This is a genomic window from Nocardiopsis mangrovi (assembly GCF_042653925.1).
GTDB classification, from domain to species: domain Bacteria; phylum Actinomycetota; class Actinomycetes; order Streptosporangiales; family Streptosporangiaceae; genus Nocardiopsis_B; species Nocardiopsis_B mangrovi.
In genome coordinates this window covers 1-56477 of sequence record NZ_JBHSFQ010000025.1, presented here as the reverse complement: position 1 = coordinate 56477, position 56477 = coordinate 1, and the positions used below count along the sequence as shown (strand labels likewise).

General features: G+C 72.8%; 52 protein-coding genes, 1 tRNA gene and 3 pseudogenes (1 of these 56 running past the window's edge). 38 read left to right on the top strand and 18 right to left on the bottom strand.

Translation table 11 applies throughout. The features are described from left to right. The 6 genes from ACFO4E_RS21950 to ACFO4E_RS21925 all read right to left on the bottom strand — a co-directional run. Positions 1-115, bottom strand: partial view of a L,D-transpeptidase gene (locus ACFO4E_RS21950; RefSeq protein WP_378577724.1) — the start only. The gene continues 1157 nt to the left of window position 1, outside the view; 115 of the gene's 1272 nt are visible here — the first part of the coding sequence; it begins with the start codon at positions 113-115; its stop codon lies beyond the left edge, outside the window. Positions 116-323: 208 nt separating this feature from the next. Beyond that, positions 324-743 carry a hypothetical protein gene (locus ACFO4E_RS21945; protein ID WP_378577722.1) on the bottom strand — a complete coding sequence of 140 codons (420 nt, stop codon included), beginning with the start codon at positions 741-743 and terminating at the stop codon, positions 324-326. Positions 744-860: 117 nt separating this feature from the next. After that, on the bottom strand, positions 861-4772 hold the full coding sequence (locus tag ACFO4E_RS21940; protein WP_378577720.1) for a beta-ketoacyl synthase N-terminal-like domain-containing protein: 3912 nt from the start codon (positions 4770-4772) through the stop codon (positions 861-863). Positions 4773-4797: 25 nt separating this feature from the next. Next, a complete protein-coding gene (locus ACFO4E_RS21935; protein WP_378577718.1) occupies positions 4798-5562 on the bottom strand; it encodes an SDR family NAD(P)-dependent oxidoreductase in 765 nt (254 codons plus the stop codon). Between the two features lie 19 nt (positions 5563-5581). Beyond that, positions 5582-6814 (bottom strand): beta-ketoacyl-[acyl-carrier-protein] synthase family protein, encoded by a 1233-nt coding sequence (locus tag ACFO4E_RS21930; RefSeq protein ID WP_378577716.1) that lies wholly within the window; start codon positions 6812-6814, stop codon positions 5582-5584. Between the two features lie 4 nt (positions 6815-6818). Beyond that, positions 6819-7058 (bottom strand): acyl carrier protein, encoded by a 240-nt coding sequence (locus tag ACFO4E_RS21925; protein ID WP_378577714.1) that lies wholly within the window; start codon positions 7056-7058, stop codon positions 6819-6821. Positions 7059-7618: 560 nt separating this feature from the next. Between ACFO4E_RS21925 and ACFO4E_RS21920 the strand changes: the two genes are divergently transcribed. Beyond that, positions 7619-8212 carry a hypothetical protein gene (locus ACFO4E_RS21920; protein ID WP_378577712.1) on the top strand — a complete coding sequence of 198 codons (594 nt, stop codon included), beginning with the start codon at positions 7619-7621 and terminating at the stop codon, positions 8210-8212. On the opposite strand, the gene ACFO4E_RS21915 is transcribed toward ACFO4E_RS21920, so the two are convergent. Both ACFO4E_RS21915 and ACFO4E_RS21910 read right to left on the bottom strand, forming a co-directional pair. After that, positions 8158-9501, bottom strand: coding sequence for a hypothetical protein (locus ACFO4E_RS21915; RefSeq protein WP_378577710.1), 1344 nt, complete (start codon positions 9499-9501; stop codon positions 8158-8160). The two genes, ACFO4E_RS21920 and ACFO4E_RS21915, sit on opposite strands and share 55 nt — an antisense overlap. Positions 9502-9754: 253 nt before the next feature. Next, on the bottom strand, positions 9755-9952 hold the full coding sequence (locus tag ACFO4E_RS21910) for a hypothetical protein (protein WP_378577708.1): 198 nt from the start codon (positions 9950-9952) through the stop codon (positions 9755-9757). 401 nt (positions 9953-10353) lie between these two features. On the opposite strand from ACFO4E_RS21910, the gene ACFO4E_RS21905 reads away from it, so the two are divergent. Next, positions 10354-10590 (top strand): hypothetical protein, encoded by a 237-nt coding sequence (locus ACFO4E_RS21905; RefSeq protein WP_378577706.1) that lies wholly within the window; start codon positions 10354-10356, stop codon positions 10588-10590. A 189-nt stretch (positions 10591-10779) separates the two neighbouring features. Here the strand turns inward: ACFO4E_RS21905 and ACFO4E_RS21900 are convergent. After that, positions 10780-10851, bottom strand: a tRNA-Arg gene (locus ACFO4E_RS21900). 108 nt (positions 10852-10959) lie between these two features. On the opposite strand from ACFO4E_RS21900, the gene ACFO4E_RS21895 reads away from it, so the two are divergent. The 26 genes and pseudogenes from ACFO4E_RS21895 (at position 10960) to ACFO4E_RS21770 (ending at position 37055) form a co-directional block, all read left to right on the top strand. After that, positions 10960-11340: a response regulator gene (locus ACFO4E_RS21895; RefSeq protein WP_378577704.1), complete on the top strand. Its 381-nt coding sequence runs from the start codon at positions 10960-10962 to the stop codon at positions 11338-11340. Positions 11341-11384: 44 nt separating this feature from the next. Further along, positions 11385-11681, top strand: a pseudogene (locus tag ACFO4E_RS21890) (hypothetical protein); the annotation flags it as partial. Between the two features lie 1098 nt (positions 11682-12779). Then, a pseudogene (locus ACFO4E_RS21885) lies at positions 12780-13079 on the top strand (DALR anticodon-binding domain-containing protein); the annotation flags it as partial. A gap of 187 nt (positions 13080-13266) precedes the next feature. Continuing rightward, positions 13267-14658: a diaminopimelate decarboxylase gene (gene lysA / locus ACFO4E_RS21880; RefSeq protein ID WP_378577702.1), complete on the top strand. Its 1392-nt coding sequence runs from the start codon at positions 13267-13269 to the stop codon at positions 14656-14658. An 83-nt stretch (positions 14659-14741) separates the two neighbouring features. Further along, a complete protein-coding gene (locus ACFO4E_RS21875; protein WP_378577700.1) occupies positions 14742-16040 on the top strand; it encodes a homoserine dehydrogenase in 1299 nt (432 codons plus the stop codon). A 528-nt stretch (positions 16041-16568) separates the two neighbouring features. Further along, on the top strand, positions 16569-17627 hold the full coding sequence (gene thrC, locus ACFO4E_RS21870; protein ID WP_378577796.1) for a threonine synthase: 1059 nt from the start codon (positions 16569-16571) through the stop codon (positions 17625-17627). A 38-nt stretch (positions 17628-17665) separates the two neighbouring features. After that, positions 17666-18643, top strand: a complete 978-nt coding sequence (thrB, locus tag ACFO4E_RS21865; RefSeq protein ID WP_378577698.1) for a homoserine kinase — start codon at positions 17666-17668, stop codon at positions 18641-18643. A gap of 427 nt (positions 18644-19070) precedes the next feature. Beyond that, complete coding sequence (gene rho, locus ACFO4E_RS21860) at positions 19071-21071, top strand: transcription termination factor Rho (RefSeq protein ID WP_378577696.1); 2001 nt, start codon at positions 19071-19073, stop codon at positions 21069-21071. A 245-nt stretch (positions 21072-21316) separates the two neighbouring features. After that, entirely contained in the window at positions 21317-22594 is a 1278-nt protein-coding gene (locus ACFO4E_RS21855) for a serine hydrolase domain-containing protein (protein WP_378577694.1), read from the top strand. A gap of 192 nt (positions 22595-22786) precedes the next feature. Next, positions 22787-22996, top strand: coding sequence for a 50S ribosomal protein L31 (rpmE, locus tag ACFO4E_RS21850; RefSeq protein ID WP_378577794.1), 210 nt, complete (start codon positions 22787-22789; stop codon positions 22994-22996). A 288-nt stretch (positions 22997-23284) separates the two neighbouring features. Continuing rightward, entirely contained in the window at positions 23285-24352 is a 1068-nt protein-coding gene (gene prfA, locus ACFO4E_RS21845; protein ID WP_378577692.1) for a peptide chain release factor 1, read from the top strand. Beyond that, entirely contained in the window at positions 24349-25209 is an 861-nt protein-coding gene (gene prmC, locus ACFO4E_RS21840) for a peptide chain release factor N(5)-glutamine methyltransferase (protein WP_378577690.1), read from the top strand. Before prfA ends, prmC begins: the two co-directional genes overlap by 4 nt. Before the next feature lie 61 nt (positions 25210-25270). Beyond that, a pseudogene (locus tag ACFO4E_RS21835) lies at positions 25271-26062 on the top strand (L-threonylcarbamoyladenylate synthase); the annotation flags it as partial. Positions 26063-26724: 662 nt separating this feature from the next. After that, positions 26725-27882 (top strand): glycosyltransferase family 4 protein, encoded by a 1158-nt coding sequence (locus tag ACFO4E_RS21830; protein ID WP_378577688.1) that lies wholly within the window; start codon positions 26725-26727, stop codon positions 27880-27882. Between the two features lie 230 nt (positions 27883-28112). Further along, positions 28113-28574, top strand: coding sequence for a hypothetical protein (locus ACFO4E_RS21825; protein ID WP_378577686.1), 462 nt, complete (start codon positions 28113-28115; stop codon positions 28572-28574). A 60-nt stretch (positions 28575-28634) separates the two neighbouring features. Next, positions 28635-28847, top strand: coding sequence for a hypothetical protein (locus tag ACFO4E_RS21820; protein WP_378577684.1), 213 nt, complete (start codon positions 28635-28637; stop codon positions 28845-28847). 93 nt (positions 28848-28940) lie between these two features. Further along, complete coding sequence (atpB, locus tag ACFO4E_RS21815) at positions 28941-29798, top strand: F0F1 ATP synthase subunit A (RefSeq protein ID WP_378577682.1); 858 nt, start codon at positions 28941-28943, stop codon at positions 29796-29798. Positions 29799-29900: 102 nt separating this feature from the next. Further along, positions 29901-30107: an ATP synthase F0 subunit C gene (gene atpE, locus ACFO4E_RS21810; protein ID WP_378577680.1), complete on the top strand. Its 207-nt coding sequence runs from the start codon at positions 29901-29903 to the stop codon at positions 30105-30107. Between the two features lie 37 nt (positions 30108-30144). Next, a complete protein-coding gene (gene atpF / locus ACFO4E_RS21805; RefSeq protein WP_378577678.1) occupies positions 30145-30693 on the top strand; it encodes a F0F1 ATP synthase subunit B in 549 nt (182 codons plus the stop codon). Continuing rightward, a complete protein-coding gene (locus ACFO4E_RS21800) occupies positions 30693-31499 on the top strand; it encodes a F0F1 ATP synthase subunit delta (protein ID WP_378577676.1) in 807 nt (268 codons plus the stop codon). The genes atpF and ACFO4E_RS21800 overlap by 1 nt, the downstream gene beginning before the upstream one ends. Before the next feature lie 80 nt (positions 31500-31579). Further along, positions 31580-33220, top strand: a complete 1641-nt coding sequence (atpA, locus tag ACFO4E_RS21795; RefSeq protein WP_378577674.1) for a F0F1 ATP synthase subunit alpha — start codon at positions 31580-31582, stop codon at positions 33218-33220. A 3-nt stretch (positions 33221-33223) separates the two neighbouring features. Next, positions 33224-34135, top strand: coding sequence for a F0F1 ATP synthase subunit gamma (locus ACFO4E_RS21790; RefSeq protein ID WP_378577672.1), 912 nt, complete (start codon positions 33224-33226; stop codon positions 34133-34135). A 7-nt stretch (positions 34136-34142) separates the two neighbouring features. Further along, positions 34143-35585 carry a F0F1 ATP synthase subunit beta gene (atpD, locus tag ACFO4E_RS21785; RefSeq protein ID WP_378577670.1) on the top strand — a complete coding sequence of 481 codons (1443 nt, stop codon included), beginning with the start codon at positions 34143-34145 and terminating at the stop codon, positions 35583-35585. A gap of 75 nt (positions 35586-35660) precedes the next feature. After that, complete coding sequence (locus ACFO4E_RS21780; protein WP_378577668.1) at positions 35661-36068, top strand: F0F1 ATP synthase subunit epsilon; 408 nt, start codon at positions 35661-35663, stop codon at positions 36066-36068. Between the two features lie 70 nt (positions 36069-36138). After that, on the top strand, positions 36139-36618 hold the full coding sequence (locus tag ACFO4E_RS21775) for a DUF2550 domain-containing protein (protein ID WP_378577666.1): 480 nt from the start codon (positions 36139-36141) through the stop codon (positions 36616-36618). A gap of 137 nt (positions 36619-36755) precedes the next feature. Continuing rightward, entirely contained in the window at positions 36756-37055 is a 300-nt protein-coding gene (locus ACFO4E_RS21770; RefSeq protein ID WP_378577664.1) for an MTH1187 family thiamine-binding protein, read from the top strand. Between the two features lie 93 nt (positions 37056-37148). Here ACFO4E_RS21770 and ACFO4E_RS21765 read toward each other — a convergent pair whose 3' ends face one another. From ACFO4E_RS21765 to nucS, 3 genes are all read right to left on the bottom strand, one after another. Continuing rightward, positions 37149-37745, bottom strand: a complete 597-nt coding sequence (locus ACFO4E_RS21765) for a cob(I)yrinic acid a,c-diamide adenosyltransferase (RefSeq protein ID WP_378577662.1) — start codon at positions 37743-37745, stop codon at positions 37149-37151. 383 nt (positions 37746-38128) lie between these two features. Further along, on the bottom strand, positions 38129-39649 hold the full coding sequence (locus ACFO4E_RS21760; protein ID WP_378577660.1) for a M20/M25/M40 family metallo-hydrolase: 1521 nt from the start codon (positions 39647-39649) through the stop codon (positions 38129-38131). Between the two features lie 204 nt (positions 39650-39853). Beyond that, entirely contained in the window at positions 39854-40531 is a 678-nt protein-coding gene (gene nucS, locus ACFO4E_RS21755; RefSeq protein WP_378577658.1) for an endonuclease NucS, read from the bottom strand. Positions 40532-40813: 282 nt separating this feature from the next. On the opposite strand from nucS, the gene ACFO4E_RS21750 reads away from it, so the two are divergent. The 3 genes from ACFO4E_RS21750 (at position 40814) to mftG (ending at position 44077) form a co-directional block, all read left to right on the top strand. Beyond that, entirely contained in the window at positions 40814-41200 is a 387-nt protein-coding gene (locus ACFO4E_RS21750) for an SCO5389 family protein (RefSeq protein ID WP_378577656.1), read from the top strand. 139 nt (positions 41201-41339) lie between these two features. After that, positions 41340-42539, top strand: a complete 1200-nt coding sequence (locus tag ACFO4E_RS21745; RefSeq protein ID WP_378577654.1) for a 3-hydroxyacyl-CoA dehydrogenase — start codon at positions 41340-41342, stop codon at positions 42537-42539. A gap of 5 nt (positions 42540-42544) precedes the next feature. Beyond that, complete coding sequence (gene mftG / locus ACFO4E_RS21740; RefSeq protein WP_378577652.1) at positions 42545-44077, top strand: mycofactocin dehydrogenase MftG; 1533 nt, start codon at positions 42545-42547, stop codon at positions 44075-44077. Between the two features lie 27 nt (positions 44078-44104). Here mftG and ACFO4E_RS21735 read toward each other — a convergent pair whose 3' ends face one another. The 4 genes from ACFO4E_RS21735 to mce form a co-directional block, all read right to left on the bottom strand. Next, positions 44105-44836 (bottom strand): alpha/beta hydrolase, encoded by a 732-nt coding sequence (locus ACFO4E_RS21735; protein WP_378577650.1) that lies wholly within the window; start codon positions 44834-44836, stop codon positions 44105-44107. 135 nt (positions 44837-44971) lie between these two features. After that, entirely contained in the window at positions 44972-45289 is a 318-nt protein-coding gene (locus ACFO4E_RS21730) for an ATP/GTP-binding protein (RefSeq protein WP_378577648.1), read from the bottom strand. A 156-nt stretch (positions 45290-45445) separates the two neighbouring features. After that, positions 45446-46747 (bottom strand): DivIVA domain-containing protein, encoded by a 1302-nt coding sequence (locus tag ACFO4E_RS21725; RefSeq protein WP_378577646.1) that lies wholly within the window; start codon positions 46745-46747, stop codon positions 45446-45448. Positions 46748-47190: 443 nt separating this feature from the next. After that, positions 47191-47631 (bottom strand): methylmalonyl-CoA epimerase, encoded by a 441-nt coding sequence (gene mce, locus ACFO4E_RS21720; RefSeq protein WP_378577644.1) that lies wholly within the window; start codon positions 47629-47631, stop codon positions 47191-47193. A gap of 93 nt (positions 47632-47724) precedes the next feature. Here mce and ACFO4E_RS21715 point away from each other — a divergent pair, with 93 nt between their 5' ends. Together ACFO4E_RS21715 and ACFO4E_RS21710 are read left to right on the top strand one after the other, a co-directional pair. Further along, positions 47725-48912 carry an acetyl-CoA C-acetyltransferase gene (locus tag ACFO4E_RS21715; RefSeq protein ID WP_378577643.1) on the top strand — a complete coding sequence of 396 codons (1188 nt, stop codon included), beginning with the start codon at positions 47725-47727 and terminating at the stop codon, positions 48910-48912. Positions 48913-49003: 91 nt separating this feature from the next. Beyond that, the gene (locus ACFO4E_RS21710) at positions 49004-49585 is read left to right on the top strand and encodes a DinB family protein (RefSeq protein ID WP_378577641.1); all 582 of its coding nucleotides are present in this window, start codon (positions 49004-49006) and stop codon (positions 49583-49585) included. 23 nt (positions 49586-49608) lie between these two features. Here the strand turns inward: ACFO4E_RS21710 and ACFO4E_RS21705 are convergent, their stop codons facing one another. Beyond that, complete coding sequence (locus tag ACFO4E_RS21705) at positions 49609-50958, bottom strand: sensor histidine kinase (protein ID WP_378577639.1); 1350 nt, start codon at positions 50956-50958, stop codon at positions 49609-49611. Position 50959: 1 nt separating this feature from the next. Further along, positions 50960-51652, bottom strand: coding sequence for a response regulator transcription factor (locus ACFO4E_RS21700; protein WP_378577637.1), 693 nt, complete (start codon positions 51650-51652; stop codon positions 50960-50962). Positions 51653-51800: 148 nt separating this feature from the next. Here ACFO4E_RS21700 and ACFO4E_RS21695 point away from each other — a divergent pair, with 148 nt between their 5' ends. From ACFO4E_RS21695 to meaB, 5 genes are all read left to right on the top strand, one after another. Further along, positions 51801-52073 carry a hypothetical protein gene (locus ACFO4E_RS21695; protein ID WP_378577635.1) on the top strand — a complete coding sequence of 91 codons (273 nt, stop codon included), beginning with the start codon at positions 51801-51803 and terminating at the stop codon, positions 52071-52073. Further along, a complete protein-coding gene (locus tag ACFO4E_RS21690) occupies positions 52070-53137 on the top strand; it encodes an AAA family ATPase (protein WP_378577633.1) in 1068 nt (355 codons plus the stop codon). The genes ACFO4E_RS21695 and ACFO4E_RS21690 overlap by 4 nt, the downstream gene beginning before the upstream one ends. 65 nt (positions 53138-53202) lie before the next feature. Then, the gene (locus ACFO4E_RS21685; RefSeq protein ID WP_378577631.1) at positions 53203-54021 is read left to right on the top strand and encodes a DUF58 domain-containing protein; all 819 of its coding nucleotides are present in this window, start codon (positions 53203-53205) and stop codon (positions 54019-54021) included. Between the two features lie 254 nt (positions 54022-54275). After that, a complete protein-coding gene (locus ACFO4E_RS21680) occupies positions 54276-54995 on the top strand; it encodes a S1C family serine protease (RefSeq protein WP_378577629.1) in 720 nt (239 codons plus the stop codon). A 231-nt stretch (positions 54996-55226) separates the two neighbouring features. Next, positions 55227-56180, top strand: coding sequence for a methylmalonyl Co-A mutase-associated GTPase MeaB (gene meaB, locus ACFO4E_RS21675; protein ID WP_378577627.1), 954 nt, complete (start codon positions 55227-55229; stop codon positions 56178-56180). The last annotated feature ends 297 nt before the right edge of the window (positions 56181-56477 follow it).

Below are 56477 nucleotides of genomic sequence, written 5' to 3'. Positions count from 1 at the left end.
CGGTTCCGGATCCGGAGGGGTCGGCATCGGGCGAGGAACACGCGGTGGCGAGGAGGACGGTCAGGCAGAGCACGGCCGCGGGGCCGGCGAGTGCGGGGCGGAGAACGGTGGCCATGGGATGACTCCGTGAGGGGAGGTGGTCGGGTGGGTCGGTGTAGCGGGGCCGCCGCGGCGGGGGGCGCGGAAAGCGTGGGGGACTCGGACCGGGGGCACGGGGGCCGCACCGTCGGCCGCGCCCGCTCCGGCCGAGCGGCCGGGGGCAGCGGGCGCGGTGCGGATCGCGGTGGGCGAGGGCCGTGGCGCGCGGTCCGCGGGTTCGGGGGCTAGACGCGCTGGACGCACAGTGCCAGCAGCAATCGCGATCCGGGATGCAGCGGGCCCCGCCGGCCCCGGGCGATCCACACGCTCAGGGCCGGGAGTGAGCTCGACAGCAGCACCGAGGCGGATACGGCGATCGCGGTGAGCGCGAACATCTTCACCACGGCGGTGCGCTGCTCGGTGCCGGCGCCGAGGCCGGAGGCCGCTTGGCAGTCGTGGCGGTGCCCGTCGTCAGAGGAGTGCGCCGCGTCGGCCGGAGCCCCGGCCGCGACCGCGGGCGAGGCCGGAGCGGACCCGCGAGCACCGGTACCGGCACCGGTGTCGGTGGACGCGGACGGTCCCGAGCAGATCGCGCAGAGGAGGCCGGCGGCGAACAGCAGTGCGAGGAACGCGATCCGCATCCCGGACCGCCGCACTGTCGTCACTCCCCCCATGGAAAGAAGGTTATCCAAAACGGTGCGGACAGGGGTATTCGATCGATCCCCGGCCGAACCCCCACCCAGGACGGGATTCCGGCCGCGACGGCCCCGGACGCCGGCCGGTCAGAAGCCGTTCCCGGCGTTCTCGGGGAGGAGGCCGGCGATGCGGGCGATGTAGTCCTCGCGGCCGATGAACCCGCCGACGCGCCCGGGTGGTACCGCGAGACCGTCGACGAGTCCGCCGAGCCGCCGGACGACCGCCTCGACGGCGGCGGCGCGGGCGGAATGGAGGATGCCGGCGTCACCGGGGCGCAGCGAGCCGTGGTCGAGGTGCCAGGCGGCGGAGTCGAGGACGACGTCGAGTCCGTAGAGGTGCCGTGCGGCTTCGAGAAGGGGGCGCCACGGACCGCTCGCGGCGGCGACCGCCTCGTCGAATTCCTCCAGGATCCGCCGCGTGAGGTGGATGCGGGCGAGGTCCTCGATCTCGCGGAGGTACGGGGCGGGATCGCCGCGGTCGACGAGGGGGCGGAGCCTGTCGGTCAGGGCGTGCTCGTGCAGCGCGACGAGGCGCAGTGTCGAGCGGGCGTCGCCGGTTCCCGGGCCGACGGTCCTGGGGACGGCCGGGGCTTCCCCGCCGTTGAGGAGCTGCCTGCCGGCTTCGAGCAGGAGCAGCCGCGTGTCGCCTCCGGCCGAGTGGAAGGATTTGGCCATGTCCTCGTAGACGGTGATGCGGTTGGTGTGGAGGACACCCTGGAAACCACAGAGCCGCCGGCACGTGGCGGCGACGGATTCGAGGGCCGTTGCCGCGGCGGTCTTGGCGAGGGTGCGGTCGAGGTCGGCGGCGAGCCAGGGAGCGTACGCCGCGCCGTCGACGGCGCGGCTGCTGTGAGGGGCACCGGAGCCCAGGCGTTCATCGGCGAAGCCGCGCCGGACCTTCTCGACGTAGGAGCCCGTCGCGTAGACGCGCGCGATCGCCGAGGCGAGGTCATCGCGGTGGGTCGTGAAATCGAGCGCCGGCGTCCCAGGGCGGCCGACGAGGCGCCGGCTCGTGTAGCGGAAGGCGACGGCGACGGTCGCCCGCGCGGCCGAGACGAGTGCGACGGCGGCGAAGACGGCGGCGGCCTGGACCCCGCCCAGGGAACGTGCGAGCCGCTGCTGCGGGCCAAGGGGGTCGGCGACTCCGCTCGCGGTGATGGCGGCCGTGTCGGAGAGCCAGTGGCCGTGCGGGACCTCCGCGCCTCGGAAGCGGATCGCCGAGTAGTCGAGCGCCACCGGCGCGCCGCCGGGGAGCAGGGCCACCTCGGCCCGGGGGTGCGGGAAGCGGAACGCGAACGCGTGCGCTCCGTTGTCGGCGCCGTCGACGACCAAGCGGGCGACGACGACGGCGGTGCGCGCGAGCCCGGTCCAGCCGACGTTCGGCATGACCTTGACGGCGGAGTCATCGGGGGTGTGGAGCGTGAAGCAGTGGCGGTCGCGGTGGTAGCGGGCCTCGGTGCGGACGTTGACCTGGGATCCCCCGCGGCCGAGCTCGGTCGCGACGATCGTGCCCGGGGCGTCCATCGAGTCGAGTTCCGCCACGAGGGCGTCGAGGTCGTCGCCGGGGTGCCCGCACTCCACCAGGGAGGTCGCGGCGACGCCGTAGTGCACCATCGCGGCATGCATCATCGCGGGGTCGACGACCCCGGCCCATTCCATGCCGGCGAGCAGGCGCAGGGGATCGCCGTGCAGGGCCCGGGCCGGACCGAGCCTGCGGCCGAAGGCCCGGAGCCGCCGGTAGGTGGCGCCGACCCCGGCGAGGTCCTGGATGAAATCGGGCGTGCCGAGGAGTTCGTCGAGCTCGGCCCACACGGACATGCGGTCGCGGAACAACGGGTGAAACGGGTGAGGGGTCACTGGATCACCACCTCGAGGTGAGGGGAGGGGCGGGGGCCGCCGGCGCACAGCGGGCGGCGCCGGAGCGTCCTGGTCCGGTGGGGCGCTGTCGCGGTCCGGCAGCGCCGTGTACCAGTACCGGCGGGTGTTCCACGTCCGACGGGGTGGCCGCCGCCGCCCGGCGGCACCCTCAGGCGGCGCGGCGAGGACCGCGTGGGCGTTGGCCCCGGAGAGGCCGAACGAGGAGACGGCGGCGCAGCGTGCGCCGTCGACGGGCCACGGCTCGCACGCAGTGGGCACGCGCAGCGCCGAGCGGTCCCAGTCGATGGCGGGGGCCGGGTTCTCGAGGTGCAGCGACGCCGGTACGCGACCGTGTTCGAGGGCGAGGACGGTCTTGAGGAACCCCGCGATGCCGGCGACGGGTTCCAGGTGTCCGATGTTGGTCTTGACGGATCCGACGAGACAGGGGCGCGGATTGCCCCCGTAGACCTCGTGGAGGGCGGCGAGTTCGATGTCGTCCCCGACCCTCGTTCCGGGGCCGTGGGCTTCGACGTAGGCGATGTCGGCGGGGCGGCGTCCCGCGTCGGCGAGTGCTTCGCGCATCATGCGCACCTGGCCGGGGCCGCTGGTGCTGACGATGTTGCGGCCGGACCGGCCGTTCGCGTTGACCGCGCTGCCCTCGATGACGGCGTGGACCGGGTCGCCGTCGCGCAGGGCGTCGCCCAGCCGCCGGAGCAGGACCACGGCCACTCCTTCGGCACGGGCGTAGCCGTCGGCGGCCGCGTCGGCGAACGCGGAGCGCCCGTGCGGTGAGAGGGCCTTCGCGAGCCCGTGGGACGGACCGCCATCGGGGTTGAGGATCACGTGTGCCCCGCCCGCGAACGCGGTGTCGACCTCGCCGCCCCGCAGGGCGCGGCAGGCCGCGTGGATCGCGGTCAGCGACGCCGAGCAGGACGTGTCGAGGGTGATACTCGGGCCTTGGAGGTCGAAGAAGTGCGACACCCGTCCGGACAGGAAGCTCTTCAGCCCGCCACCCGAGAGTGTGTACATGTTCGGTGTGGTGGCGGCGGTGGAGAGGTCCCAGTAGTCGGAGTGGGACTCGCCGACCCAGATGCCCGTGCGCGGGCCGGCGATGTCGCCCGCGGCGAGCCCGGAGTCGTCGACCGCCTCCTGCGCGGCCATGAGCAGCAGGCGCAGGCGCGGATCGGCGCGGTGCGCCTCGCGGGCGCCGAACCCGAAGTGCCCGGCGTCGAACTCGTCGACGGAGTCGAGGAACCCGCCCGCGGGCATGATCCGGTCACCGGCGCCGCGGATGCGGTCGTCCGGTACGGGCCCGACGGCGCTGCGTCCGCTGCGGAGGAGTTCCCAGAACGCGGCGGGGTGGTCGGCTCCGGGCAACCTGCAGGCCATGCCGATCACGGCGACGGGCTCGGCCTGGTGTGCGGCGCGGCCGAGATCGCGGGCGGTGATGTCGAGGACGGCGTCGGGTCGCTCAGTGACCGTGAAGTGGCCCGCGTCGATGAAGTGGGCGGAGCAGCCGCCCCGCGTGGACTCGCGCCATTCCGCCAGGCTGCCGGAGTCGAACAGCAGGTCACGGGTGCCGCCGATCGCGGTGATGGGGCACTCCAGCTTGTGCGCGGTCGGACGGTAGTGCCCCACGGCGGTGAGGTCGGCGCGGATGGCGCCGAGATTGGCGTGAACCGCCTCGCGGGCGGACTCGGGGGCCCCGCCGATCCGGATGAGCTCGTCGACCACGGCGTCGTCGGAGAGCCCGTACTGGGAGGAGAAGGGGCTGGGCGGCAGGTGCGGCGGCGGGGCGGACAGGACGAACAGCCGCTCGGGCCCGGTGCCGTGCCGATCGCCCAGCAGGGCGGCCACGGCGTGGGCGAGCCACGCCCCCATCGAATGGCCGAGGAAGCAGTAGCGGCCGGTGAGCCGGGGGACGGCGTCGTCGGCGATGCCTTCGGCGAGGGCGTGCAGCGATCGGACGAGCGGTTCGTCGCTCCGGCGGCCCCGGCCGGGGAGCAGCACCGGGAGTACGTCCACCCCTGGGATACGCCACCCCTGGAACAGCGACGTCGGTGCGCCGGAATGCGGGAAGCACAGCAGGTGCACATCTGCGGCGGGGTCGGGGGCGTGGGCGAGCCAGGGGGTCGGCGACACGGCCGGGTCCTCTCTGAGCTGAAGGCTAGAACTGGGTGAAGCCGCCATCGACGCTGATGGCGGTGCCGGAGACGGCGGAGCCGTCCGGGGAGGCGAGGAGGGCGACGACCGATGCGACCTCGGCCGGGTCGACCATGCGCCCGAGGTCGCCGGTGTAGTGCTCCGCCGCGGCCGCGAAGTCGGCCCCGGACGCCTCGATCGCTCCCTGGAGTTCCCGCGGGACCATCTCGGTGTCGGTGATGCCGGGGCAGACGGCGGTGACGCTGACGCCGCGCGCCGTGACCTCTTTGGCCAGGCTCTTGGTCAGACCGATGAGCGCGTGTTTGGCGGTGGTGTAGCCGAGGAGCCCCGCTGCCCCGGTCTTGCCCGCTATCGAGGACATGTTGATGATCCGGCCGTAGCCTCTCGGCAGCATGTGCTTCAGGGCGGCGCGGCTCGCCCAGAAGGCCGAGTCGACGTTGAGCCGGAAGGCGCGGTCGAGGGCGTCGTCCTCCTGTTCGACGGCGGGCCGCCCGTCATCGGTGACGCCTCCGGCGTTGTTGACGAGCACGTCGATGCGCCGATACTCGTCCACGGCCCCCTCGATCAACCGCGTGACCTGGTCAGGGTCCGTCGCGTCGCAGGCGATGAATCGGACCCGGTCACCGCCTCCGATCTCGGTGGTGGCGGCGCGTCCGCGTTCGGTGGACCGGCCGGCGAGGACGATGGTGTCCCCGTCGGCGAGGAGCCTTTGCGCGCAGGCGAGCCCGATCCCCGCGGTGCCTCCCGTGATGACTGCGACCTGGCCCATGGGCGGACCCCTCCTGGTGTTAGGCGGACGTGAAGGCGAGGACGGCGTTGTGACCGCCGAATCCGAAGCTGTTCGACAGTGCGGTGTCCACTCTCTGGGACCGGGCGCCGCCCATGACGAGGTCGAGGCCCCCGGCCCGCTCGCAGGGTTCGTCGAGGTTCGCCACGGGAGGCACGGTCCGGGTGTGGAGCGTGAGGGCCGTGTACGCGGCCTCGATCGCACCGGCCGCTCCCATGGGGTGGCCGGTGACGCCCTTGGTCGAGGTCAGTGCCGCGTTCGGCGCGATCTCGGCGACGACTCCGGCCTCGATCGCGTCTCCTATGGGGGTGGACGTGGCGTGGGCGTTGATGTGGTCGATGTCCCCGGGGGACAGCCCGGCGTCGTCGCACGCCTCGCGGATCGCCTCCTTGGCTCCGCGGCCGTCGGGGTGGGGTGCGGTGATGTGGTGTGCGTCGCTCGCCGCCCCGTATCCGGCGAGCAGGGCGTAGGGCCGCGCCCCGCGCCCGGTCGCATCGGGCACGCGTTCGAGGATGAGGACCCCCGCGCCTTCGCCCATGACGAACCCGTCGTGGGCGATGTCGAACGGCCGTGAAGCGCGGGCCGGCGGGAACCGGTCGGCTCGGGACAGGGCGCGCAGCTTGTGGAACCCGGCCACGTTCAAGGTGGTCACGGCGGCATCCGTGCCGCCGGCGAGGACGACGTCCGCCGCCCCCGAGCGCAGCAGACCGAGTCCGATCCCGATCGCGGTCGTGCCGGAGGCGCAGGCGGTCGAGACGACCATGGCGGGGCCCGTGGCGCCGAATTCGATCGAAGCGACGCCCGACGCCATGTTCGCCAAGGCTTTGGGGAGGAAGCGGGCGGTGACGGCTCCCGGACCGTCGGCCATGAGCCGTGCGTGGTCGTCCTCGAAGGACCGGACCCCGCCGAAGGCGGTTCCCATGACGACCGCGACGCGGGCGCCTTCGAGAGCGGCCGGTGTGAGGCCGGCGTCGTCGAGGGCCTCCCATCCGGCGGCGAGCGCGAACTGGGTACCGCGGTCGTACCGGCGGGAGGCGCGGGGCCCGGCCAGCCGGTCGGCGTCGAAAGCCGCGGGCACGACGCTGGCGAACCCGATCGGAGCGTCCGCGAGCGTGTCGACGACGTCGGCCGTGGCGGCCCCGGTACAGACGGCCTTCCAGTTGGCGGCGCGTCCGATTCCGGCCGGGGTGACGAGTCCGATCCCGGTGATCGCGACGGGTGCGCGGACGGCCACGGGGCTACGCCCCCGCTCTTTCGGTGACGACGTCGATGACCTGTGCGATGGTGCTCCGGGTGCTCAGGTCCTCGTCGCCGATCGTGATTCCCAGCCGCTCCTGGAGGACGTCGGCGAGTTCGACCGCCGCAACGGAGTCGACGCCGAGCTCTTGGAGGGTGTTCTCCGGGGTTATCTCCCCGGCTGGGACGTCGAAGTCGTCGGCCAGGATGGTGGAGATCTCTGCGGATACGTCGGGCATCATCGATTCCTTTCGTTTTCTTCCCCGGATCGCCGCCCCGCGATGGCGCGGATTCTCGTGTCGTCCCCTGGAGGTGTGGGTCCGCGCCGGCGGCTCCCAGGGGTCGCCCGGAGCGGCCTTGCGGCGGCGGGATCGCCTGCCGCGCCGACCAGGGCTCTGTCGGGGGTTTCGGGGAAGATCCCAGTAGACCTCCGAGCGGCCCCATGATGGAAGAAATAAGCGGAATTCATGTGTCAACAGGCGAAGCGAATTAAACGCATTTACCGTGCCTGACATGTTTTCGTGCACATCGGGCGCTGGTCTCTCGGTTTATATTTCCTTGGGAAGGTCAGAATCCGTGCTGCCGGTGATTCTGGTTCTCCGGTTCATTTTTCGGTGGCGAAAAGGGCATGAGGGCGACTGTGGGCAGAACGCGGATATTGGCGTGGATCGCCGCATCTGGTGTATGTGAGGGTGAGGTGGTGGTCGCCGGATGCTTCCGCGACCCCCGCAGGGGCCGGGTACCGAGCCCGGCTGCGCCGATCGTCGCCGCCCACACCCGCGGCCGCGGTCGCGATGTCCGAGTGGGCGCGCTCGACACCCGCCCGGATCGTGAGACGGGGGCGGCGACCGTCTGTGCCGCCAGCTATCTCGATCCCGATTCGGGTCTGCCCGTCGGCATCGCGATCGGCGCGCGATCCGATGATGATCGCGGGGTCGCGATCGCCCGGGACGTCACGGAGTCGTGGATGGCCGTGATGCGCACGCGGCGGCTGGCGCTCTTCGACGGGGTCCCGTGCCGTTGCCGCGGGCGGTCCGAGGCGTCCGATGTCGTTCTCGCGGTGGGCGGGCCGTCCGGCGTTCATCCCGGCGTCGGCTGCGCCGGGGAATCGCCGGCCGAGGTGCATGCCGTGGACGAGCGCATGGTGATCCGCCCGGAATGGCTCGCCGGACGCACCCGCATCGGGATGGCGGTCGGTGAGGGCACGGATGCCGGGCTCGTCGGGGAGCTGATCGCGGCCCTTGCCGGAGTGGGGCCGCTGACCGTCGACGACCGCCGTTGCCGCGACACCGGAGCGTGGTCACAGGACGCGCCGTTCGGCGGGGCGGCTCGTACCGCGGCTCAAGGGGCCTTGGAGGGCAGCCGCCACAGTTCGGTGGCCCGTGCCAGCAGGTAGCGCCCTGATGCATGAGCGGAATGGGGGCGGACCCGGGCGCGCAGGACCGCGAGGGCCGTCCGGGCGCGTCCGCTGCGGATCGAGGGATAGATATCGAGGAAGCGGTGCCAGTTGACCGCCGCCGGTTCGAGTTCGCCCCCGCTCAGCTGGTGCTCGGCGAGTCGCGCATAGAGGAGCGCCGTCGAGCGTCGTTCGGAGGAGGGGCGCCACCGCACGGCGTTCACGAAATCCTGTGTCGCGCCGCGACGGTCGCCCAGAAGGTCCCGTACGACCGCGCGCTGGTGGGCGAGTGCCGCCCAATGGTAGGCCGGCGGTCCTGGGCGGCTCGTCGCGGACTCCATATGCCGTTCGGCCGAGCGCAGGCACCCGATCGCCGATTCCCTGTCTCCTTGTCGCGCCCGGGTGACGGCGAGTTGGCCGCGGAGAAAGGCCTTCGAGACATGGTCCGTCGCGCGCGGCGCGGTGTCGACGGCGGCCGCGGACAGATCCAGAGCAGGGCCGTGGTGCCCGAGAGAGAACGCCTGCACGCTCATCGCACGCAGGGTGACCGCGTAACCCCACGCGTCGTCGGCTTCGGCGGCGAAGAGCAGGGAGACGCGGTAGAAGCGTTGCGCGAGACCGTGCTCCTCAAGGTCGAAGTAGGCGAAACCGCCCAGATATGCGAGCCGCGCGGCCGTCCGAAGAAGCCGTCGCCGCGTGTCCGTGCTGCTCGGGCAGCGCAGCCAGAGGGCCATGGGGCGATGGAGGTATTCCTGGAGGAATGGCGCGACCCGGCTGGCACCGTGAAGGGCCTCCGCCGCGGAGAAGACATCCAGCATCGCCTCGGCCGCGTCGAGTTCGCTCCTCCCGACACGCATCATCGGATAAGGGCGGCGACGAGACGCCGGCGGCGCGGCGCCCGGGCGCCACGGCGGCGCGGCCAGGCCGTGCAGCGTGAAGACGTACTCCGGGCCGCGGTCGATGGAGGCGCTCAGCCGGTCGAGCCGGGCGACCGCGTCGAGGGCGTCCTCCTGGGAGGGGACGGTTCCGGGCCCTTCGGTGAAACCGGCGTCCGCGACGGTGATCGATCGGCCGAGGCTCCGCGACAGCACCTCGGCGATGAGGTCGGGCACCGGCGGCCGCGGCCGGGTGCCCGACCGCCACTGGCTCACCGAGGCGCGGCCGTACCGCAGGGGAACGCCCATTTCCCGGCCCGCCGCATTGACCTTCCGCGCCAGTTCCTCGCCGCTCAGGCCCGCCTCCCGCTGGAGGCGGATGAGACGTGTGTTCGGCGCTGATCGATCCGCCATGGCCGACCGTCCAGAAGGGGAATCAACGGTCCCGCACATGTCCTCTTCCCGGATCCGGGACATGGGGGTGCGTCCGCGTGGATTTCCCACGTTATCCCTGCGCAGCCACGCCCTCAATGCACCGGGCGGTCCCGGAGATATGCGCGGAAGGCGACGCAAGTGTGGCGTCCACGGGCGTGTAAGAGGCCGGTGGCGGCCTGCGATGCCTCGTGCACGGCCCGCGGGACCCGCGGTCGGAGGCCGAAGGCATGTGTCACGAAGGGGAGAACACCGTATCCCGGTAGCGCTTCACGGAGATCGGTCCGACCCTGGACATCACCGCGAACACCGGAGCGCCGACGGCTTCCTTGAAAAGAGCACGCTGCTCGCTGGAGGCGTCCTGGAGCAGCATTCCGGTGTGGACCGCGTACATGTCCCTGCTGTCAGCGGGCCGCGGATTCTGCTTTCCCATGATCTCCCCTCACTGTGCGGACGCACATAGGAAAAGCCATGCCGTGGCGGCGTACTCAAGCCCCGGGTCGCGCCGGCAATGGAAACTCCGCACGGTGACTCGCAGTTCAATGATGGTGTGTTCTGTCCCACATCATTTTGAATTGAGTGTGCCGTAGGGGCACGATCTAATAGCGCGAGCGGCCGCGCTCCGAATATGATCCGAGCGCCACGGCGGCGCCGATCGGTGCGGCCGCGGCGGTCGGCACGCGCTGAGGCCGAGCGTATTCCTAGCGCCGAGCCGGTGGTGGGCCCCGTCCGGCCACCGTGCAGGCCAGGTGCCGAGGTCGTTGTCGCGTCTTCTCGGCCCGTGCCGGTCGTCGATCACGAGAATTCGAACCCCGACGATCACGTGGAGTAGCCATGACGTCTTTGCGTTCGCGTATCGCTGCCGGTATCGCCATCGGTGCCGCGCTCATCAGCATCCCGCTGACCGCCGGCGCCGCCAACGCCGCCGACTGGGTGGTGGCCGGAGGCGGCTACGCCACGTACCTGGAGTGCTGGGAGGACGGGATCGACTACATCAACCAGGACCATCACGACTACACCCAGTTCGACTGCCGCCCGAACGGCGGCTCGTGGACGATGTGGGTGCGCTAGTCCTCCCCGGCCGGAAGTGACGCTTCTCCAACGGATCCGCTGAATCGGTGCGACACCGAGGCAGCGGATCCGCCGATGGCCGGACCGGGTCCGGATAGGTGTTGCGAGGAATCTCGATCGGCGCACACGAATACGGCCGTCGCGAAACCGAGGTGACGGTCGCGCGACGGCTGCGCCGGATCGGATAGGTGCCCCCTGCAGGATTCGAACCTGCGCACACGGCTCCGGAGGCCGTTGCTCTATCCCCTGAGCTAAGGGGGCTTGTCGCGGGACCAACCCTAGCAGGGGCCCGGGGGTGGATCGCGCAGTTTTCCGTGCGTTCGCGCATACGCCAGCGGCGGCCGAGCCCCGGGCGCTAGTCTCGCGGCCGTGGGTGAAGCACTGGCACGGGTACTGGTGGTCGATGACAACGAGGTGATCAGGCAGCTCATCACCGTCAACCTGCAACTTGAGGGCTTCGAGGTCCACACGGCGGTCGACGGCCAGGACTGCCTCGACCGCGTGGGCGACGTGCGGCCCGACGTCATCACTCTCGACGTCATGATGCCGCGCCTGGACGGCTGGGTCACGGCCCTGCGCCTCCGCGAGAACGAGGAGACCCGCGGGATGAAGGTCGTCCTCATCACCGCGCGCGCCCAAGAGGACGACCTGCGGCGCGGCCGCGAGATCGGCGTCGACGCGTACCTGACCAAGCCGTTCGACCCGAATGAGCTCATCGTCACCGTCCGCGACCTCGCCGGCCTGCCCTGAGCACGGGCACGATCGAACGAGGACCGAGAGCGGCGGACAGCGGGGTGGCAGTGGGGGAGCGGACGGACGGCGGGACCGCGCTGGACGCGGCGACGCCGTGGTGGGTCGACGCGCTGTTCCGCCGGGCCGCGGCCGAGGTCGTGGGCGGCGGCGTGGAGGTCCCGTCGGCACGGCCGCGCCGCGTGCCCGAGGGCGAGGCCGGCGACTACGCCAGCGCCCTGCCGCTGCGCCTGGCCGCCCTCGCCGGGCGCCCGGCGGCGGAGGTGGCCGCCGATATCGCGGCCGTGCTGCGCGACCACCCGCAGGTGGCCGACGCGGACGCAGAGGGGCGCGGGTTCGTCGCCGTCACACTGCCGCCCGAAATCCGGCTGTCGGTGGTCCGCGCGGCAGCGGACGACCCCGCCTACCTGATCGGCGGCGATCCCCCGCACGGCGAGCACCTCCACGGCGGCCCCTTCGGCGGTGGCCCCCTCCACGGTCCGTCCCACGGGGCACGGCCCCATGAGACGCGGCCTCGCGAAGGACGGCCCGGCTCCGGACGCCCGCTTCCGGCGCCCCCGATGGCCGGCTCCGGCGGCCGCGAGGACACGGCCCCGCCCGCGGCGCTGTCCCCCTTGCACCTCGCAGGGTCGGTCGCCGAGGCCCGCGACCTCGCGCGCGACGACGCCCGCAGGCGCATCGCCGCCGCTGCCGACCGCATCACCCGCGCGGCCGACCGGCTCGCCGCCGGGAACGAGGATTCCACGGACTTGGACGCGTCCGCGGCGCCCGCCGCCGACACGGGCGAGAGCCCCACTGGCCTCCCGCTACGGGGGTCCGGGGACGCGGACGCAGCGGAAACGGGCGAACGTCCCGCCGCCCCCCCGTTGCCGGCGCTCGGAAAGGACGCCCCCGCCGAAGTGACGTGGCGGGACCCCTACCTCGACGCGCCGCCCGGCCCCGGCGCGGCCGCCCGGCTGCTCGGCGTGGTGGGGGAGGCGTCCGCGCGGATCGCGTTCTGCCGGTCGGTTCCCGACCGCCCGAAGCCCGGGGAGGCCACCGGCCCCGGCCTGTCGGCCGTGCCGACCGCGGAGGAACCGGGGGAGTGGGCCCGCCTGGTGGCGGCCAACCCCGCCTTCGCCGTCCGCTACGCCCACGCCCATTCGGTACGCAGCATCGCCTGGGCCCACGACCGCGCGACCGGCGATCCGAAGTCCTCAGCCGGGTGCCGGCCGGGGCCGGAACCCTCATCCGGGCCCTCCGCTGCGCCGGCGCACTCGGCGGGGACCTCTGCCGTGCCATGGGCCCCGATCGCGGCCCCTCCGGCGTCCGCGGCGCCTCCGCCGGCCGGCCCACCGTCCGCGCGTCCCCCGGCCGGTGGGCCACCGTCCGATGTCCCGTCTCCGTCCGGCCGGACGGGGGCCGGTGCGGCCGCCGTCCGGGTCTGGGGGGAGGGCGCGGCGGCGGTCTTGGTGGGGGAGCTGTTCGACGGGCCCGGGGTGGTGCTGACCGCCGCGCGGCGGGGGGAACCCCATATCCTGGTCAGATACCTCGAAGGTCTCGCGGATGCCTACCATGGGTGGTGGGAGTCCTGCGGCGGTGTCCCGGGGGAGGACGCCCGTCCGGTCGCAGGTCGTCCCGCCGCGTGTGACGAGGGCGGGGAGGCCATGGCCGCGCGGCTCGCTCTGTGCGCCGCAACGGCCGGGGCCCTGGCAACGGGTCTCTCCCTGCTCGGTGTGTCCGCGCCCACAAGGCTGTGAACCCACCGCGCCGTGCCGGCCGAGGCCCCCACCCGAGACGACGGCACCCTCCCGCCGGGGACGCGCGCCGGCAGGGACCCCGTCGTCGCGGCCGCCGCACCGGCTCCACCCCGGACGGCCGCCCCCGGATGCCCGCCGGAGCGACCGCCCATCCGATCACCCGACGCAACGCCGAGAGTTCACGCCCATGAGCCGCTACGCCCACCCCGCCGGTCCGCGCCACGCCGACGTGCTGCCCGAGGACAACCCGCCGAGCCCGCCCCAGGACCTCGCCGAACTGGACCCCCGGGTGTGGCCCGCCACCGCGACCCGCGTGGGCGGCGAGCTCGCCATCGGCGGGGTGCCGGTCTCGCGGCTGGCCGCCGACCACGGCACCGCCCTCTACGTGCTCGACGAGGACGACTTCCGCTCCCGCGCCCGCGACTACCGGGCCGCCTTCAGCGAGGCCGAGGCCGACGTCTACTACGCGGGCAAGGCCCTGCTGACCAAGGCCGTCGCCCGCTGGGTGCTGGAGGAGGGCCTGAAGCTCGACGTGTGCACCGGCGGCGAGCTGGCCGTCGCACTGGCCGCCGGGTTCCCCGCCGACCGTATCGGCATGCACGGCAACAACAAGTCCGAGGCCGAGCTGGCGCGCGCCGTCGACGCCGGGGTCGGCCGCCTCATCGTCGACTCCTTCGACGAGATCGACCGCCTGGAGCGGCTGTCCGCGGAGCGCGGCCGCGTCCCCGACGTGCTGGTCCGCGTCACCACCGGGGTCGAGGCCCACACCCACGAGTTCGTGGCCACCGCCCACGACGACCAGAAGTTCGGCTTCGCCCTCAGCACCGGCGCCGCCGAGGAGGCCGTGCGCCGCGTCCTGGCCGCCGGCCACCTCTCCCTGGTGGGCCTGCACTCCCACATCGGCTCCCAGATCTTCGACACCGCCGGGTTCGAGGTCGCCGCCCGCCGGGTGGCCGCCTTCCTCACCCGCGTCCACTCCGAGATGGGCGTCTCGCTGCCCGAACTCGACCTCGGCGGCGGCCTCGGCATCGCCTACGTGCCCGGCGACGCCCCGCTCGCGCCCGACACGATCGCCAAGAGCCTGCTCGACATCGTCCGCCGCGAATGCGAGACCCACGGGCTGCCCGTGCCGCGCATCGCGGTGGAGCCCGGCCGCGCCGTGGCCGGCCCCGCCGGCATCACCCTGTACCGGGTGGGCACCGTCAAGGACGTCGAGGGAATCCGCACCTACGTCAGCGTCGACGGCGGCATGAGCGACAACATCCGCACCGCCCTCTACGGGTCGGAGTACACCTGCGTGCTCGCGTCCCGCGAGAGCGACGCGCCGCCGATGCTGTCGCGGCTGGTCGGCAAGCACTGCGAGAGCGGCGACATCATCGTGCACGACCTGTACCTGCCCGCGGACCTGCGCCCCGGCGACCTGGTCGCGGTCGCGGCCACCGGCGCCTACTGCCACTCCATGGCCAGCAACTACAACCACGTCCCGCGCCCCGCCCTGGTCGCGGTCCGCGACGGCCGCTCCCGCACACTGGTGCGCAGGGAGACCGAGGAGGACCTGCTCCGCCTGGACGTAGGCTGACGGGACCGGACCGGCCAGAACGGGCCCCGGCAGGGGCCGGGATCCGGATCGAACGACGTGAGAGAAGTGGGAGTTCCCCTCTTATGGCGATGAAGGTGGCGCTGCTCGGATGCGGCGTTGTTGGGGCCGAAGTGGTGCGGCTGCTCGACGAGCAGGCGGCCGAGCTCGCCGCGCGGGTCGGCACGTCCCTGGAGATCGGCGGCATCGCCGTGCGGCGCCTCGGGCGCGACCGGGGCACGGGCATCGACCCGGCGCTGTTCACCACCGACGCCATGGCCCTGGTCACGCGCGACGACATCGACCTCGTGGTGGAGGTGATCGGCGGAATCGAGCCCGCGCGGTCGCTCATCCTCGCCGCGGTCAAGTCCGGCAAGTCGGTCGTCACCGCCAACAAGGCGCTGCTCGCCGAGGACGGCGCGGTCATCCACGCCGCCGCCCGCGACGCCGGGGTGGACGTCTACTACGAGGCGTCCGTCGCCGGCGCGATCCCGCTGGTGCGCCCGCTGCGCGATTCCCTGGCCGGCGACCGTGTGCACCGCGTCATGGGCATCGTCAACGGGACCACCAACTTCATCCTGGACCGCATGGACGCCTTGGGCGCCGGGTTCACGGAGTCGCTGGAGGAGGCCCAGTCCCTCGGCTACGCCGAGGCCGACCCCACCGCCGACGTCGAGGGGTTCGACGCCGCGGCCAAGGCCGCCATCCTGGCCCGCCTGGCCTTCCACACCCAGAAGGTCACAGCGGCCGACGTGCACCGCGAGGGCATCACCGATGTCACCGCGGGCGACATCGCCAGCGCCAAGGCCATGGGCTGCGTGGTCAAACTCCTGGCCATCTGCCAGCGCTCCGCCGACGGCGCGTCGGTGGGGGTGCGCGTCCACCCGGTGATGCTGCCGCGCGAGCACCCGCTCGCCACCGTCACGGAGGCCTACAACGCGGTGTTCGTCGAAGCGGAGTCCGCGGGCCGGCTGATGTTCTACGGCGCCGGCGCCGGGGGCGCGCCCACAGCCAGCGCGGTCCTCGGCGACCTGGTGGCGGTCGCCCGCAACCGGCTGGCCGCGACCTCGGTGGCCGAGGGCGCCCACGACACCGGGCTGCCGGTGCACCCCATGGGCCAGACCGTGACCCGCTACCACGTGGCGCTCGACGTCGCCGACCGCCCGGGCGTCCTGGCGCGCGTGGCCGAGGTCTTCGCCGACAACGGCGTCTCCATCAAGAACGTCCGGCAGGAGGGGTTCGGCGACGACGCCCAGCTCGTGCTGGTCAGCCACCAGGCGCCCGACGCCGCGCTCGCCGCGACCGTGGAGCGGCTGCGGGCGCTGGACGAGGTGCGGTCGGTGGCGTCGGTCATGCGCGTGGAGGCGTTCGCCGAGGGCGGCTGACGCCCTCCGTTGCGCGCGGGTCCGGTGACCCCGCGCCGCGGGGCCGGCGGTCCCCTGGTCCGCGCGGCACGGGCGAACTCCCGGGTTCGCGGGTGCACCGGGCTATGGCCGCGCGCCCGCGGGTCCGCGCATGCGCGGCGCCCGCCGCGGAAGGCGTGTGAGTCCGACGGTGTCGCCGGGCCGGCCGTGCGGACACGCGGGACGGGGCGCCGGGGCCCGTCCCGCCGCGCGCGGCCGTGCCGCGGCCACCGCCCGCGCCGCCGCGGTGGCCTGCGGTAGGCCCGCCGGTACCGCTCGCGCCCACCATCCCACCTGCTGAGACGGGCCAGGCCGGATGCGTGTGCGGTGCCCCCGGGGGCCTAGACTCGGGTGCACCGCGAGGCCGCGCGGGCGACCCCCGCCGGCCGACCCGCCGCCGGGCGCCGCGCGCGCCGGCCGCGATCCGCGCCGCACCGGCGCTGATCACCGGTTTTCACTGTGTCCTGGTTTTCAGGTTTCCACCCATTGCGAAAGGGCCCCGTCGTGAGCATGGCACGGGCGTGGCGAGGCGTCGTCGAGGAGTACCGCGACCGCCTTCCCGTCACGGACAACACCCCGGTCGTCACCCTTCTTGAGGGCGGGACCCCGCTGGTGCCCGCCCATCGGGTGTCGCAGCTGACGGGATGCGAGGTCCACCTCAAGGTCGAGGGCCTCAACCCCACCGGCTCCTTCAAGGACCGCGGGATGACCATGGCGATCACGAAGGCCGCCGAGGACGGCGCGAAGGCCGTCATCTGCGCCTCCACCGGCAACACCAGCGCCAGCGCCGCCGCCTACGCGGTGCGCGCGGGGATGACCTGCGCCGTCCTCGTCCCCCAGGGCAAGATCGCCATGGGCAAGCTCGCCCAGGCCCTCGTGCACGGCGCCAAGCTGCTCCAGGTCGACGGCAACTTCGACGACTGCCTGGAACTCGCCCGCAAGCTCTCGGTGGACTACCCGGTCGCCCTGGTCAACTCGGTCAACCCCTACCGCCTCCAGGGCCAGAAGACCGCCTCGTTCGAGATCGTGGACGCGCTCGGCGACGCCCCCGACATCCACTGCCTGCCCGTCGGCAACGCCGGCAACATCAGCGCCTACTGGATGGGCTACAAGGAGTACGCCGACGACGGCATCGCGACCCGCCGGCCGCGCATGTTCGGCTTCCAGGCCAGCGGGTCGGCCCCGATCGTCAACGGCGCCCCGGTGCAGCAGCCGCGCACCATCGCCACCGCGATCCGCATCGGCAACCCCGCCTCCTGGACCTTCGCCGAGAACGCGCGCGACGAGTCCGGGGGGCGCATCGACGCGGTGACCGACCGCCAGATCCTGGCCGCCTACCGGATGCTCGCCGCCGAGGAGGGCGTGTTCGTCGAGCTCGCCTCCGCGGCCAGCGTCGCCGGCCTCCTCCAGTCGGTCGGCGCCGGGCACATCGAACGCGGCAGCCGCGTGGTGTGCACGGTGACCGGAAACGGCCTCAAGGACCCCGACTGGGCGCTCGCCGGCGCGTCCGCGGCCACGACCGTTCCCGTCGACGCCGGCGCCGCCGCGTCCGCCCTCGGCCTCGGCTAGGCACCCCACCCTTTCCCCACCCCGCCCGGAGAACCCGCATGTCCCAGACGCGCCCCACGCGCGTGCGCGTGAGAACGCCCGCCACCAGCGCCAACCTCGGGCCCGGTTTCGACGCCCTCGGCCTGGCGCTGGCGCTCTACGACGAGGTCGAGGCCCGCCCGCGCGACGACGGAGAGGTGACCGTCACCGTCGAGGGGGAGGGCGCGGGCGAGGTGCCCCTCGACGCCTCCCACCTGGTGGTGCGGGCCATGCGGCAGACCTGCGAGGCCGAAGGCGTGCCGTTCACAGGGGCCGACCTGCGCTGCCGCAACGCCGTTCCGCACGGCCGCGGGCTGGGATCGTCGGCCTCGGCGATCGTGGCCGGGGCCGCGGTCGCGCTGGCGTTCGTCCACGGCGCCGACGCGGTCGACCGCGACCGGCTGTTCCGCATCGCCGCCGACCTGGAGGGCCACCCCGACAACGTGGCGCCCTGCGTCCACGGCGGATTCACCGTCGCCTGGCGCGGCGGCGCGGGGTGGGGCGCGCTGCGCCTGCCGACCTCGCCGCTGCTGCGGGCGGTGGCGTGCGTGCCCGCGGCGCGGCTGTCGACGGAGGAGGCGCGCGGCCTGCTGCCCGACCGGGTGCCGCACGCCGACGCCGCATTTACGGCCGGTCGCGCGGCGCTTCTCGTCGCGGCCGTTTCCGGCCATCCCGAACTGTTGCTGGAGGCGACCGAGGACCGGTTGCATGAGGGGTACCGAGCGCCGGCCATGCCCGCCGGCGCGGCGCTGATCCGGGAACTGCGCGAGCGGGACGGCCTTGCGGCCGTCGTCTCGGGCGCCGGGCCGACCGTGCTCGTCCTCGGCGGCTCCGCTGAGGCGCCCGTGAGCGGCGCGAAATCCACCGATCAGGGTGGCGTCACGCAAATCTGTGAGGCGAGGGTTGATTCAATACGGGAACGAACGGGTACTGCATGGCACATACACCCCTTAAGAATCGATGCGGCAGGGGTGTGGGTCAGTTCTCCCCGTTCATGAACCTGTGTCGAGGAATAGCTGTGGGCTCCGGTGATGTTAGGCTAGGTGAAGCACCAGATGCCCCGATGCGGGGCGTGTGCTCATCCGCCACAGTGTCTTCCGCGTCCGCGCGCGTGGTCTCTCATCCGCGAGTGCATTGCGTGGCCACTGTGTCGAGTTCGCGGCGCATCCGTGGCTCTGCCTACCCCACCGAAGTCGATCACTCGTCCGGCGAGAGCGACAGAATGGTCCACGGGCAGCACGACCGAGCTCATCGCCCCAACGTCTGGCTGTACCCAGAGCCCGCCGCGATTGGGTAAGGGCCCCGTTCGACGGATCCCGACATCCACGTGGGGCAAGCCCGACCCGGCCCCCGCCGGTTCGCACCACCGGGCCGGCCGTTCACCACACAATGACGGCCTAGCCCGCTCCTTGGGAAGGACCCTTAGTGAGCGACACCACCGAACTCCACACGGACGCGGCGGTCAGCACGCAGCAGAATTCGACCGCGCCCGGTGCGGAATCCGGCGACTCCGCGGCACCCGCCGCCAAGAGCGCGTCGGCGCGGTCCCGGCGCCAGGCCGGCGGTACCGGGTTGTCGGCGCTCAAGCTCACCGAGCTGCAGCGGCTGGCGTCGAGTCTCGGTATCACGGGCACGGGGCGGATGCGTAAGAACGACATCATTGCCGCCATCGAGACCAAGCAGGGCGGGCCCGTCTCCGCGCCACAGGCCGCGAAATCCGTGAAGACCTCCGACAACAGGCCCGTAGCCGATAAGGTCGATGCGACCGACGGAGCGGCCTCCGGACGGCGGTCCGCGCCCCGTACGAGCGCGGTCGCCGACCTCGCCCCGAGCGAGACCTCGGCGGCGCAGTCCGAACCGGGTGCGCGCGTCGGTGAGCCGGAACAGGCGGAGCGGTCCGAGAAGACCGCCACCCGCAGCCGCCGCGCGTCCCGCGCCAAGCGCGACGAAACCGGCGACCAGGGCCGCCCGTCGGACGGTCCCGACACCTCTACCACCGCGAGCAGCGTGACCAAGACATCCAGCACCCCCCAGAAGAGCGGCCCCGAATCCCAGGGCGGACAGTCCGGCCGGGATCGGCAGCGCAACCGACGCAATCGAGGCAACCGCGAGGACGGCGCCGCGGAGCAGCAGTCGCAGGACAGCGGCCAGCAGGGCGGCGGCCAGGGCCGCGGCGGCACCGCGACCGCCGAGGACGACTTCGGCGGTCGGCGCCGCGGCCGGCGGCGTGACCGCCGCGACCGCCGCGGCCGCGACCGCCAGGACCCCGAGCCGGTGATCAGCGACGACGACGTCCTGCTGCCCGTCGCCGGGATACTGGACATCCTCGACAACTACGCGTTCGTCCGCACCACCGGCTACCTGCCGGGTGCCAACGACGTCTACGTGTCGCTGGCCCAGGTCCGCAAGAACGGCCTGCGCAAGGGCGACGCCATCACCGGCGCCGTGCGCCAGCCGCGCGACGGCGAGCGCCGCGAGAAGTTCAACGCGCTCGTCCGGCTCGACACCATCAACGGCATGGCGCCCGACCAGGCCCGCAACCGGGCGGAGTTCAACAAGCTGGTCCCGCTCTACCCGCAGGACCGTCTCCGCCTGGAGACCGAGCCCAACATCATGACGACCCGCATCATCGACCTCGTCGCGCCCATCGGCAAGGGCCAGCGCGGGCTGATCGTGTCGCCGCCCAAGGCCGGCAAGACGATGGTGCTCCAGTCCATCGCCAACGCCATCACCGAGAACAACCCCGAGTGCCACCTCATGGTCGTCCTCGTCGACGAGCGGCCCGAAGAGGTCACCGACATGCAGCGCACGGTCAAGGGCGAGGTCATCCACTCGACCTTCGACCGTCCCGCCGAGGACCACACCACCGTCGCCGAGCTCGCCATCGAGCGCGCCAAGCGCCTGGTGGAGATGGGCCTGGACGTCGTGGTGCTGCTCGACTCCATCACCCGGCTGGGCCGCGCCTACAACCTCGCCGCTCCGGCGAGCGGGCGCATCCTGTCCGGCGGTGTCGACTCCACCGCGCTCTACCCGCCGAAGCGGTTCTTCGGCGCGGCGCGCAACATCGAGCACGGCGGCTCGCTGACCATTCTGGCCACGGCCCTGGTCGAGACCGGGTCGCGGATGGACGAGGTCATCTTCGAGGAGTTCAAGGGCACCGGCAACATGGAGCTGAAGCTCAACCGGTCCCTCGCCGACAAGCGGATCTTCCCCGCCGTCGACGTCGACTCCTCCAGCACGCGGAAGGAGGAGATCCTGATGTCCGGCGAGGAGCTGAACATCGTCTGGAAGCTCCGCCGGGTGCTGCACGCCCTCGACACCCAGCAGGCGCTGGAACTGCTCCTGGACCGCATGAAGGAGTCCAAGAGCAACGCCGAGTTCCTGCTCCAGGTGCAGAAGACCACCGTCGGCCCGAACGAGCACTGACGGCCTACGGCCGGCGCACCGCACCGCGCCGGCCGGCCGTCCCAGGCGGTCGCTGAAGCGGCTTCTCCCGACCGGGAGGGGCCGCTTTCGTGTTGCCCCGGGGACGCCGCTCCCGGCGTGCCGTGGGCGCGTCTGAGAGCGCTGCGGGGTGCCACGGACGGACGAGTTGATATTCCCCCGACACAAGATCAGAAAACCCGGGCGTATTCGCCAAAACCGCCATTCCGTGCTTCGATGTCGAGCCGATGGAAAAGAAGCGATGGGCCGCTCTCGCCGGGATCGCGGTGGCCGCCACCGCGACGCTGGTCGCGGTGCAGACCACCAGGTCCTCGGGCCTCGACAACACAGGCGGCGACACCGAACCCGTGAGTGTCTCGGCCACTCCGACGGAGGAACCCCCCCGCATCACCTCTGTGGAACGCGTCACCCTCCAGCGGTCGCTGAACGACGTGATCGAGCAGGGCTCCAGCGGGGCGGTGGCCGAGCTCGTCATCACCGGCCCCGGCGGCTCCGACACCTGGAACGGCGTCGCCGGCGTGGCCGACCGCACCACGGGCGCTCCCGTCGACCCCGGCGCGCACTTCCGCATCGCGAGCCTGTCCAAGCCGATGGTCGCCGCCACCCTGCTCCAGATCGTCGGCGAGGGGCGCGCGGACCTCGACGACAGCCTGGAGGACCTGCTGCCGGGCGTGGTCGAGGGCGGCGAGGCGATCACCCTGCGGATGGTCCTGAGCCACACCAGCGGCCTGTTCAGCTACAACCGCGACATGCCCGCCGTGGCCGACGACCCCGACCGCGCCTGGCGCCCCGAGGAACTGGTCGCGGTCGCCAACGCCAACGGGCCCGTGTTCGCCCCGGGCACCGATGTCGCCTACTCCAACACCAACTACGTGCTGGCGGCGATGGTGATCGAGGAGATCACCGGCCGCCCCTACACCGAGGCCGTCACCGAGCGCGTCATCGAGCCGCTCGGGCTGACCGGCACGTCCATTCCGACCGACTCCGGCATGCCCGAGCCGGTCATGCACGCCTATCTCGCGCTGAGCCCCTACGCCGGCGCCGAGGCGCTGCCCAGCGACATCACCGAGTTCAACCCCACCCGGTGGTACGGCACCGCCCAGGTGGTCTCGACCGTCACCGACATCAACCGCTTCTGGCAGGCGCTGCTCGGCGGCGAGATCCTCGACCGGCCGATGCTCGACGAGATGCTGGCCGTCCAGGCCACCAGCGACGACGGCTACGGCTTCGCACTGGGGCCGCGCGCCTACACCCTCACCTGCGGCGTCGAGGTGTGGACCCACTCGGGCAACATCCCCGGCTACCGCAACTGGACCGTGCACAGCGAGGACCGCCACTTCACCCTCTTCCAGGCGCGCTACCAGGCCAACCCCGACCCGCCCGCGTGGGCGGCGATCGAGACCGCGATGTGCCCGCCAGATGAGCCCGAAGAGGTCGCCCCGACGCCGACCGACTACCCGAGCGAGCCCGTCACCGGCACCGGCCGCGGCGACGACGGCGGCTGACCGGCACGGGGCCGCCGTCCCCCGAAACGGCCTGCGGGAATAGATGCTGGTCGGTTCCGGGTTGAAGGTCTGGCAAACTGGTATATCGACCGCCGCGGGACCGGTTCGCGCACACCTCCGGGCCCCGGGTGCCCCTGCGCCCCGAACGCCCACCGCGTGCGTCCGGCAACCGCCATCAGCGAGGAGATCCACGTGAAGGCCGACATCCACCCCGAGTACGTCGTCACCAGCGTGACGTGCACCTGCGGGAACACGTTCACCACCCGCAGCACCCAGACGAGCGGTGTCATCCGTGCGGACATCTGCTCCGCCTGCCACCCGTTCTACACGGGCAAGCAGAAGATCATGGACACCGGAGGCCGGGTCGCCCGCTTCGAGAAGCGCTTCGGCAAGCGCCAGTAGCGTCTGCCCGGCGGCGCCGGCGCGCGTGTGCCCACGGGCGCACGCGCCCGGCGCCGCCATTCGTGGATTCGGCGGCCGCCCCGGCCCGGACCCCTCGTCAGCGCCCACCGAGAGGGGAACCCCGCGTCGAGCGTGCCTGTGGGGGCGCGGCGTCGTGTGGACTGAGGAGCGGGGTGCGACCGAGGTACGAGGGAGTGCGCCGCGACGAGGACTGCTTCCCCGGACTGGCGCCGCCTTGAAGGCGCCGCGCAGGCTGAGCGGGAAACACTGACGAGAGACGGACGCGACGTGAAGCTGGACGACCTTCTGGGGGAGTACTACGAGCTCGAACAGCAGCTCGCCGACCCCGCTGTGCATGCCGACCAGGGGAGGGCGCGCAGCCTCGGGAAGCGCTACTCCCAGCTCACCCCCATCATCGCCACCTACCGCGAGCTGATGGCGGTCGAGAACGACATCGAGGCCGCCGAAGAACTCGCCGCGGAGGACTCCTCCTTCGCCGAGGAGGCACGCCGGCTCACCGCCGACAAGGAGCGCCTGACCGAGCGCCTGCGCCAGCTGCTGCTCCCGCGCGACCCCGCCGACGACAAGAACGTCATCCTGGAGGTCAAGGCGGGCGAGGGCGGCGAGGAGTCCGCGCTGTTCGCGGGCGACCTGGTGCGCATGTACCTGCGCTACGCCGAAGGGCAGGGGTGGAAGACGGAGGTCATCGACTCCACCTTCTCCGACCTCGGCGGGTACAAGGACATCACGATCGCGTTCAAGAACCGCGGCACCCCCGAGCCCGGCCAGGGCGTATGGCCCCGGCTGAAGTTCGAGGGCGGTGTGCACCGCGTGCAGCGCGTCCCCGTCACCGAGTCCCAGGGGCGCATCCACACCTCCGCCGCCGGTGTCCTGGTGGTGCCCGAGGCCGAGGACGTCGACGTCGAGATCAACGACAACGACCTGCGCATCGACGTCTTCCGCTCCTCCGGCCCCGGCGGCCAGAGCGTCAACACCACCGACTCCGCGGTGCGCATCACCCACCTGCCCTCCGGCATCGTCGTCTCCTGCCAGAACGAGAAGAGCCAGCTCCAGAACAAGGAGCAGGCCATGCGCATCCTGCGCGCCCGGCTGCTGGCCGAGGCCCAGGCCAGCGCCGACGCCGAGGCCGCCGCCGAGCGCAAGAGCCAAGTGCGCACCGTCGACCGCTCCGAGCGGGTCCGCACCTACAATTTCCCGGAGAACCGGATCTCCGACCACCGCGTCGGGTACAAGGCGTACAACCTCGACCAGGTCCTCGACGGCGACCTCGACGCTGTACTCCAGTCCCTCATCGACGCCGACACCAAGGAAAGGCTGGAGCAGGCCCAGTCATGAACTTCCTGCTCGACGAGGTCGCGCGCGCCACGCTGAGGCTGGCCGACGCGGGCGTCCCGTCGCCGCGCACCGACGCCGAGGAACTCGCGGCGTTCGTGCACGGCGTCCGTCGAGGAGGGCTGCACGAGGTCGCCGACTCCGACTTCGACGCCCTGTACTGGGAGTGCGTCGCCCGCCGCGCCGCCCGCGAGCCGCTCCAGCACATCACCGGCAGGGCCTACTTCCGCTACCTGGAACTCCGGGTCGGGCCCGGTGTGTTCGTCCCACGGCCCGAAACCGAGATCATGGTCGACTGGGCCATCGAGACCCTGCGCGCCATGGACGTCGCCGACCCGCTCGTCGCCGACCTCGGCACCGGCTCCGGCGCCATCGCGATCTCCATCGCGCAGGAGGTCCCGCGTTCGCGCGTGCACGCCGTCGAGATCGACGGCCGCGCCCTGTCCTGGGCCAAGCGCAACATCGACGCCAGCGGGCACGGCGACCGCATCACCGCACACCTCGCCGACCTGCGCATGGCGCTCCCCGAGCTCGACGGCGGCGTCGACCTGCTCATCAGCAACCCGCCCTACGTGCCCACCGACGACGCCGCGCAGATCCCGCCCGAGGTCCGCGACTACGACCCCGCGCCCGCGCTGTGGTCCGGCCCCGACGGCCTCGACATGATCCGCGAGCTGGAGGCGGTCGGCCGGCGCCTGCTGCGCCCCGGCGGCGCCATGGCGTTCGAACACGGCGACGGCCAGGGCATCGACATCCCGCGCCTGTTCCCCGAGGAACTGGGCTGGCGCGACGTCCGCAACCGCAAGGACCTCGCCCACCGCGACCGCTTCGTGGTGATGCGCCGGTCCGACGGCGCGTAGCGGCGTTCCCGCACACGCATCGCCCGCGGCCTACGGGCGTCGATCGAGAGAGGTGACCGCAGTGAGCCGCAGTTACGACTGCGCCGACGACAAGGCGCGCGCGGAGGGCATCGCCGATGCCGCCTCCACCGTCCGCCGCGGCGAACTGGTGGTGCTGCCCACCGACACCGTCTACGGGATCGGTGCCGACGCCTTCAGCCCGGCCGCGGTCGCCGGGCTGCTGGAGGCCAAGGGCCGCGGCCGCGACATGCCGCCGCCGGTGCTGGTGGGCTCCGTGCGGGCCGCCCACGCGCTGATCGAGGACCTCGGCACGCACGGCCAGGACCTCATCGACGAGTTCTGGCCCGGTCCCCTCACCATCGTCTGCACGGCCACCCAGAGCCTGTCGTGGGACCTCGGCGACACCAAGGGGACCGTCGCGGTGCGCATGCCCATGCACCCCGTCGCCCTGGAGCTGCTGAAGGAGGTCGGCCCCATGGCGGTCAGCAGCGCCAACCTGTCCGGCCGGCCGGCCGCCACCACCGCCGAGCAGGCCGAGGAGCAGCTCGGCGACCGGGTCGGCGTCTACCTCGACGGCGGCGACTGCGCCGGCTCCGAAGCCTCCACGATCGTCGACCTCACCTACGCCGTTCCGCGCGTGCTGCGCACCGGGGCGATCTCGATCGACCGGCTGCGCGCGGTGTGCGGCACGGTAATCGGAGAGTCCAAGGCGTGGCGCCGCCCCGAGGGCCGCAACGCCGAGCAGGGCACGGCGGACGCCGAGGCCGGGGCGGCTTCGGACGCCGACGCCCCCGGCGAGGGCCCGGCCGGTACCGGCGCCCCGGCCGCCCCTGAGGCCGGGGACACCGCGGCCGGCCGGGGGCCCCAGGACACCACGGCAGACGGCGCCGCCGCCCCCGAGACGCCGTCCCGCGACACCGGGACCCCACTCCCGGCCGCCGATGACGGGACCGCCGCGCCGGACGCGCCCGGAGAGGCGCCCCGCGCGGCGGCCGACCCCCGCCGCGACAACGGAACGTCCGGGCAGGGCGCCGACGCCTCCGCGACCGGCGCCGCCGGCCCCGAGACCCCGGCAGGCGAGGACCGCCGCCCCTGACGGGGACGGACCACGGACCGGGACCTGACGTCCCCCGGGCCGGAGGCGCCCCGGCACCCTCCCCTCGGCTCCGAGCGGCCGACATTCGCAGGCGGCTCGGCGACCCCGTCCGCCGCCGACGCAGGACGGCGCCGGCCCCTCCGCCGCGCACGCCCTTCCCCGTGTCGGTACGGGTGCTGCCATGGCGCTCGACCGAGTGTCCCGTCATGCGTGCGGAGGCGCCGCCGGCGTGGGCCGCACGCCGCCCCTCCCTCTTTGCGGAGGCGGACCGCATGGGCGGCCACGACGGGGTTCCGGCTCGGACGTTCGGAGAGAAACGGCCGTCCAGGAGTGCTAGGTTCTTGGGCAGACCCGACCACGGTCACGCGTCACCGGGTCCGGCCGACGCGTCGGCTCCAAGAGAGGCTGCTGGACTTTCCGTGCGTGAGTACGCGCTCACCTTCGTCATCGCCATGGCGGTCACCTATCTGCTGACCCCCTTCGTCCGGCGCGCCGCCATCACCTTCGGCGCGGTTCCACCGGTCCGCGATCGCGACGTGCACACAGAGCCGATCCCCCGGCTGGGCGGAATCGCCATCTACGGCGGGTTCGCGGCGGCGCTGCTGATCTCCTACCGGCTGCCGCACCTGCAAGAGGTGTTCGTCTACGACACGTGGCGGGGGCTGCTGCTGGCCGGCGGCCTGATCACGCTCATCGGCATCGTCGACGACCGGTGGGGCATGTCCGCGGTGCCCAAGCTCGCGGGGCAGACCGTCGCCGCCGGGATCCTGGTGGCCTCGGGCGTGCAGATGCTCTGGCTGCCGCTGCCGGGCACCCAGCTCTCGCTGGGCCCGTGGCTGGGCGCGGTGGTGTCGATCCTGCTGATCGTGGTCACGATCAACGCCGTGAACTTCGCCGACGGCCTCGACGGCCTCGCGGCCGGGATCGTCGCGATCTCGGCGTTCGCGTTCTTCGCCTACTACTACGTCGCGGCCGTGGACCAGGGGTTCGAGCGCCAGTCCTACCCGGCGATGATCGCGATCATCCTGGCAGGGGTGTGCATCGGGTTCCTGCTGCACAACTTCAACCCCGCGCGCGTGTTCATGGGCGACACCGGGTCGATGCTCCTCGGGCTGCTCCTGACCTCCATCACCATCACGGTGACCGGGCAGTTCTACCCCGACGGCCGCACCAGCGTGCACGGGCTGGCGCTGTTCCTGCCGGTCCTGCTGCCGCTGCTGGTGCTGGCGCTGCCGCTGGCCGACCTCGTCCTGGCCGTCGTGCGCCGGACCCTGGCGGGGAAGTCGCCGTTCGCACCGGACAAGAAGCACCTGCACCACCGCCTGCTCGAACTGGGCCACTCCCACGCGCGGGCCGTGCTGCTGATGTACCTGTGGGCCGCGATCATCGCGTTCGCGTCGGTGTCGCTCTCGGTGTTCAATTCGCCGCTGATGGTGCTCGCCGTGACCGTCCTGGTCGCGATGTGCGCGGTCGGATTGATCACGCTTCCGCGGCTGCGGCGCCGCCGCTCCGCCGTCCGGCTCCGTGACGCTGACGAAAAGGTCACAGATCCGCCCGCCACACCGTCGGGTGGGTGAGGATCCGGTTACCTCGGACCGCAGTTGCTCCATGACCCGAAAGGACGCTGACCTGGGGCTTCCGGCCGCGCCACGCCGCAGCCGACATAACACATAGGCGGAAATATCGAGGTTCGGGACATCCCGGACGCCGGTAAGATGTGTGTAAAGGCCACCCGGGGCCGGGGGCCGAAATCCTTGTGATAGCTTTCACGAGCAAGCACCCCACTGAACAGCCACGGAGCTTCTACATGCAGGAACACGACGCCCGAATTCTGGCGGGCGCCGCGATTCCCACCGCCGCCGCGGGCCTGATCGCCATGGTCATCGCCTTCTTCGCGGCGGGCGTGCACGGGCTCGTGGGGGCGCTCGTCGGCACCGTGCTGATCATCGTCTTCTTCGCGATCTCGGCGGTCATCATCGCCGTGGTGGCCAAGCGACAGCCGCAGCTGGTCCTGATGGCCGCCCTCGCCACCTACACCCTCAAAGCGGTCGCGCTCGCGATCGTCCTGCTCCTCTTCGGCGGCGCCGAGGTGTTCGACCTCAACGCGTTCGCCGTGACGGCCGGGGTGTGCGTCGTGGTCTGGCTCACGGGACACTCCGTCGCCAGTCTCAAGGTGCGGCGCCTCTACATCGAACCGGTCGAGAGCCCCGCGGACCCCGAGTCCGCCGAGGGGGCCGGAGCCGGTGAGCACGCCGAGGCCAAACCGTGATCGGGCGGCCACGGGGTGGTGTGCGTGCACTGTTCACCTACTGCTATCTTCCGGAGCGAGATGAACGGTCGTCCGGCCGAAAGCGGCGAGAAGCCGAGTGCCGAGGGCATGACCGTCGTCTCGTACCTGCTGGGAGGCTTGGCCGTCTGGGGCGGTGCGGGCTGGTTGGCGGACCGGGCTCTCGGCTTCGAGACCGTGTTCCTGCCCATCGGCCTGGTCCTGGGGCTGGTCGGCTCGATCTATCTGATCATCACCCAGTACGTCCGGTTCTGACCGACCCGCCCGGTGGCGTGCCGCACACCCCAAGCTGCGCGCGACCGCCCTATACATCGAGGACTGAGTTGCGTCACGACGAAAGGGTTCGCCGTGAGTGCTGACGTGCTTGCTGCCGCTCCGAGCGCCGAGTGCCCGGACCCCCACATCTTCAATGATTTCGGTTGTAAGTTCGAGGCTCCCACGACCGCGATCTTCTTCCCGACCCCGTGGTTCACCTACGACCTTCCGGGGACGTCCGGCATCACCAAGTACGCGCTGGTCCTGGCCGTCGTGGTGGTGCTGGTCAGCGCCTTCTGGTTCTTCACCTCGCGCAGCGCCAAGGTGGTCCCCGGGCGCTGGCAGAGCGTCGCCGAGCTGACCGTCGGCTTCGTCCGCGACCAGATGGTCCGCCCCGGTATGGGCAAGGCCGGCGACCGCTACATGCCGCTGATGGTCACGCTGTTCACGTTCATCCTGTTCATGAACGTCGTGGGCATCGTGCCGGGGCTCCAGCTCCCGGTCACCAGCAACCTCGCCTTCCCCGCGGTGCTGTCGCTCCTGGTGTACGTGCTGTGGAACGTCGTCGGCATCCGCGAGCACGGGTTCGGCGGCCACATCAAGGCCAAGCTGGTCCCCAGCGGCGCCCCCATGTGGATCATGCCGGTGCTGATCCCCATCGAGTTCATCTCGAACTTCATCTTCCGCCCGCTCACCCACGCGGTCCGGCTCTTCGCGACCATGTTCGCGGGCCACATGCTGCTCGCCGTGTTCGCCGCGGCCGGGTTCTACCTCTTCAACCCCGACGCGGGGGGCATTCTCAGCGCGGTGTCGATCGGCTACTCCGGCATGGCACTGTTCGGGTTCCTCGTGTTCACCGCTTTCGAGCTGTTCATCATGGGCCTCCAGGCCTATGTGTTCGTCCTACTGGCCTCCTTCTACATCGGTGAGGCCATCGAGGGCGGCCACTGATCCGGGCCGCTCCTCCCTGACCCCAGCCCGGTACACCACGTCAGTTCGACGGCACACCGTGCTCGTCGGCGTGTTCTCCAGATAAGAAAAGGAATCACCACAATGACCGGAACCCTCGCCACCATCGGTTACGGCCTCGCCTGCATCGGCCCCGGCATCGGTGTCGGCCTCATCTTCGGCAACGGCGTGCAGGCCATCGCCCGCCAGCCCGAGGCCCGTGGCATCCTCCAGGGCCAGATGATCCTGGGCATGGCGGTCATCGAGGCACTCGCCATCCTCGGCTTCGTGCTCGCGTTCATCCAGGCCTGATCCCCGGATCGGCGAAGAGAAGATCGAGCACGAAGGGATGCCAGCCGTGATCTTGGCTGCTGAGCAGGAGAACATCCTGCGCATTCACTGGGATGAATTCACCTTCGGCCTCATCGCGTTCCTGATCATCTTCGGCGTCGTCGTCAAGATGTGGCCGCGGTTGACCTCCGCCCTGGACGAGCGTGCCAACCAGATCGAGGGTGGCATCGAGCGTGCGAAGAAGGCGGAAGCCGAGGCGGAGGAGACCCGCCAGCAGTACCGCGAGAAGCTCGAAGAGGCGCACCGCCAGTACGCCCAAGAGCTGGAGAAGGCCCGGGAGCAGCGCGCCGCCATCATCGCGGAGGCGCGCGAAGAGGCCCAGGCCGAGGGTCGGCGCATCATCGAGGCCGCCCACGCGCAGATCGAGGCCGACCGCCAGCACGCGTTCGCGCAGCTGCGGTCGGAGATCGGCACGCTCTCCACGGACCTCGCCACCCGCATCGTCGGTGAGACCCTGAGCGACAGCGCCGCCCAGAACCGCGTCATCGACCGGTTCCTGGAGGAGCTGGACCAGGCCGACAGCCCGGCCCAGGCCGAGGTGCGCTGATGCGTGGTATCAGCCGCACCTCCCTGGCCGAGGTCACCGAGCGGTTCGACGCGGTCCTCGCGTCCGCCGACCCGGCGACGCTGGGGCACGAGCTCTTCGAGGTCGTCGCGCTCCTCCAGCGGGAGCACTCCCTGCGCCGCTGGCTGGCCGACCCCGCCAACCCGGCCGAGGCCAAGTCCGGCCTGGTGGGCTCGCTGCTGGAGGCCAAGGTCTCCCCGGCCACCGTCATGGTGGCCGGCGACATCGCCGGGGCCGCGTGGTCCAAACCGCGCGACCTCGTCGACGCCGCCGAGCGGCTGGCCGTCTACGCGACGGTCGCCGCGGTGGACGAGCAGCGGCTCGGCGACATCGAGGACGAGCTGTTCCGGTTCGGCCGGATCGTCGTCGCCGAGCACGGCCTGCGCGCGGCGCTCACCACCGAGGGCGTCGCGGCCGAGCACAAGCGCGCCCTGGTGGCGGACCTGCTCTCGGGCAAGGCCGACGCCGCCACGCTCGCGCTGATCACCGAGGCGGTCACCCGTCCCCGGGGCCGCACACTGGAACAGGCCCTGGACCACTACGGGCAGATCGTCGCCGAGCGCGCCAAGCGCTACATCGCCGTGGTGCGCACCGCCGTGCCGCTGAGCGAGGACCGGCAGGCGCGGCTCCAGGCCACGCTGGCCCGGGTGTACGGACGCCCCATCCACCTCAACATCGAAGTCGTCCCGGAGATCGTGGGTGGGCTCTCCATCCGCGTGGGCGATGAGGTCATCGACGGTACCGTCGCCGGGCGCCTCGCCGAGGTCCGGCGCCGGCTGGCCGGCTGACGCGACGAATTCGGCCAACGCAACGCACGCACGGCGCCCCGGACAACGCGGCGCCATACGAGAGCAAGGACATACGTGAGATGGCGGAGCTGACGATCCGGCCGGAGGAAATCCGGAACGCGCTGGAGCGCTTCGTCCAATCGTACGAGCCCGAAGCCGCCGCACGCGAGGAGATCGGAACCGTCACCTACTCCGGTGACGGCATCGCCCGCGTCGGTGGCCTTCCCTCTGCGATGGCGAACGAGCTGCTGCAATTCGAAGACGGAACCATGGGCCTGGCCCAGAACCTGGAGATCGGCGAGATCGGCGCCGTTGTCCTGGGCGACTTCAACGGCATCGAAGAGGGCCAGACGGTGCGCCGCACCGGCCAGGTCCTCTCGGTGCCGGTCGGCGACAACTTCCTCGGCCGCGTGGTCGACCCCATGGGTCGCCCCATCGACGGCCAGGGCGACATCGAGACCACCGAGCGCCGCGAGCTGGAGCTCCAGGCGCCCACGGTCATGCAGCGCCAGCCGGTCGGCGAGCCGATGCAGACCGGCATCAAGGCCATCGACTCGATGACCCCCATCGGTCGCGGCCAGCGCCAGCTGATCATCGGTGACCGGCAGACCGGCAAGACCGCGATCTGCATCGACACCATCATCAACCAGAAGTCGAACTGGGAGTCCGGCGACCCCAGCAAGCAGGTGCGCTGCATCTACGTGGCGGTCGGCCAGAAGGGCTCGACCATCGCCAGCGTGCGCGGGGCCCTCGAAGAGGCCGGCGCGATGGAGTACACCACCATCGTCGCCGCCCCGGCCTCCGACCCCGCGGGCTACAAGTACCTCGCCCCCTACACCGGTTCGGCCCTCGGCCAGCACTGGATGTACCAGGGCAAGCACGTCCTCATCGTCTTCGACGACCTCACCAAGCAGGCCGAGGCCTACCGCGCCGTGTCCCTGCTGCTGCGCCGCCCGCCGGGCCGCGAAGCCTACCCGGGTGACGTGTTCTACCTGCACTCCCGGCTGCTGGAGCGCTGCGCGAAGCTCTCCGACGAGCTGGGCGCGGGCTCGATGACCGGCCTGCCGATCATCGAGACCAAGGCGGGCGACGTCTCGGCCTACATCCCGACCAACGTCATCTCCATCACCGACGGCCAGGTGTTCCTGGAGGCCGACCTGTTCAACCAGGGTCAGCGCCCGGCCATCAGCGTCGGCGTGTCGGTGTCGCGTGTCGGCGGCGCAGCCCAGACCAAGGCGATGAAGAAGGTCACCGGCCCGCTGCGGACCAGCCTCGCCCAGTACCGCGAGCTGGAGGCGTTCGCCGCCTTCGGCTCCGACCTCGACGCGGTCTCCAAGGCGCAGCTGGCGCGCGGTGCGCGCCTGATGGAGCTGTTCAAGCAGGGCCAGTACCGCCCCTTCGCCGTGGAGAAGGAGGTCGTCGCGATCTGGGCCGGCACCACCGGCGAGCTCGACGAGGTCCCGGTCGAGGACGTGCTCCGCTTCGAGTCGGAGTTCCTGGACTTCCTGGGCCGCGAGCACCCCAAGGTCCTCGACAACATCCGCGAGAGCGGCAAGTTCGAGGACGAGACCGCGGCCACCCTGAAGGAGGCCATCGCCGGCTTCAAGCAGGCGTTCCAGACCAGCGCCGGCACCCTCCTCGGCAACGAGGAAGCCGAGGCCCTGGAGGAGAGCGAAGTCGGCCAGGAGACCATCAAGGTCGCCAAGAGCGCCGGGAAGTAGCCCATGGGAGCACAGCTTCGCGTCTATCGCCGGAGGATCCGCTCGACCAAGTCGATGGCGAAGATCACCCGGGCGATGGAGCTCATCGCCACCACGCGCATCACCAAGGCGCAGCGGGCGGTCGAGGCGGCGGGTCCCTACGCACGCGAGATCACCCGCGCCGTCTCGGCCGTGGCCTCGCGGGTCTCCGAGCACCCGCTGCTCACCGAGTCCGAGAACCCGACCCGGGCGGCCATCCTCGTCATCACCAGTGACAAGGGACAGGCCGGCGCCTACACCGCCAACGCCATCAAGGAGGCCGAATCCCTGACCGCGCTCCTGCGCGAGCAGGGCAAGGAGGTCCTGCTGTACGTGGTCGGCCGCAAGGGGATCGCGTACTACCGGTTCCGCGACCGCGCCATCGAGCAGACCTGGGAGGGCATCACCGAGCGTCCGGCCTACGCCAGCGCCAAGGAGATCGGTGAGACCCTGATGGGCCGCTTCACCAAGGACAGCGAGACCGAGGACGGCGTGGACGAGATCCACATCGTCGCGACCGAGTTCGTCTCCATGCTCACGCAGCGGGCGGAGTCGCACCGGGCGCTGCCGCTGGAGGTCGAAGAGGTCGAGGCCGAGGAGCTGGAGCGCGAGCAGGGCAAGAACCTGCCGCTCTACGACTTCGAGCCCTCGCCCGAAGAGGCCCTCGACCAGCTGCTGCCGCAGTACGTGACGAACCGGATCTACTTCGCCCTCCTCGAGTCCGCGGCATCCCAGTGGGCATCGCGCCGCAATGCGATGAAGTCGGCCACGGACAACGCCGAGGACCTTGTCAAGAACCTGACCCGCCAGGCCAACCAGGCCCGCCAGGCGGAGATCACCAACGAGATCAGCGAGATCGTCGGCGGCGCCGATGCCCTCGCTGCTGCCAGGGAGTGAGTGAGAAGTGACTGCGACAGTCGAAGGGACGGCAGCGCCTGGCACGGCCACGGGGCGCATCGCCCGGGTCACCGGCCCGGTCGTCGACGTGGAGTTCCCCGTCGACGCGCTGCCCGCGATCTACAACGCCCTGCACACCGATGTGACCCTGGGCGGTGAGACCAAGACGCTGACCCTGGAGGTCGCCCAGCACCTCGGCGACAACCTGGTCCGCACCATCAGCCTCGCGCCGCAGGACGGCATGGTCCGCGGCGCCGAGGTCCGCGACACCGGCGGCCCCATCAGCGTCCCGGTCGGCGACGTCGTCAAGGGCCACGTGTTCAACACGCTGGGCGAGTCCATGGACGTGCCCACCGCCGAGCTCGGGGTCCAGGAGCGCTGGCCGATCCACCGCAAGGCCCCGCCCTTCGACCAGCTCGAGTCGAAGACCGAGATGATGGTCACCGGCATCAAGGTCATCGACCTGCTGACCCCCTACGTCCGGGGCGGCAAGATCGGCCTGTTCGGCGGCGCGGGTGTGGGCAAGACGGTGCTCATCCAGGAGATGATCACCCGTATCGCCCGCAACTTCGGCGGTGTGTCCGTCTTCGCCGGGGTGGGGGAGCGTACCCGTGAGGGCACCGACCTCTTCCTGGAGATGGGCGAGATGGAGGTCCTCCCGGACACCGCGCTGGTGTTCGGCCAGATGGACGAGCCTCCGGGCACCCGGCTGCGCGTCGCCCTGTCGGCTCTGACCATGGCGGAGTACTTCCGCGATGTGAAGAACCAGGACGTGCTGCTGTTCATCGACAACATCTTCCGGTTCACCCAGGCCGGTTCCGAGGTCTCCACCCTGCTGGGGCGCATGCCCTCCGCGGTGGGCTACCAGCCGAACCTGGCCGACGAGATGGGCCTCCTCCAGGAGCGCATCACCTCGACCCGGGGCAACTCGATCACGTCGATGCAGGCGATCTACGTGCCCGCGGACGACTACACCGACCCCGCGCCGGCCACCACGTTCGCCCACCTCGACGCCACCACCGAGCTGTCGCGGCCGATTTCGCAGAAGGGGATCTACCCGGCGGTGGACCCGCTGGCCTCGACCTCGCGCATCCTCGACCCGCAGTACGTGGGCCAGGAGCACTACGATGTGGCGCAGCGCGTGATCGGGATCCTTCAGCGCAACAACGACCTCCAGGACCAGATCGCGATCCTCGGTATCGATGAGCTGTCCGAAGAGGACAAGATCATCGTGCAGAGGGCCCGGCGCCTGGAGCGCTTCCTCTCGCAGAACATGTTCGTCGCCGAGAAGTTCACCGGCAACCCCGGTGTGTTCGTGCCGCTGGAGGAGACCATCGCCTCCTTCAAGGCGGTCTGCGACGGCGAGTACGACCACCTGCCCGAGCAGGCGTTCCTGGACGTCGGCAACATCGAGATGGCCGTCGAGAAGGCCAAGAAGCTCCAAGGCTAGCGTTCGGCGGGAAGCGGGCGGCGACACGCCGCCCGCTTCCCGCGAATTCGCCCACGAGCAAAGGGGTTAATGGCAGTGTCGAAGAAGCTTTCCGTCGAGATCGTGTCGCCCGAGCGCGAGCTGTGGGCGGGCGAGGGCGACATGGTCATCGCGAAGACGACCGACGGCGAGATCGGCGTGCAGCCGGGGCACATCCCGGTGCTCGCGCTGCTGGCGCCCGGCGCGGTGGTGCGGGTCGTCGGCGGACGCGAGAACGGCGATGTCCGGGCCGCGGCCCACGGGGGGTTCATCTCCGTGTCCGACGGCAACCGGGTCTCCATCCTCGCCGAGGTCGCCGAGCTGGCCGAGGACATCGACGTCTCGCGCGCCAAAGCGGCCCTCGCCGCAGCGGAGTCCGAGGGCACGGGCGTGGAGGACACCGAGGGCCAGGCCCGCGTGGCCCGTGCGCGCAGCCGCCTCCAGGCCGCCGGCGAGTCGGTCTGACGGAAGACGGGTCCGCCGTCCGCCGGGCACGCCCGGCGGCGGATCACGAGAGGCGAGGGCGAGGACCAGGGTGCAAGGGCTGTTCGATCAGGTGTGGTTCCGGATCGCCGAATGGCTCGTCTTCACCCTGCTCCTGGTGGCCCTCCTGTTGTTGATCGGCGTCACCGTGCGCAGGTTCGTCCTGGAACGCGGGGGTGGCGCCGTCGAGTGCCACCTGCGCGCCGTCGGGCCCCGGAAAGGCCCGTGGCGCATGGGATTCGGGCGCTATGGGAGCGATGACCTGCGGTGGTACCGCATCTTCTCCCTCTGGCCGCGGCCGGCAGCCGAGCTGTCGCGCCGCGGTCTCGTCGTTGTGGGGCGCCGCACGCCCACTCCGGCCGACCTCGCCGAACTCGCCCCTGACGTGGTGGTGGTCGAGGTGGGCTGGGCCGCCGCCGACGGTTCCGATCCCAAGGAGCCGGTGTACGAGCTGGCCATGAGCGAGAGCGCGCTGACCGGCTTCCTGTCGTGGCTGGAGTCCATGCCGCCCGGCACCATCTGGCAGTCCTGACCCGGCCCGGACGCCGCCGCCTCGCCGCCGCCTCGCCGCGGCCCCTCAGCGGGCCGTCCCGGCCGCCGGCCGACGCGGATTCGCAGCGGGGCGCCCCGACACGCGACATCCGGGCCGCCGCGGCTTAGGGTGGGGGCATGATCGTGGCATTCTCTGTGAGCCCTCTGGGAACCGGTGAGTCCGTCGCCCCGGCCGTCGCGCGCGCCGTGCGCGTCGTCCGCGAGAGCGGGCTGCCGAACCGCACCGACGCGATGTTCACCAGCATCGAAGGCGAGTGGGACGAGGTCATGGACGTCGTCAAGCGCGCGGTGGCCGCGGCCGGCGACGGCGCCGGCCGGGTCAGCCTCACCCTCAAGGCCGACATCCGCGACGGCGTGACCGAGGGCCTCAGCCACAAGGTCGAGTCGGTCGAACGCGAACTCGCCGCCGGCTCCTGACACCTTCCCTGCGTTCCTTCCGCGAGCGGCTCCGCCGCGGTGGTCCCGGCGTGCGCCGGCGGCCGCCGGGGCGGAGCCGGCCGCCGGCGTGGTTCAGCGTTCGCCGCCCGGTTTCCACAGCACTTCGGTGCCGTCGCGGCCCAGGACCCGGCACAGCACGAACAGCAGGTCGGAGAGCCGGTTGAGGTAGCGGGCGGTCAGCGGGTTCACGCCGTCGCCGTGGGCCTCGATCGCCGCCCAGGCGCTGCGCTCGGCGCGGCGGGTCACCACGCGGGCCGTGTGCATGAACGCCACCGTCGGTGAGCCGCCGGGCAGGATGAAGCTCCGCAGCACCGGGAGGCCGGCGTTGTAGGCGTCGCAGTCGGCCTCCAGCCGGTCGATGTAGTCCGGCTCCACCCGCAGCGGCGGGGCCGCGGTCTCGGCCCGCACAGGGCACGACAGGTCGGCGCCGAGGTCGAACAGCTCGTTCTGCACCCGGCCCAGCAGCGTGCGGATGTCATCGGGGATCTCGCCCACGGCCAGGGCGGTCCCGATGGCGGCGTTGGCCTCCTCCACGTCGGCGTAGGCGGCCAGGCGCGGGTCGGTCTTGGCGGCGCGGCTCATGTCGCCCAGGTGGGTCGTCCCGGCGTCCCCGGTCCGGGTGTAGATCTTCGACAGCACGACAGGAGTGTCGGAATCCCGTTTGGTCATGGGGCAACCCTAGACGGGGCCGTGCATAACCGTTCGGCATCGGGGGGTGAAGGCGCTTCACACCCCTGATACCGTGTGCAGTGGAAGTGCTACCCAGAGTAGCGATTCGGTGGCCGGCGCATGTGCGTGCCACCGCTCTTCGGGTGTGATGGCGGGGGCCGGCCGAAGGGAGGAACGCTCGGGAGGCGCTTCCCGCCTGACGCGGCCTGGTCCGCGCGGGGCGGCTGACACGGGTCGGGGGGCCAGGTCAGCCGTCCCCGAGGCACCAGCGGGTCCGGGGGTCACTTCCGCCCGCGCACGCCGTCCCGGGCCCCCGGGGCGGCGTGAAACGCCCGTGGACGAGGATCGCTCCTCGTCCACGGGCGCCCAGTGCGGTCGGACGGTTACCGCAGCCAGCGGTCGCCCAGGCGATCGGCCTCGAACTCCTGGGCCTGCTGTGTGGACGCGACGCCGTTCACCGGGAGGGTGCTGTCGGCGTAGGTCTCGACGGAGTGGGCGATGGCGTCGGACAGGTCCTCCACCGCGTCCCAGTTGATCTCATCGACCCGGTCGTCGGCCGTGTGGTAGTTGGCGTCGTAGGGCTCCCCGGCGACCCCGCCGTAGTACTCCACCTGCTCCTCGGTCTTGATCCCGTCGGCGCCGCTGAACAGGCCGCCCGAGGGGACCCCCGCCTCCATGAAGGCGCTGTAGTCGGACCGGCCGCTGAACTCCGTGGGCTCGCTGACCAGGTCCTGGCCGGTGAAGTAGTCCTCGAAGAGCTTCTGGATCGCGGCGGAGCCCGCGGGCGGCGGCAGCGAGCCGTCGAGCTCGCCGCGGCCGTCGTAGACGAACCGGCCGAAGTTCTCCGAGCCGATCATGTCGAAGTTCAGGTAGAGCGCGATCTGCTCCAGCTCGTCGTCGCTCAGCCCTTCGACGTAGCGGGTGGAGCCGACCAGCCCCTCCTCCTCGGTGCCCCAGAACGCGAAGCGCACCTGGTTGTTGGGGGTGTCGAGCCGGGCGAACTGCCGGGCCGTCTCCAGGACCGCCGCCGTGCCGCTGCCGTTGTCGTTGATGCCGGCGCCTTCGGGGACGCCGTCCAGGTGGGCGCCGACGACCACGGTGTTGTCGGGCGCGCCGCCGGCGGATTCGGCGATGATGTTGTAGGAGGACCGCGTGGTGACCGCGGCGTCGACGGCCAGCCGGAGTTCGAGGCCCTCGCCCGCGGCCAGCAGCTCGGCGCCGACCTCCGGGGTGACCCCCACGACCGGGACGGCGGACTCGGTGCCCACGGTGCCGTTCAGCGGGCCGGGCTCGTTGTTGATGACGACGACTCCGGAGGCGCCCGCGTCGGCGGCGTTCTGCGTCTTCTCGGAGAACGGGCAGGTGCCGCGCAGGGTGATGGCGACGGCGCCCTCGGGGAAGCCGGCGAAGTCGTCCGCCGCGCAGCCGCTCTCGGCGCTGTCGGCGTTGACCGGCACACCCGGCGCGGTGGTGTCGCCCGCACCGGAGTACGACATCGTGACGAAGTCGTCGGCCGGGGTGAACTCGCGCTTCTCGGGGGCGGTCTGGGTGAGGACCGCGGGGCTGTTCTCGGCCCAGCTGTCGTACTCGTAGGTGTGCTTGACGGGGGTGTAGCCCGCCCGCTCCAGCTGGTTGATCACGTACTTCGCCGCGACGTCGTAGCCCGCGGTGGCGCTCGCGCGGTTGCCGCCGTTGTAGTCCGCGATCGTCTGGAGGTTCTCCATGTGCGCGCGGATCTTGTCCGTGGTCACCAGGGTGGGCAGCACGGACTCATCGGCGTGCGCGGTGCCGGGCGCCAGCCCGAAGCCGAGCACGAGGGCGGCGGTGGCGCCGCCCGCGGCCAGCCGCCGCGCCACGGGGGCGCGGCCGGGGGATGGTACGGGGTGTCTGCTGGGCACGTTCATCCTCCTGAGCGAGCGCCCGCCTACCAGGGGTGATGGGGCGGGCGCGAAGATGCGAGGTACCGAGCAGACTGTCAGGAGGGCATACGCAGATCAAGGCGGGCCGCCCGTCATTGCCACATCCAGCCACATACCTTCCGCGGGCGGCAGATGGTGTGGTGTGATGAACGGTTCCACTTGATCATGATCACCCCATATGTCCTCTTTTTAGAAGAGGCGCGGGATGTCGGGCTCGATTCCGCGCAGGGCGTCGTAGTCGAGGGTCACGCAGCCGATGCCGCGGTCGGTGGCCAGCACGCGCGCCTGCGGCTTGATCTCCTGGGCGGCGAAGACCCCGCGCACGGGCTTGAGAGCGGGGTCGCGGTTGAGGAGTTCCAGGTAGCGCGTGAGCTGTTCGACGCCGTCGATGTCCCCGCGCCGCTTCAGCTCGACGGCGACGGTCGCGCCGGCGCGGTCGCGGCAGAGGATGTCCACCGGTCCGATGGCGGTGGGGAACTCGCGGCGGATCAGGGTGTAGCCCTCGCCGAGGGTGGTGATGTGCTCGGCGAGCAGCTCCTGGAGGTGGGCCTCGACCCCGTCCTTCTGCAATCCGGGGTCGGTCCCCAGCTCGTGGGAGCTGTCGTGCTGGATCTCCTCGATGCGCAGGACCAGCTTCTCGCCGGACTTGCCGTGGGTGACCGTCCAGACGTCGGTGCCGTCGTCGGCCACCCCCTCGCGCACCGTGCACGGTGGGTTCATCCAGTTCAGCGGCTTGAAGGCGCGGTCGTCGGCATGAATCGACACCGACCCGTCGGCCTTCATCAGGATGAGCCGGGGGGCCATGGGCAGGTGGGCGGTGAGGCGGCCGACGTAGTCGACGCTGCACCGGGCGATCACGAGTCTCACGCTGCACGATCCTAGCCCCGCTGTGCGGCCCGGGGGGCCGCTCCGCGGGCTCCGGTAGTGCCGAGGGGGGCACCGGTCCGCGCGCCGGGCGGACCCGCGCCCGGGAAGGGGACCTCATCCCCGTGTGGCGCCGGAGGTAGCCAGGTCTGTCCGCCGCGCGCTAGGACGACGGCGCCCGGGCGGCTAGCGTCGAACGTCGCACCAGGCGCGAGCGGCCCCCGGCGCCGCCGACGGTGCCGGCCCCGGGCCGCGGCGCCATGTGCCACCGAGAGAGGGACACACATGTCGTTGACGGTCGCACCGGAACTTCTCGACAAGGCCGAGCAGGGCCCCGTGGCCGATCCGGACTTCCTCGCGTGCGTCCGGGCCTCGCTGCCCTACGCCTGGGGCGTCGTCAGCGGGCTCGCCGAAAGCGCGCGGGACGGGGGTTCCGGCTTCGCGGCCAACGAGGTCCCGCCGCCCGGCGAGACCGAGCGCGGCCAGCTGCTCCGCCTTCTCGCCAGCGACGCCATGCGGGCGGCCGTGGAGCGCCACTTCGGCATGCGCCTGGCATTCCAGAACTGCCACCGGGTCGCCCTGTTCACGCCCGCCGCCGAAACCGCCCGCCGCGAGTTCGTCACGCCCCGCGCCCAGCTGCTCAACCAGTCGCCCGAACTCGTCGACTGCTGATCCCCGCCCCCGGCGCGGATGCGCGCGCTTCCGGCGGCCGGACGCCCGCGGCCCGGCCGCCGGAAACGGTCCGCCGCGGCCCGGCCGGCCACGGCTACCCGGCGGTAACGGGGTGGCGGCAACGGGCTAGGGTGAAGCCATGGTGCAGGAATTCCACAAGGTCGGAGTGGTCGGGCTCGGCGCGATGGGCGCCGGCATCACCGAGGTGTTCGCACGGGCCGGGTTCGAGGTGACCGGTGTCGAGATCGACGACACCGCGCTCGACGGGGGCCGCGCCCGCGTCGCCGCGTCGCTGTCCAAGGCGGTGGACAAGGGCAAGCTCACGGGGCACGAGCAGACCGCCATCGAGGACCGCATCACCTTCGGCACGGACCGCGGCGCGCTGGCCGACGCCGACTTCGTCGTCGAGGCCGTCCCCGAACGCCTCGACATCAAGCGCCACGTCTTCACCGACCTCGACCGCATCTGCCCGCCCGGAACCATCCTGGCCACCAACACCTCCTCCCTGGCCGTCACCGAGATCGCCGCGCTCACCAGCCGCCCCGGCAAGGTGGTCGGCCTGCACTTCTTCAACCCGGCGCCGGTGATGAAGCTGGTCGAGGTCGTCGGCACCGTCATCAGCGAGCCCGGCACCGTCGAACTCGCGGCCGAGGTCGCCAAGCGCATCGGCAAGACCCCGGTCGTGGCCGGCGACCGCGCCGGGTTCGTCGCCAACGCGCTGCTGGTCCCCTACATCAACGACGCCATCGGCCTCTACGAGCACCGGATCGCCTCCCGCGAAGAGATCGACACCGCCATGACCGCGGCCGCGGGCGTCCCCATGGGGCCGCTCACACTGGCCGACCTGGTCGGCCTGGACGTCTGCCTGGCCGTGCTGGACGTGCTCTGGGCGGAGTTCCGCGCGCCCCGCTACGTCGCCGCCCCGCTGCTGCGCCGCATGGTCGCCGCCGGGCGCCTGGGCCGCAAGAGCGGACGCGGCTTCTACGACCACACCCGGGAGGACGTCGCCGAGGACCTGCCCGCCGGGCGGCTGGCCGCGTCCGTACGCGGGGGAGAGCTCGACTTCGGCGTGGCCGACCTGCTGCTGGCGCGGCACATCGACGACGCCGCCCGCATGGTGGGCGACGGCTACGCCGACGCCGACGCCGTCGACACCGCCATGCGGTTCGGCTGCGGCTACCCCAAGGGGCCCGTCGAGCTGCTCATGGAACGCGGCCCCGACGCCGTCGCCGGCACCCTCGGCGCCGTGGCCGACGCCCACTTCGCGCCCTACGCCCCCTCCCCGCTGCTCGCCGCGATGGTGCGCGACGGCCGCTCGTCGCCGCACGCCCCGTCCTGAGCGCCGTGGGCCGGTACGGCGGCCACGACGTCATCGTCGTCGGGGCCGGCTCCAGCGGAGCCGTCCTCGCCGCGCGCCTGAGCGACCGGCCCGGCCGGCGGGTGCTGCTCCTGGAGTCGGGCCCCGCCTACACCCGCGCCGCCGACGTGCCGCCGGAGGTGCGCGACGGCACCACCATGGCCGCAGCCGTGCCCGGCCACCCGCTGAACTGGTCGCTCACCAGCACCGTCACCCCGGGGCTGCGGCGGCCGGTACCCCGCGGCCGGGTCGCGGGCGGGTCGGGGGCGATCAACGGCGGCGCCTTCGTGCGCGCCACCCCGGCCGACTTCGACGCCATGGCAGCGGCCGGGCACCCTGAGTGGTCCCACCGCGCCGTGCTCGCGTCGTTCGCCGCACTGGAGACCGACCACGACTTCACCGGCCCCGGCCACGGCACGCGCGGGCCGGTCCCCGTGCGCCGGGTCCGCACCGGCGCGGCCCCCGTGACCGCGGCGTTCCTCGACGCCTGCGCCGGCCTCGGCCTGCCCGAGGAGGCCGACAAGAACGCCGGCGGGCCCCCGGGCGCCGGGCCGCTCCCGCTCAATGTGGTCGGCGGTGTCCGGCACAGCGCCCTGTTCACCCACCTGCTCCCCAGAGCGGGCCGCCCCGGCCTGACCGTGCTCGGCGGCGCCACCGTCCGGCGGGTGCGCTTCCGCGGCACGCGCGCGACCGGCGTCGAGGCGCTCATCGGCGGTCGGCCGCGCGTCTTCCACGCACCCGAGGTCGTGCTCAGCGCGGGCGCGGTCGGCACCCCGCGGCTGCTCATGCTGTCGGGTATCGGGCCCGCGGCCCGGCTGGCCGGCCACGGCATCCCGGTGGTGCACGCCGCCCCGGGGGTGGGGACGCGGATGAGCGACCACCCGAGCGTCGCGGTCGGCCACCTGCCCGCGGCCGGCGCGGTGCGGGGGCCGGACAGCCCCGTGGCGGAGGCCGCGCTGCACGCGGCCGCGCCGGCCGGCGCGGCCGGGCTGGAGCTCATGCCCTACACCGCCCCCTTCGACCGGCTGATCCCCGCACCGGGCGCCGCCCCCGGCCCGGGCGAGTGCGCGATCGGCGTGCAGGTGCTGCGCCCCGCACGCACCGGGACCGTCACCCTCGCCTCCGCCGACCCAGGGGCGCCGGCCCTGCTCTCCCACGGCCACCTCACCACGGCGGCCGACCGGGCGTGCATGCGCGACGGCGTGCGGCTGTGCGTCGACATCATGGAGACCGCCGCTTTCCGCGCCGTGTCCCCGCGGCACAACGGGCCCCCGCCCGCGGTCCTCGGCTCCGACCGGGAGCTCGACGGCTGGATCCGTGCCCGGCTGTCCACCGCCGTGCACCTGTCGGGCGGGTGCGCCATGGGCGACGTCGCCGACGCCCACGGCCGGGTCCTGGGCGTCGACGGCCTGCGGGTGGCAGACACCTCCCTGCTGCCCCGGGTCCCCGAGCGCGGCACCGGCGCGACCGCCATGGTGATCGGCGAGCACCTGGCCCGCCTCGTCGACGCCGAGGGCTGACACCGGCCCCGGCGGCGCGGCCGCCGGTCAGAGGGTGTCGCGCTCGTAGGGGCCGTCCCACTCGGTGGGCAACGGGTGGGCGCCGGGCGCCACGCGCCGTACGATCTCGTCGAGCGCGGTGCGCACGTAGGGCTCGCCGACCCACAGGTGCTTGGCGTTGTCCACGCCGATGACCTCGGCCTGCGGCACGCGGGCGAACCGCCTGCGCGCCTCATCGGGGCGCAGGTAGTCGTCGAACTCGGGGACGAGCGCCACAAGGGGCTTGCCGGACGCGGCCCACACGTCGAGATCGGCGTCGCCCGCGCGGTGCAGCGGCGGGGACAGCAGCACCGCGCCCCGCACCTCCGGGTCGCAGCCCCACTTCAGCGCGAGCTCGGTGCCGAAGGACCAGCCCACGAGCCACGGCGCGGGCAGCCCCTCGAACTCGGCGAACTCGATCGCGGCGGCGACGTCGTACCGCTCGGTCTCGCCCTCGCCGAACGTGCCCTGGCTGGTGCCGTGCCGCGACGTCGTGCCGCGCGTGTTGAAGCGCAGCACCGCCACCCCGGCGAGCGCGGGCAGCCGGAAGGACGCCTTGCGCATGACGTGGCTGTCCATCATCCCCTCGGCCGTCGGCAGCGGGTGCAGGCAGATGATGGTGGCGACGGGATCGCGGTCCTCGGGGAGCGCGAGCTCCCCGACCAGCTCAAGGCCGTCGGCGGTGTGCAGGGTGATGGGGCGGCGGTCGGCGGGCAGCACCGTGCTGGCGCGGATGTCCATGGCTCCTCGGTCGGATGTCACCGGCTCGTGGACGCGGCACGAGCACGTCGGAAGGTGGTGGGCGGTGCGCCGGGCGGACGGGCCGCCCGGTGTGCTGCCGCGGTCCCGGCCGGTCCGGGCCGCGGCCTCGGTACCTCAGTACCTCGGCGGCCGGACGCCCCGGTGGGCGCGCTTCTCCCAGCAGGAGGAGTGCCAGTGGCGGCGGTCGTCGCCGTCGCCGAACGGCCGCCAGGCCACCACGTGCGGCATGCCGGGCGGGATCTCCTGGTGGCAGCCCGGACACCGGTAGGGCTTCGCCGCGGCGGCGCCGCTGATCCGCCGCACCGCCCATTCGCCGTCGGGGCCGGTCTCCCGGCGCTCGCCGCCGGTGACGCGCAGCAGCAGCGCGTCGGGATCGGACGTCGGTCGGGCGGGGTCCCCCTTGCGGCGGGGGGAGTTGCGGCGCGGACTCACCCCTCCAGGGTAGGAGGCCGCCGTCCGCGCTTTCGAACCCGCCTCCCGAGCCCTGCGTCACACACCTCCCACGCGCCGTGCGGCCGGTGGAACGCCGAGGGCCCCGATCCACCCGGATCGGGGCCCTCGGCGTACTCGACGGTGGGGGAGTAGGCCCTACTCCTGCCACCAGTCCTCGTTGTCGGCGCCCTTGCCGGCGGACACCGGCTGGCGGCCGGCGCCCTTGGTGGGCTCGATCGCGGGCTGCTCCTTGGCCGCGGACACCGGCTGGGCGGCCGGGGCCGGGGCGGAAGCGGGCACGGCCGGCATCGAGGCGTCGCCGCCGCCGAGCAGCTGGCGCAGCTGCTGGAGGTGCGACTGGATGCTGTCGCGCTGGCGGGTGAGCTCGTCGACCTGCTGCTGGGCAGCGGTCATGATCCGGTCGGCCTCGGACTTGGCGTCGCCGACCAGGTGCTCGGCCTTGGACTTGGCCTCGCCGTTGACCTGCTCGGCGTTCTTCTTGGCGTTGGCGACGACCTGCTTGGCGTGCTGCTCGGCGTCGCGCCGGGTCTGCTCGGCCTGGGCGCTGGCCTTGGTGGCGCGCTGCTCGGCGCTGGAGGCGCGCTCCTCGGCCTCCGACACCAGCTTCTGCGTGGCGGCCTGCGCGGCGGCCAGGCGCTCGGCGTCCTGGCGCTCGGCCTCCTCGCGGCGGCTGGCGAGCTGGATCTCGAACTCGGCCTCTTCCTGCGCCCGCTTGGCCTCGCTCTCCTCGGCCGTGCGCTGCGCCTGCGCGCGCATTTCGTCGGCCTGGCGCTTGGCGGTCTGCACGGTTTCGTCGCGCTCGCGCTTGGCGGACGCACGGGCCTGGGCGCACTCGCGCTCGGTGGTCGTGCGCAGCTTGGCGATCTCGCCCTCGAAGGTGGCGCGCTTCTCGGCGATCTCGTGGTCGACGGCGGAGCGCTTCTTCTGGACCTCGCGCTCGGTGGTCGACGTGAGCTCGTCGGCCTCGCGGCGGGCCGTGGTGCGGATCTCGTCGGCCTCGCCCTCGGCGCTCTGCCGGGTCTCGTCGGCTTCGCGCTGAGCGGAGGTGCGGAGGTCGGTGGCCTCGTTCTCGGCCGCCGCGCGCATCTCGGCGGCCTCGATCTTGGCGCCGGCCTTGATGTCGCCGGCCTCGGCGCGGGCGCCCTGGACGAGTTCGGTGGCCTGCTCCTCGGCGAGGCGCAGCAGCTGCTCGATGCGCGCGCCCAGCCCGGAGTAGGTGGGACGGTCCTGCTCCTGGAGCTGGCGCTTGGCCTCGGAGAGGTCGTTGCGGCTCCGCTCGACCTCGTGGCGCGCCTGGTTCAGCTCCGCGTGCTTCTGCGCGATGTAGGTGGTGACCTGGTCCCGGTCGAAGCCGCGCAGCACCACGTCGAACTCGGTGGCCTGGCTGCCTTCCTCGAAGAAGTTGGTGAGCTGGGTTTCAATATTATTGGACGACATGTGGCGGGTTCCTGAACGGGAGACGAGACGGCTGCATTACGGGGGTCATGCTGTCGAGGCGGGTGCGCTGTGCGCGTCGCCGTGTGCGGCCGGTCCCCACGCCTGGGTCCGGCGGGCTGTCCTCCGGGGAGGCTACTCCGCCAAGACCTGCCGCGTAGGGAAGTTCGCTCCATCGATATCGATATGGAGTCGTCGCCGGCCTGCGAGGGACGCCATGTGCGCCGGACCCGGCTCGGACCTGCTCGGGCGGGGGACAGGGACAGCGCCAGAGAACTGGCAGCTAGCAGACTTTACCAATCCCACGCCCCCTGGGAAGAGGGTTCGCGGTAATTCGTCCATGATGCGGCCCATATCCGTGCGGACAGACGTGCGCGGACGCCGAAAGTGACGGTTGCATTACACCTCCGGCGCCCCGCGGCCCGTGGAGCGCGGAGGCGCCCCGCTCACCCGTGGCCGTCGCCGGCCTCCGCCGCCTGCACGATCTCGGTCAGCACGCCCCCGCAGTCCTTGGGGTGCAGGAAGGCGATCCGCGACCCCATCGACCCCGCGCGCGGGACCGGGTCGAGGACGCGCACGCCCCGCGCGCCGATGGCCTCGGTCTCTGCGGCGACGTCGGGGGTCCCGAACGCCACGTGGTGCACCCCCTCGCCGTGGCGGGCGAGGAACTTGGCGACCGGCGAGTCCTCCCGGATGGGTTCCAGCAGTTGCAGGTAGGTGGCCTGGCCGTCGTCCGTGCCGTTGACCCGGAGCATGGCCTCGCGCACGCCCTGCTCCTCGTTGACCTCGATGTGGGCGACCTCGAAGCCGTAGGCGGACCGGTAGAACTCGATTCCGGCGTCGAGGTCCTTGCAGGCGATGCCGACGTGGTCGATACGGGTGAGCATGGCAGTCCAACCTCCCAGGGGATCGGTCACCGACGTGTAGGTATCGTTGCAGACCCGGAGCGACACAGCGTCACAAGAGTGTGGAGGCCCTCGATGCCCGGATCCGTCATCGTCAGTGGAGCACGGACCCCCACCGGAAGGCTGCTCGGGTCGCTCGCCGGATTCAGCGCCGTCGACCTCGGCGCCGTCGCCATCGAGGCCGCGCTCTCCCGCGCCGGCATCACCGGCGGACAGGTCGGCTACGTCGTCCTCGGCCAGGTCCTCCAGGCCGGCCAGGGGCAGATCCCCTCGCGCCAGGCCGCGGTCAAGGCGGGCATCCCCATGAGCGTGCCCTCCCTGACCATCAACAAGGTGTGCCTGTCGGGCCTCGACGCCATCGCCCTCGCCGACCAGCTCATCGCCGCCGGGGAGTTCGACGTCGTCGTGGCGGGCGGCATGGAGTCCATGACCAACGCCCCCCACCTGCTGCCCAAGTCCCGCCACGGCTACAAGTACGGGTCCATCGAGGTGCTCGACGCCACGGCCCACGACGGCCTGACCGACGCCTTCGACGGCGACTCCATGGGCGCCTCCACCGAGCGGCACAACACCCGGCTCGGCATCGGCCGCGAGGAGCAGGACGCCTTCGCCGCCCGCTCGCACCAGCGCGCGGCGGCCGCGATCAAGGACGGCCGCTTCGACGCCGAGATCGTGCCCGTGAGCATCCCGCAGCGCAAGGGCGAGCCCCGCCTCTTCACCGAGGACGAGGGCGTGCGGCCCGAGACCACGGCCGACTCCCTGGCCCGCCTGCGCCCGGCCTTCGACGCCGACGGCACGATCACCGCGGGCTCCTCCTCGCAGATCTCCGACGGCGCCGCCGCCGTCGTGGTCATGAGCCGGGCCAAGGCCGAGGAACTGGGCTGCACGGTCCTCGCCGAGATCGGCGCGCACGGCAACGTCGCCGGCCCCGACAACTCCCTGCAGTCCCAGCCCGCCAACGCGATCCGGCACGCCCTGGGCAGGGCCGGCGGCGACACCGCCGCCCTCGACCTCATCGAGATCAACGAGGCGTTCGCCAGCGTCGCCGTGCAGTCGGTGCGCGAACTCGGGGTCTCCGAGGACATCGTGAACGTCAACGGCGGGGCCATCGCCCTGGGCCACCCCATCGGCGCCTCCGGCGCGCGCATCGCCCTGCACTTGGTCCACGAGCTGCGCCGCCGCGGGGGCGGGCTGGGCGCCGCCGCACTGTGCGGGGGCGGCGGCCAGGGCGACGCCCTGCTGTTCACCGTCCCGGGAGCCTGACCCCCGCTCCACCACCGCGCGAGCGGCCCGGGCGCACGCCGAAGGCGAACGCGCCTTCCCGTCCCCGGGCCGCCTCGCTACGGTCGTGCGCATGACCACCGCACAGCCCGGAGAACGGGCCGACACCGCCGCCGACGCCCCCACCCCCTCCCCGGCCGAGTGGACCCCGAGCCCGGCGGAGGCGCGGGTGCTGCGCGCCGGGACCGGCGGCGAGCGCGAGACCCTGGAGGCGTTCCTCGACTACCTGCGCGACGCCGTCGTGCGCAAGATCTCCGGGGCGGGCGAGGCGGAGGCCCGCCGCCGCCTGGTGCCGTCGCACACCACACTGGCCGGGATGCTGCCCCACCTGTGCCTGGTCGAGAAGAACTGGTTCCACCGCACCCTCACGGGCCGCACGCGGGCCGAGGTGGGCATCGACCTGCCCGGCCCCGACGACTCCTGGACCGTTCCCGAGGACGCGACCGTCGCCGGCCTCATCGCCGAATACGAGCGGGTCTGCGAGCGGTCGCGGGAGATCGCGGCCGGCTACGCCCTGGGCGACCGCGCGTCCCACGAGCAGGTCGGCGAGGTGTCCCTCCGGTGGATCCTCGTGCACATGATCGAGGAGACCGGCCGGCACGCGGGCCACGCCGACATCATCCGCGAACAGCTCGACGGCGCCCGGGGGGAATGAGGCGCGGACGCGGAGCCGCGGGGTCAGATCCGCGGCGCGTGCAGGACCGGTGACCGGTCGCCCAGCGGGTCCCCGGCGGGCGGCGCGGCGGTGCGGCGGTCGGCGTCGGCCAGGGCGCGGTCGGGCAGCCACAGCACGAAGGTGCTGCCCACGCCCAGCGCCGAATGCACCGCCACTGCACCGCCGTGGCTCTCGGCGATCTGGCGGACGATCGCCAGCCCCAGGCCCACCCGGCGCTCCCCGGGGGTCGGGGGCGCGGCCATGGCGCGCTCGGGCCGGCCGAACCGGTCGAAGATCCGGTCCTGGTCGCCGGCCGCGATGCCCGGACCGTCGTCGCGCAAGGCGATCCACGCCCACCCGCTGTGGCTCCCGACCGCCAGCAGTAGCACGCTGCCGCCCGGTGCCATGCGCACGGCGTTGGACAGCAGGTTGTCGACGGCCCGGCGCAGCGCCTGCGGGTCGCCCGCCACCACCGGCCCGGGTGCCAGCCGCCGGGTCAGCGCCAGCTCGCGCTCGGCGGCCAGCGCCGTGTACTCCTCGGCCGCCTCCCCGGCGATCGCGGCCAGGTCCACGTCGACGTCGGCGAACGCGGGGGAGTTGCGCCGGGCGGACGCCAGCAGGTCCTCCACCAGGCTGGTCATCCGCCCCGTGGCCCGCGTGACGATCGCCGCCGCCTGCGCCCGCGCGGCCGGGGCGGCGTCGTCGTGGGCGAGCACGGCGTCGACGTTCGCCTGGATGACGGCCAGCGGGTTGCGCAGTTCGTGGGAGGCGTCGTCGACCATCTGCCGCTGCGCCGTGAACGCGCCCTCCAGCCGGTTGAGCATGTCGTCGACGGTGTCGGAGAGCGCGCGCAGCTCGTCGCGCGGCCCCTCCGATCCGATGCGCCGCGACAGGTCGGTGGCGGAGATGTCGCGGGCGGCGGCCGTGATGCGCCGGACGGGTCGCAGCGCCCGCCCCGACAGCCACCACCCGGTGGCCAGGCTGGCGATGAACAGCCCGCCCGCCGCCACCACCGAGTAGTCGCGCAGGAGTTTGAGCACCTTGTAGTTGACCGCCGCCTCGACGCCGCGCATGTCGACGGCCTCGAACTCGCGCCCGTCCTTGACCTGCAGGTCCCCGCTCTCGTCCTCGTAGACCTTGCCCGCCGTGACCGGTTGCAGCGGCTCGGCCTCCAGTGTGCTGGACAGCGAGACGTAGATCCCGCCCAGGACCAGCACGGCGAACCCGAACAGCACCGCCGAATAGGTGACCGTCAGCCGGAACCGGATCGTCTGCGACCACGCCGGCCCCCGGCGCAGCACCCCCGTGCCCGCGGCCCGGAGCCGCTCACCGGTCCCTGCCCCAGAGCCGGTCCCGCGCGCCTCGCCCCACATGTCACCGCTCCGCCCGTAGCCGGTATCCGCGGCCGATCACCGTCTCCAGGACCGGCCCCTCCCCATCGGCGGTCAGCTTGCGCCGCAGCGTGCCGACCGTGACCCGCACGCTCTGCGTGAACGGGTCGGTGTTCTCGTCCCAGACGTGTTCCAGCAGCTCTTCGGCCGAGACCACGTGGCCCGGCCGCGACATCATGTAGCGCAGCACGCCGAACTCCTTCAGCGTCAGCGACAGTTCGCGGCCGTCGCGGGCCGCCACGTGCCGCGCGCTGTCGAGGTAGAGGCCGCCGACCTCCAGCACGGCCGAGCCGCCGGTGACGTCCCTGCGCAGCAGCGCCCGGATCCGGGCGAGCAGCTCCACCAGCGCGAACGGTTTCGTGATGTAGTCGTCGGCGCCTTCGTCGAGGCCGCGGACGCGGTCGGTCAGCCCCGAGCGCGCCGTCAGCATCAGGATGCGCAGTTCGGGCCCCGACGCCGTGGCGAGGTCGCCGCGCCGCACCGCCCGGCAGATCGTGAAGCCGTCGGAGTCGGGCAGGGTGATGTCGAGGATCATCAGGTCGTACTCGGTGACGGCCAGCTTCTCGGTGGCCTCGGCGGCGGTGGCCGCGGTGTCCACCGCGTACCCCGCGCGGCCGAGGCCGCTGCGCAGCGCGCTGACCAACCCCTCTTCGTCTTCCACCACCAGAAGTCGCACGGACTCACCATAACCGTGCGGGGAAGGCCCTCCAGGGTCGGCTTTCAACGGATTTTCGGTGACGTTTCCGGGCGTTTTCGGGGGTCGCTGGTGTGCTGTCCGGAGCCGGCCGCCCACGGTCGGCAGTGTGGACCGCGAAGGAGCCCCCATGGCCGAACCGCCCCGCCACGGCCGCAGCACGCTCGCCTGCGCCACGACCGGCCTCGCCGCCGGGCTGGTCCTGGCCGGCGCCGCCTGCGCCGTCGCCGCCGACGCCCGGAGCGGGGCACCGGCCTACGTCGAGACGGTGTGGTCGGCGCACCCCGATGCCGGCACGGTTCCGGCCGCCCGTGCCGGAGGGGCACCGGGCGACGTCATCGCGCACGGAGCCGCCGCACACGGTCCCGCCGAGGCCGGCCGCACCGCGGCGGGGCGGCTGTGAACACCGGGCCGGCCACCGGGGCGCTCGCCGACCTCGGACCCGAGGAGCCCCCCGGAGCGCGGCGGGCCGGCGCCCGCGCGGCCCTTCTGGAGCGCACCCTCGCCGAGGTCGAACGGGTCGTCGTCGGCCAGGACCGGCTGATCGAGCGGATGCTCGTGGGGCTGCTCGCCCGCGGCCACTGCCTGCTCGAAGGAGCCCCGGGAGTCGCCAAGACACTCACGGCGCGCACCCTGGCCGCCGTGATCGGCGGCCGGTTCGCCCGCCTGACCCTGACCCCCGACCTGGAGCCCGGCGACGTCGTCGGCACCCGCGTGCGGCGGCCGGCGTCCGACGGCTTCGCGTTCGAACCCGGGCCCGTCTTCGCCCACCTCGTCCTGGCAGACGGGATCGACCGCGCCCCGGCCAGGGTGCGGACGGCGCTGCTGGAGGCCATGGCCGAAGGGCGGATCGCCGTCGCCGGGACCGCCCACCCGCTGCCGTCGCCCTTCCTGGTCCTGGCCACCCTGAACCCCGTCGAGTCCGACGGCGCCGGCCCGCTGTCGGCGGCGCAGCGCGACCGGTTCCTCATGAAGCTGGTCGTGGACCACCCCGCGCCACTGGACGAGCTGGCCATCCTGCGGCGCATGGGCGTGCGCCCGCCGCGCCCCTCCGCCGTCCTGGCCCCCGACCTCGTCGCCGAGCTGCAAGAGGCCGCCGACGACGTGTTCGTGCACGACGCCGTGGCCGAATACACCGTGCGGCTGGTGCACGCAACCCGGGAACCCGCCGCCTACGGCCTCGCGGACGTGGCCGGGCTCGTGGCGTTCGGGGCCGGGCCGCGCGCCACCCTCGGCCTGGCCGCGGCGGGACGCGCGCTCGCCGTCCTGCGCGGCCGCGACTACCTGCTGCCCGGCGATATCGCCGACGTCGCCGCCGACGTGCTGGCCCACCGGCTCGTCCCGACCCCCGCCGCGCTCGCCGACGGCCACGATCCGCGCGCGGTCGTCGGCCGCGTCCTGGACGGGGTGCCCCGTCCCGAGACCGTGCCGCCGGGCCGGCGGCCGTGGACGGGGCCGCGGCTGTGAACACGGCAGGCGGGTGCGCGCCGCGCACCCGGACACCGACCACCGGACGCACGCAGGAGGGGTACATGCAGGGGGAAGCGCAACGACTCCGCACCATCGCCGACGGCACCCGCCGCCGGGCCGCCCACCCGGCCGAACCCCCACGGGGAGCCGCGCCGGTGGAGGCGGAGCAGCAGACGTGGGCGCTCGTCGACGCCCCGGCGGCCATGGACTTCGGCGCCGCCACCATGCCGAAGCGGGACCTGGCCACCTCGGTCGTCTCCACCGTCGCCCTGCTGGCCGAGCGCTCGCGGCACCCGGTGGGCGTGCGCATCGCCTACGGCCGAATGCTCGGCACGGTCCCCGCGAAGGACGGGCCGGCCCCGATGACGAGCACGCTGCGCACGCTGCTCGGGCTGCCGGCCCCCGCCCGGTGGGACGTCCCCGGGGTCGACCTCGCCGAGGCGCTGGACCGGCTGCACAGCGAGCACCCGGGCCCCGGGCCGAGGATCATCGCCGCCGCCTTTCCCTGCGGCGAGGGCGGAACGGGACCGCTGCCGTGGGAGGCCCCGCTGCGCCGGCTGGCCCTCCGCCACGACGTCACCGCCGTGGAGATCCCCGACCCGCGCGACCTCGACCTCCCCGATGTGGGGGTGATCGCCCTGGTCGACCCGGCAACGGGCGCGCGGCGGGAGATCGCCACCTCCGACCCGCTGCTGCGCGACCGCCACGCAGCGGCGGCGACGGAGCGCGGCCGGCGCCGGCTCGCGGCCTTCCACGCCGCCGGTGTCACCCACATCCGCCTGGGAGCCGCCCACGCCCCGACGCACGACGTGCCCGCCCGGCGCCGCCCCTGGACCGTTCCCGGTACACGGGCCTCATCCGCTTCCGGGTGGGACCGGTGACGCCGCACCACCGGCCGCCGGCACGCGGGCCCGATTTCTTCTTCCCCGACGCACCCGGACCCGATCTCACCGCCCGGAGGACACGAGAGGCCCGCTCCTCCTGGCCGCCACCGCCCCCACCGCCGGCGCCGACACCTACGGTGTGGGCCACGGCCGCGCGGCCGGCCCCGAGAAAGGGGGAGCGCGGACGGCACCGCACCACCGGCACCGGCGGGCCGCCTCCGGCCCGGCGCGGGCCCCGGGGGGTCGTCCCCGTGGCCGTGCTGCTCGCCGCGCTCACCGGCGGCACCGCCGGGTGGCTGGGCGGGTCGGTCGCCCGGGAGGGCGCCCTCCAGGCCGCCCAGACGCCCGCGGTGCCGGCCGAGACGGCCGCGGTGCCGTCCTCTCCGGCCGGCGTCGCCGACGCCGCGGCGGTCGTGCTCCCCAGCCTGGTGTCGGTCGAGACCGCCGCCACCTCGGGCTCCGGCTTCGCCTACGGAGGCGCCGGCCACGTCCTCACCAACGCCCACGTCGTGGGCGACGCCGAAGCGGTCCGCGTGGTGCGTGCGGGGGAGCGGCCCGTCGACGCCGAGGTGGTCGGTACGGACACCGCGCGGGACATCGCCGTCCTGTACGCCCCCGACGCCGGGCTGGAGCCGGTGCGACTGGGCGACGCCGCCGCGCTGCGCATCGGCGACACGGTCCTGGCCGCCGGCTCGCCGCTGCGCCTGGCGGGGACGGTCACCTCGGGCATCGTCAGCGCCGTGGACCGCGAAGCGCGGCTGGGCGGGGCGGCCGACCCGCAGCCGGTCATCCAGACGGACGCGGCCATCAACATCGGCAACTCCGGTGGCCCGCTGATCGACACGGCGGGGCGGGTCGTCGGGGTCAACACCGCCATCGCGACCGTGGGGCCCGGCGGCGGAAGCATCGGCATCGGCTTCGCGGTCCCCATCGACCGGGCCGCGGAAGCGGCCGATGACCTCATCGGCTGAGCCGCCGGACCGCGCCGGACCTTCGGACCGCGGCCCCGGGAAGCCGCGGCCGGGGGTCCGCGGGCGGCCGTCCGCCGCGGTCCGGCCCCGAAGACCGATCCGGCCGGGTGGGCCGGGCCGTGCGCGCCCGGCCGGATCGCCGTACCGGCGACACCGTCACCTCCGGCGCCCCCGCGCGGGCGGCGCTTGCGATACTCGGGCGGACCGGGACCTTCAGCGCCGAGGAGTCAGATGGACGTCCGCCAACTCGTCGACCGCACCCTGCACGGCGACCCCCGCGCCATCGCACGCGCGATCTCCCTGGTGGAGAACGCGTCGCCCGTCCTGCGGGAGATCATGTCCGGGCTGGCCCCGCACACGGGGCGGGCCCGGGTCGTCGGGCTCACGGGGGCGCCCGGTGTGGGCAAGTCCACCAGCACCAGCGCCCTTGTGGCGCGGCTGCGCGAGCGGGGCACCAGCGTCGCCGTCCTCGCCGTCGACCCCTCCTCGCCCTTCACCGGAGGCGCCCTGCTCGGCGACCGGGTGCGCATGCAGGAGCACGCGGGCGACACCGGCGTGTTCATCCGGTCGATGGCCAGCCGCGGCCACCTGGGCGGGCTGTCCTGGGCGACCCCGCACGCGCTGCGCGTGCTCGACGCGGCGGGGTTCGGGGTGATCCTCGTGGAGACGGTCGGCGTGGGCCAGGCCGAGGTGGACATCGCCCGGCACGCCGACACCACGGTCGTGCTGAGCGCTCCGGGCATGGGCGACGGTGTGCAGGCGGCCAAGGCCGGCGTTCTGGAGATCGCCGACGTCTTCGTGGTCAACAAGGCCGACCGCGAGGGCGCGCACGCCACCGTGCGCGAGCTGCGCCAGATGATCGCGCACGTCGAGCGCCCCGCCGGCGCGTGGAAGCCGCCGATCGTGAGCACGGTGGCCGCCCAGGGCGACGGCATCGCCGAGCTGCTGGGCCGGCTCGACGACCACGACGCCCACCTGCGCGGCAGCGGTGAACTGGAGGTGCGGCGCACCGCGCGCGCCCGTGAGGAGATCGAGGCCGTCGCCGTGCGCGCGCTGCGCGAGCGGCTGGGCGACGTGCACGGCCACTCGGCCCTGGACAAGCTCGCCGACGAGGTGGCCCGCGGCCACACCGACCCCTACACCGCCGCCGACGCCGTCGTGGCGGCCCTCACGGAGGCGGGGTGACGCCCCGGATTCGTGTCGGCACGGTAAATAGTGACGGCCGGCGCGCCCGCGCAAGGGGGGATCCGTTCGCTTGCCGCGAATTCGGGACACGAAATGCGCTTCGAGTAGTTGGATGTAAGCAGGACATCCCTGGAAAAGCCGTGCCGGCACGGTGCCCCCTGGTGGGGTTTCTCCCCGGGGGCTGGTTTGCGGAAAGTGGGGTTCGGGTTTTCCGTCCCTGTCTGACCGCTCTGTGAGGAGCGACGAGTCATGTTCGAGAGGTTCACCGATCGCGCGCGGCGCGTGGTTGTCCTGGCG

Coding starts and splice junctions, on each gene's coding strand:
- ACFO4E_RS21875 (WP_378577700.1), top strand. CDS start 14,742: ATGGCGATGAAGGTGGCGCTGCTCGGATGCGGCGTTGTTGGGGCCGAA.
- ACFO4E_RS21760 (WP_378577660.1), bottom strand. CDS start 39,649: ATGAACGTGCCCAGCAGACACCCCGTACCATCCCCCGGCCGCGCCCCC.
- ACFO4E_RS21915 (WP_378577710.1), bottom strand. CDS start 9,501: ATGGCGGATCGATCAGCGCCGAACACACGTCTCATCCGCCTCCAGCGG.
- ACFO4E_RS21800 (WP_378577676.1), top strand. CDS start 30,693: ATGCGTGGTATCAGCCGCACCTCCCTGGCCGAGGTCACCGAGCGGTTC.
- ACFO4E_RS21935 (WP_378577718.1), bottom strand. CDS start 5,562: ATGGGCCAGGTCGCAGTCATCACGGGAGGCACCGCGGGGATCGGGCTC.
- ACFO4E_RS21725 (WP_378577646.1), bottom strand. CDS start 46,747: ATGTCGTCCAATAATATTGAAACCCAGCTCACCAACTTCTTCGAGGAA.
- thrC (WP_378577796.1), top strand. CDS start 16,569: ATGGCACGGGCGTGGCGAGGCGTCGTCGAGGAGTACCGCGACCGCCTT.
- ACFO4E_RS21765 (WP_378577662.1), bottom strand. CDS start 37,745: ATGACCAAACGGGATTCCGACACTCCTGTCGTGCTGTCGAAGATCTAC.
- ACFO4E_RS21745 (WP_378577654.1), top strand. CDS start 41,340: ATGGTGCAGGAATTCCACAAGGTCGGAGTGGTCGGGCTCGGCGCGATG.
- ACFO4E_RS21705 (WP_378577639.1), bottom strand. CDS start 50,958: ATGTGGGGCGAGGCGCGCGGGACCGGCTCTGGGGCAGGGACCGGTGAG.
- lysA (WP_378577702.1), top strand. CDS start 13,267: ATGAGCCGCTACGCCCACCCCGCCGGTCCGCGCCACGCCGACGTGCTG.
- ACFO4E_RS21820 (WP_378577684.1), top strand. CDS start 28,635: ATGAACGGTCGTCCGGCCGAAAGCGGCGAGAAGCCGAGTGCCGAGGGC.
- ACFO4E_RS21925 (WP_378577714.1), bottom strand. CDS start 7,058: ATGATGCCCGACGTATCCGCAGAGATCTCCACCATCCTGGCCGACGAC.
- mce (WP_378577644.1), bottom strand. CDS start 47,631: ATGCTCACCCGTATCGACCACGTCGGCATCGCCTGCAAGGACCTCGAC.
- ACFO4E_RS21790 (WP_378577672.1), top strand. CDS start 33,224: ATGGGAGCACAGCTTCGCGTCTATCGCCGGAGGATCCGCTCGACCAAG.
- ACFO4E_RS21855 (WP_378577694.1), top strand. CDS start 21,317: ATGGAAAAGAAGCGATGGGCCGCTCTCGCCGGGATCGCGGTGGCCGCC.
- ACFO4E_RS21710 (WP_378577641.1), top strand. CDS start 49,004: ATGACCACCGCACAGCCCGGAGAACGGGCCGACACCGCCGCCGACGCC.
- ACFO4E_RS21905 (WP_378577706.1), top strand. CDS start 10,354: ATGACGTCTTTGCGTTCGCGTATCGCTGCCGGTATCGCCATCGGTGCC.
- ACFO4E_RS21770 (WP_378577664.1), top strand. CDS start 36,756: ATGATCGTGGCATTCTCTGTGAGCCCTCTGGGAACCGGTGAGTCCGTC.
- prmC (WP_378577690.1), top strand. CDS start 24,349: ATGAACTTCCTGCTCGACGAGGTCGCGCGCGCCACGCTGAGGCTGGCC.
- ACFO4E_RS21750 (WP_378577656.1), top strand. CDS start 40,814: ATGTCGTTGACGGTCGCACCGGAACTTCTCGACAAGGCCGAGCAGGGC.
- atpF (WP_378577678.1), top strand. CDS start 30,145: ATGCCAGCCGTGATCTTGGCTGCTGAGCAGGAGAACATCCTGCGCATT.
- atpA (WP_378577674.1), top strand. CDS start 31,580: ATGGCGGAGCTGACGATCCGGCCGGAGGAAATCCGGAACGCGCTGGAG.
- ACFO4E_RS21715 (WP_378577643.1), top strand. CDS start 47,725: ATGCCCGGATCCGTCATCGTCAGTGGAGCACGGACCCCCACCGGAAGG.
- ACFO4E_RS21685 (WP_378577631.1), top strand. CDS start 53,203: ATGCAGGGGGAAGCGCAACGACTCCGCACCATCGCCGACGGCACCCGC.
- ACFO4E_RS21910 (WP_378577708.1), bottom strand. CDS start 9,952: ATGGGAAAGCAGAATCCGCGGCCCGCTGACAGCAGGGACATGTACGCG.
- thrB (WP_378577698.1), top strand. CDS start 17,666: ATGTCCCAGACGCGCCCCACGCGCGTGCGCGTGAGAACGCCCGCCACC.
- ACFO4E_RS21695 (WP_378577635.1), top strand. CDS start 51,801: ATGGCCGAACCGCCCCGCCACGGCCGCAGCACGCTCGCCTGCGCCACG.
- atpE (WP_378577680.1), top strand. CDS start 29,901: ATGACCGGAACCCTCGCCACCATCGGTTACGGCCTCGCCTGCATCGGC.
- ACFO4E_RS21825 (WP_378577686.1), top strand. CDS start 28,113: ATGCAGGAACACGACGCCCGAATTCTGGCGGGCGCCGCGATTCCCACC.
- meaB (WP_378577627.1), top strand. CDS start 55,227: ATGGACGTCCGCCAACTCGTCGACCGCACCCTGCACGGCGACCCCCGC.
- ACFO4E_RS21735 (WP_378577650.1), bottom strand. CDS start 44,836: ATGGACATCCGCGCCAGCACGGTGCTGCCCGCCGACCGCCGCCCCATC.